The organism is Idiomarina piscisalsi, from assembly GCF_003987095.1.
GTDB lineage: Bacteria > Pseudomonadota > Gammaproteobacteria > Enterobacterales > Alteromonadaceae > Idiomarina > Idiomarina piscisalsi.
Genome location: NZ_PIQA01000011.1, coordinates 114,469 through 164,806 on the forward strand (window position 1 = coordinate 114,469; position 50,338 = coordinate 164,806).

At 45.7% G+C, this 50,338-nt stretch carries 58 protein-coding genes (1 of these 58 cut by a window edge); 31 read left to right on the top strand and 27 right to left on the bottom strand.

Annotation, left to right across the window (positions count from 1 at the left end; all coding sequences use genetic code 11):
* On the top strand, positions 1-654 hold the 3' portion of the coding sequence (locus CWI73_RS09855) for a cyanate transporter (RefSeq protein WP_126752628.1). 561 nt of this gene lie to the left of the window's left edge; only the last 654 of its 1,215 coding nucleotides appear in the window; the start codon falls outside the window, past its left edge; the stop codon is at positions 652-654.
* Here the strand turns inward: CWI73_RS09855 and CWI73_RS09860 are convergent.
* Together CWI73_RS09860 and CWI73_RS09865 are read right to left on the bottom strand one after the other, a co-directional pair.
* The gene (locus tag CWI73_RS09860; protein WP_126752629.1) at positions 638-1,228 is read right to left on the bottom strand and encodes a TetR/AcrR family transcriptional regulator; all 591 of its coding nucleotides are present in this window, start codon (positions 1,226-1,228) and stop codon (positions 638-640) included. The two genes, CWI73_RS09855 and CWI73_RS09860, sit on opposite strands and share 17 nt — an antisense overlap.
* Before the next feature lie 289 nt (positions 1,229-1,517).
* Positions 1,518-2,687, bottom strand: coding sequence for a PAS domain-containing protein (locus CWI73_RS09865; protein ID WP_126752630.1), 1,170 nt, complete (start codon positions 2,685-2,687; stop codon positions 1,518-1,520).
* Between the two features lie 146 nt (positions 2,688-2,833).
* On the opposite strand from CWI73_RS09865, the gene CWI73_RS09870 reads away from it, so the two are divergent.
* Together CWI73_RS09870 and CWI73_RS09875 are read left to right on the top strand one after the other, a co-directional pair.
* The gene (locus CWI73_RS09870; RefSeq protein WP_126752631.1) at positions 2,834-4,873 is read left to right on the top strand and encodes a BCCT family transporter; all 2,040 of its coding nucleotides are present in this window, start codon (positions 2,834-2,836) and stop codon (positions 4,871-4,873) included.
* Positions 4,874-4,988: 115 nt separating this feature from the next.
* Entirely contained in the window at positions 4,989-5,876 is an 888-nt protein-coding gene (locus tag CWI73_RS09875; RefSeq protein WP_126752632.1) for a MaoC family dehydratase, read from the top strand.
* A 15-nt stretch (positions 5,877-5,891) separates the two neighbouring features.
* Here CWI73_RS09875 and CWI73_RS09880 read toward each other — a convergent pair whose 3' ends face one another.
* The 3 genes from CWI73_RS09880 to CWI73_RS09890 are packed head-to-tail and all read right to left on the bottom strand — an operon-like array spanning position 5,892 to position 8,587.
* Complete coding sequence (locus tag CWI73_RS09880) at positions 5,892-7,163, bottom strand: metal-dependent hydrolase family protein (RefSeq protein WP_126752633.1); 1,272 nt, start codon at positions 7,161-7,163, stop codon at positions 5,892-5,894.
* A 16-nt stretch (positions 7,164-7,179) separates the two neighbouring features.
* The gene (locus tag CWI73_RS09885) at positions 7,180-7,626 is read right to left on the bottom strand and encodes an RrF2 family transcriptional regulator (protein WP_126752634.1); all 447 of its coding nucleotides are present in this window, start codon (positions 7,624-7,626) and stop codon (positions 7,180-7,182) included.
* 25 nt (positions 7,627-7,651) lie between these two features.
* Positions 7,652-8,587 carry an META domain-containing protein gene (locus tag CWI73_RS09890; protein ID WP_126752635.1) on the bottom strand — a complete coding sequence of 312 codons (936 nt, stop codon included), beginning with the start codon at positions 8,585-8,587 and terminating at the stop codon, positions 7,652-7,654.
* Between the two features lie 227 nt (positions 8,588-8,814).
* On the opposite strand from CWI73_RS09890, the gene CWI73_RS09895 reads away from it, so the two are divergent.
* From CWI73_RS09895 to CWI73_RS09935, 9 genes are all read left to right on the top strand, one after another.
* The gene (locus tag CWI73_RS09895; protein WP_126752636.1) at positions 8,815-10,947 is read left to right on the top strand and encodes a TonB-dependent receptor family protein; all 2,133 of its coding nucleotides are present in this window, start codon (positions 8,815-8,817) and stop codon (positions 10,945-10,947) included.
* 170 nt (positions 10,948-11,117) lie between these two features.
* Positions 11,118-11,456 carry a zinc ribbon domain-containing protein YjdM gene (locus CWI73_RS09900; protein ID WP_126752637.1) on the top strand — a complete coding sequence of 113 codons (339 nt, stop codon included), beginning with the start codon at positions 11,118-11,120 and terminating at the stop codon, positions 11,454-11,456.
* A 13-nt stretch (positions 11,457-11,469) separates the two neighbouring features.
* A complete protein-coding gene (locus tag CWI73_RS09905; protein WP_126752638.1) occupies positions 11,470-12,678 on the top strand; it encodes an alkaline phosphatase family protein in 1,209 nt (402 codons plus the stop codon).
* An 88-nt stretch (positions 12,679-12,766) separates the two neighbouring features.
* Complete coding sequence (pgsB, locus tag CWI73_RS09910) at positions 12,767-13,972, top strand: poly-gamma-glutamate synthase PgsB (protein WP_126752639.1); 1,206 nt, start codon at positions 12,767-12,769, stop codon at positions 13,970-13,972.
* A complete protein-coding gene (gene pgsC / locus CWI73_RS09915) occupies positions 13,969-14,544 on the top strand; it encodes a poly-gamma-glutamate biosynthesis protein PgsC (RefSeq protein WP_126752640.1) in 576 nt (191 codons plus the stop codon). Before pgsB ends, pgsC begins: the two co-directional genes overlap by 4 nt.
* A gap of 15 nt (positions 14,545-14,559) precedes the next feature.
* Positions 14,560-15,711, top strand: a complete 1,152-nt coding sequence (gene pgsW, locus CWI73_RS09920) for a poly-gamma-glutamate system protein (protein WP_126752641.1) — start codon at positions 14,560-14,562, stop codon at positions 15,709-15,711.
* 189 nt (positions 15,712-15,900) lie between these two features.
* Positions 15,901-16,956, top strand: a complete 1,056-nt coding sequence (locus tag CWI73_RS09925) for an HlyD family secretion protein (protein ID WP_126752642.1) — start codon at positions 15,901-15,903, stop codon at positions 16,954-16,956.
* The gene (gene rbbA / locus CWI73_RS09930; RefSeq protein WP_126752643.1) at positions 16,956-19,676 is read left to right on the top strand and encodes a ribosome-associated ATPase/putative transporter RbbA; all 2,721 of its coding nucleotides are present in this window, start codon (positions 16,956-16,958) and stop codon (positions 19,674-19,676) included. The genes CWI73_RS09925 and rbbA overlap by 1 nt, the downstream gene beginning before the upstream one ends.
* Positions 19,677-20,792, top strand: coding sequence for an ABC transporter permease (locus CWI73_RS09935; RefSeq protein ID WP_126752644.1), 1,116 nt, complete (start codon positions 19,677-19,679; stop codon positions 20,790-20,792).
* Here CWI73_RS09935 and CWI73_RS09940 read toward each other — a convergent pair.
* The 3 genes from CWI73_RS09940 to CWI73_RS09950 all read right to left on the bottom strand — a co-directional run bounded on the left by CWI73_RS09940 (position 20,775) and on the right by CWI73_RS09950 (position 22,612).
* A complete protein-coding gene (locus tag CWI73_RS09940; RefSeq protein ID WP_126752645.1) occupies positions 20,775-21,671 on the bottom strand; it encodes an LOG family protein in 897 nt (298 codons plus the stop codon). The two genes, CWI73_RS09935 and CWI73_RS09940, sit on opposite strands and share 18 nt — an antisense overlap.
* A 69-nt stretch (positions 21,672-21,740) precedes the next feature.
* Entirely contained in the window at positions 21,741-22,187 is a 447-nt protein-coding gene (locus tag CWI73_RS09945; RefSeq protein WP_126752646.1) for a GNAT family N-acetyltransferase, read from the bottom strand.
* A 2-nt stretch (positions 22,188-22,189) separates the two neighbouring features.
* Positions 22,190-22,612: a secondary thiamine-phosphate synthase enzyme YjbQ gene (locus CWI73_RS09950; RefSeq protein ID WP_100691308.1), complete on the bottom strand. Its 423-nt coding sequence runs from the start codon at positions 22,610-22,612 to the stop codon at positions 22,190-22,192.
* A gap of 79 nt (positions 22,613-22,691) precedes the next feature.
* Here CWI73_RS09950 and CWI73_RS09955 point away from each other — a divergent pair, with 79 nt between their 5' ends.
* Positions 22,692-23,123, top strand: coding sequence for a nuclear transport factor 2 family protein (locus CWI73_RS09955; RefSeq protein WP_126752647.1), 432 nt, complete (start codon positions 22,692-22,694; stop codon positions 23,121-23,123).
* On the opposite strand, the gene CWI73_RS09960 is transcribed toward CWI73_RS09955, so the two are convergent.
* Positions 23,110-23,604, bottom strand: a complete 495-nt coding sequence (locus tag CWI73_RS09960; RefSeq protein WP_126752648.1) for a hypothetical protein — start codon at positions 23,602-23,604, stop codon at positions 23,110-23,112. The genes CWI73_RS09955 and CWI73_RS09960 overlap by 14 nt on opposite strands.
* A gap of 127 nt (positions 23,605-23,731) precedes the next feature.
* Here CWI73_RS09960 and CWI73_RS09965 point away from each other — a divergent pair, with 127 nt between their 5' ends.
* Positions 23,732-24,340, top strand: coding sequence for a methyltransferase family protein (locus CWI73_RS09965; RefSeq protein ID WP_198675178.1), 609 nt, complete (start codon positions 23,732-23,734; stop codon positions 24,338-24,340).
* Here CWI73_RS09965 and CWI73_RS09970 read toward each other — a convergent pair.
* Positions 24,337-24,591, bottom strand: coding sequence for a YkoF family thiamine/hydroxymethylpyrimidine-binding protein (locus CWI73_RS09970; protein WP_126752649.1), 255 nt, complete (start codon positions 24,589-24,591; stop codon positions 24,337-24,339). The genes CWI73_RS09965 and CWI73_RS09970 overlap by 4 nt on opposite strands.
* A gap of 238 nt (positions 24,592-24,829) precedes the next feature.
* On the opposite strand from CWI73_RS09970, the gene CWI73_RS09975 reads away from it, so the two are divergent.
* The 3 genes from CWI73_RS09975 to upp are packed head-to-tail and all read left to right on the top strand — an operon-like array spanning position 24,830 to position 25,916.
* Complete coding sequence (locus tag CWI73_RS09975; protein WP_157980634.1) at positions 24,830-24,982, top strand: hypothetical protein; 153 nt, start codon at positions 24,830-24,832, stop codon at positions 24,980-24,982.
* Positions 24,975-25,268: a hypothetical protein gene (locus tag CWI73_RS09980; protein ID WP_126752651.1), complete on the top strand. Its 294-nt coding sequence runs from the start codon at positions 24,975-24,977 to the stop codon at positions 25,266-25,268. Before CWI73_RS09975 ends, CWI73_RS09980 begins: the two co-directional genes overlap by 8 nt.
* 18 nt (positions 25,269-25,286) lie before the next feature.
* Positions 25,287-25,916, top strand: a complete 630-nt coding sequence (gene upp / locus CWI73_RS09985) for a uracil phosphoribosyltransferase (RefSeq protein ID WP_126752652.1) — start codon at positions 25,287-25,289, stop codon at positions 25,914-25,916.
* Here upp and CWI73_RS09990 read toward each other — a convergent pair.
* The gene (locus CWI73_RS09990) at positions 25,913-26,590 is read right to left on the bottom strand and encodes a DNA-3-methyladenine glycosylase I (RefSeq protein WP_126752653.1); all 678 of its coding nucleotides are present in this window, start codon (positions 26,588-26,590) and stop codon (positions 25,913-25,915) included. The two genes, upp and CWI73_RS09990, sit on opposite strands and share 4 nt — an antisense overlap.
* 113 nt (positions 26,591-26,703) lie before the next feature.
* Between CWI73_RS09990 and CWI73_RS09995 the strand changes: the two genes are divergently transcribed.
* Entirely contained in the window at positions 26,704-26,982 is a 279-nt protein-coding gene (locus CWI73_RS09995) for a peptidylprolyl isomerase (RefSeq protein ID WP_126752654.1), read from the top strand.
* A gap of 6 nt (positions 26,983-26,988) precedes the next feature.
* On the opposite strand, the gene CWI73_RS10000 is transcribed toward CWI73_RS09995, so the two are convergent.
* The 3 genes from CWI73_RS10000 to CWI73_RS10010 form a co-directional block, all read right to left on the bottom strand.
* A complete protein-coding gene (locus CWI73_RS10000) occupies positions 26,989-27,432 on the bottom strand; it encodes a YaiI/YqxD family protein (RefSeq protein ID WP_058578620.1) in 444 nt (147 codons plus the stop codon).
* Positions 27,433-27,514: 82 nt separating this feature from the next.
* Positions 27,515-29,383: a DUF885 domain-containing protein gene (locus tag CWI73_RS10005; protein ID WP_126752655.1), complete on the bottom strand. Its 1,869-nt coding sequence runs from the start codon at positions 29,381-29,383 to the stop codon at positions 27,515-27,517.
* Between the two features lie 110 nt (positions 29,384-29,493).
* Positions 29,494-29,790, bottom strand: coding sequence for a hypothetical protein (locus CWI73_RS10010; RefSeq protein ID WP_126752656.1), 297 nt, complete (start codon positions 29,788-29,790; stop codon positions 29,494-29,496).
* A 218-nt stretch (positions 29,791-30,008) separates the two neighbouring features.
* Here CWI73_RS10010 and CWI73_RS10015 point away from each other — a divergent pair, with 218 nt between their 5' ends.
* Positions 30,009-30,560, top strand: coding sequence for a 3'-5' exonuclease (locus CWI73_RS10015; protein ID WP_198675179.1), 552 nt, complete (start codon positions 30,009-30,011; stop codon positions 30,558-30,560).
* Between the two features lie 205 nt (positions 30,561-30,765).
* Here CWI73_RS10015 and CWI73_RS10020 read toward each other — a convergent pair whose 3' ends face one another.
* On the bottom strand, positions 30,766-31,824 hold the full coding sequence (locus tag CWI73_RS10020) for a hypothetical protein (protein ID WP_126752658.1): 1,059 nt from the start codon (positions 31,822-31,824) through the stop codon (positions 30,766-30,768).
* A 90-nt stretch (positions 31,825-31,914) separates the two neighbouring features.
* Between CWI73_RS10020 and CWI73_RS10025 the strand changes: the two genes are divergently transcribed.
* Together CWI73_RS10025 and CWI73_RS10030 are read left to right on the top strand one after the other, a co-directional pair.
* The gene (locus CWI73_RS10025) at positions 31,915-33,360 is read left to right on the top strand and encodes a helix-turn-helix domain-containing protein (RefSeq protein WP_198675180.1); all 1,446 of its coding nucleotides are present in this window, start codon (positions 31,915-31,917) and stop codon (positions 33,358-33,360) included.
* 275 nt (positions 33,361-33,635) lie between these two features.
* Positions 33,636-34,319 (top strand): YagK/YfjJ domain-containing protein, encoded by a 684-nt coding sequence (locus CWI73_RS10030; RefSeq protein ID WP_126752660.1) that lies wholly within the window; start codon positions 33,636-33,638, stop codon positions 34,317-34,319.
* Positions 34,320-34,382: 63 nt separating this feature from the next.
* Here CWI73_RS10030 and radC read toward each other — a convergent pair whose 3' ends face one another.
* Positions 34,383-34,856, bottom strand: a complete 474-nt coding sequence (radC, locus tag CWI73_RS10035; RefSeq protein ID WP_126752661.1) for a RadC family protein — start codon at positions 34,854-34,856, stop codon at positions 34,383-34,385.
* A 134-nt stretch (positions 34,857-34,990) separates the two neighbouring features.
* Here radC and CWI73_RS10040 point away from each other — a divergent pair, with 134 nt between their 5' ends.
* The 4 genes from CWI73_RS10040 (at position 34,991) to CWI73_RS10055 (ending at position 37,354) form a co-directional block, all read left to right on the top strand.
* Entirely contained in the window at positions 34,991-35,197 is a 207-nt protein-coding gene (locus CWI73_RS10040; protein ID WP_053953341.1) for a helix-turn-helix transcriptional regulator, read from the top strand.
* Between the two features lie 54 nt (positions 35,198-35,251).
* Positions 35,252-35,806 (top strand): hypothetical protein, encoded by a 555-nt coding sequence (locus CWI73_RS10045; RefSeq protein WP_126752662.1) that lies wholly within the window; start codon positions 35,252-35,254, stop codon positions 35,804-35,806.
* 114 nt (positions 35,807-35,920) lie between these two features.
* Positions 35,921-36,622: a hypothetical protein gene (locus tag CWI73_RS10050; RefSeq protein WP_126752663.1), complete on the top strand. Its 702-nt coding sequence runs from the start codon at positions 35,921-35,923 to the stop codon at positions 36,620-36,622.
* Positions 36,623-36,724: 102 nt separating this feature from the next.
* Complete coding sequence (locus CWI73_RS10055; RefSeq protein ID WP_126752664.1) at positions 36,725-37,354, top strand: hypothetical protein; 630 nt, start codon at positions 36,725-36,727, stop codon at positions 37,352-37,354.
* Here CWI73_RS10055 and CWI73_RS10060 read toward each other — a convergent pair.
* Complete coding sequence (locus CWI73_RS10060; protein ID WP_006955914.1) at positions 37,339-37,566, bottom strand: helix-turn-helix domain-containing protein; 228 nt, start codon at positions 37,564-37,566, stop codon at positions 37,339-37,341. The two genes, CWI73_RS10055 and CWI73_RS10060, sit on opposite strands and share 16 nt — an antisense overlap.
* Before the next feature lie 139 nt (positions 37,567-37,705).
* On the opposite strand from CWI73_RS10060, the gene CWI73_RS12510 reads away from it, so the two are divergent.
* From CWI73_RS12510 to CWI73_RS10070, 3 genes are read left to right on the top strand one after another with little or no spacing between them, the layout of a single operon-like run.
* Positions 37,706-37,873: a hypothetical protein gene (locus CWI73_RS12510; RefSeq protein ID WP_157980635.1), complete on the top strand. Its 168-nt coding sequence runs from the start codon at positions 37,706-37,708 to the stop codon at positions 37,871-37,873.
* A 48-nt stretch (positions 37,874-37,921) separates the two neighbouring features.
* Positions 37,922-38,155, top strand: a complete 234-nt coding sequence (locus CWI73_RS10065; RefSeq protein ID WP_126752665.1) for a hypothetical protein — start codon at positions 37,922-37,924, stop codon at positions 38,153-38,155.
* Between the two features lie 34 nt (positions 38,156-38,189).
* Entirely contained in the window at positions 38,190-39,695 is a 1,506-nt protein-coding gene (locus CWI73_RS10070) for a hypothetical protein (protein WP_126752666.1), read from the top strand.
* Between the two features lie 113 nt (positions 39,696-39,808).
* Here CWI73_RS10070 and CWI73_RS10075 read toward each other — a convergent pair whose 3' ends face one another.
* From CWI73_RS10075 to CWI73_RS10095, 5 genes are read right to left on the bottom strand one after another with little or no spacing between them, the layout of a single operon-like run.
* The gene (locus CWI73_RS10075) at positions 39,809-41,188 is read right to left on the bottom strand and encodes an ATP-binding protein (RefSeq protein WP_126752667.1); all 1,380 of its coding nucleotides are present in this window, start codon (positions 41,186-41,188) and stop codon (positions 39,809-39,811) included.
* Positions 41,185-41,850 carry a response regulator gene (locus CWI73_RS10080; protein WP_126752668.1) on the bottom strand — a complete coding sequence of 222 codons (666 nt, stop codon included), beginning with the start codon at positions 41,848-41,850 and terminating at the stop codon, positions 41,185-41,187. Before CWI73_RS10080 ends, CWI73_RS10075 begins: the two co-directional genes overlap by 4 nt.
* Before the next feature lie 4 nt (positions 41,851-41,854).
* Positions 41,855-43,414 (bottom strand): phosphoethanolamine transferase, encoded by a 1,560-nt coding sequence (locus CWI73_RS10085; RefSeq protein ID WP_126752669.1) that lies wholly within the window; start codon positions 43,412-43,414, stop codon positions 41,855-41,857.
* Positions 43,395-44,090 (bottom strand): phosphatase PAP2 family protein, encoded by a 696-nt coding sequence (locus CWI73_RS10090; RefSeq protein WP_126752670.1) that lies wholly within the window; start codon positions 44,088-44,090, stop codon positions 43,395-43,397. The genes CWI73_RS10085 and CWI73_RS10090 overlap by 20 nt, the downstream gene beginning before the upstream one ends.
* Positions 44,078-44,440: a diacylglycerol kinase gene (locus CWI73_RS10095; protein WP_126752671.1), complete on the bottom strand. Its 363-nt coding sequence runs from the start codon at positions 44,438-44,440 to the stop codon at positions 44,078-44,080. Before CWI73_RS10095 ends, CWI73_RS10090 begins: the two co-directional genes overlap by 13 nt.
* 109 nt (positions 44,441-44,549) lie before the next feature.
* Between CWI73_RS10095 and CWI73_RS10100 the strand changes: the two genes are divergently transcribed.
* On the top strand, positions 44,550-46,541 hold the full coding sequence (locus tag CWI73_RS10100) for an LTA synthase family protein (RefSeq protein ID WP_126752672.1): 1,992 nt from the start codon (positions 44,550-44,552) through the stop codon (positions 46,539-46,541).
* A 139-nt stretch (positions 46,542-46,680) separates the two neighbouring features.
* Here the strand turns inward: CWI73_RS10100 and CWI73_RS10105 are convergent, their stop codons facing one another.
* From CWI73_RS10105 to CWI73_RS10115, 3 genes are all read right to left on the bottom strand, one after another.
* On the bottom strand, positions 46,681-47,181 hold the full coding sequence (locus CWI73_RS10105; protein WP_126752673.1) for a flavodoxin family protein: 501 nt from the start codon (positions 47,179-47,181) through the stop codon (positions 46,681-46,683).
* 183 nt (positions 47,182-47,364) lie between these two features.
* On the bottom strand, positions 47,365-47,958 hold the full coding sequence (locus CWI73_RS10110; RefSeq protein ID WP_126752674.1) for an HAD family hydrolase: 594 nt from the start codon (positions 47,956-47,958) through the stop codon (positions 47,365-47,367).
* A 25-nt stretch (positions 47,959-47,983) separates the two neighbouring features.
* The gene (locus CWI73_RS10115) at positions 47,984-48,850 is read right to left on the bottom strand and encodes a helix-turn-helix transcriptional regulator (protein WP_126752675.1); all 867 of its coding nucleotides are present in this window, start codon (positions 48,848-48,850) and stop codon (positions 47,984-47,986) included.
* Between the two features lie 46 nt (positions 48,851-48,896).
* Here CWI73_RS10115 and CWI73_RS10120 point away from each other — a divergent pair, with 46 nt between their 5' ends.
* The gene (locus CWI73_RS10120; RefSeq protein WP_126752676.1) at positions 48,897-49,280 is read left to right on the top strand and encodes a DUF3224 domain-containing protein; all 384 of its coding nucleotides are present in this window, start codon (positions 48,897-48,899) and stop codon (positions 49,278-49,280) included.
* 99 nt (positions 49,281-49,379) lie between these two features.
* Entirely contained in the window at positions 49,380-49,571 is a 192-nt protein-coding gene (locus CWI73_RS10125) for a carbon storage regulator (RefSeq protein WP_126752677.1), read from the top strand.
* Between the two features lie 9 nt (positions 49,572-49,580).
* On the opposite strand, the gene CWI73_RS10130 is transcribed toward CWI73_RS10125, so the two are convergent.
* Together CWI73_RS10130 and CWI73_RS10135 are read right to left on the bottom strand one after the other, a co-directional pair.
* Positions 49,581-49,922: a LytR/AlgR family response regulator transcription factor gene (locus CWI73_RS10130; protein ID WP_126752678.1), complete on the bottom strand. Its 342-nt coding sequence runs from the start codon at positions 49,920-49,922 to the stop codon at positions 49,581-49,583.
* Between the two features lie 2 nt (positions 49,923-49,924).
* Complete coding sequence (locus CWI73_RS10135; RefSeq protein WP_126752679.1) at positions 49,925-50,302, bottom strand: hypothetical protein; 378 nt, start codon at positions 50,300-50,302, stop codon at positions 49,925-49,927.
* Positions 50,303-50,338 lie beyond the last annotated feature (36 nt).

Below are 50,338 nucleotides of genomic sequence, written 5' to 3' on the forward strand. Positions count from 1 at the left end.
TTAGTCATTTGGTATTTACCGGTTAACCGAACGCCAATTGCCAGCATCCCCCCAAGACACTTACTACTGCGCGCCTACAAAGCACCGCGGGCCTGGGTTTTAGGTGCTTATTTTGCCTTGGTTAATGCCGGTTACGCAGGCTTTATTGCCTGGATCGCGCCTTTTTACGCCGAGTTCGGTTGGTCTGCGCAAGCTTCGGGTAACTTACTGGCGCTTTTTTCGTTAGTTCAGGTGGTTGGCGCCTTAATTTTACCCGCGTTATCACGTTCACAAGATCGCCGCCCTTGGTTAGCGTTGGCTGTACTCACACAAATGGTTGGATTTATCGGTCTGAGTTGGTTTCCAAATGTGTCGCCCTGGCTGTGGTCGGCACTTTGCGGGTTTGGTCTGGGCGGTGCTTTTCCACTATGCATTGTTATGGCGTTGGATCATATCGACAACCCAGTGCAGGCTGGTCGCCTGGTGTCCTTCATGCAGGGTATTGGGTTTATGTTTGCCAGTTTAATGCCGCTAGTGACCGGTTGGTTCCGCGACTTTTCCGGTAACTACACATTCGGTTGGCAGTTACATATTCTGGTAGGCGTTATTATTCTGGCAATGACGTGGCAATTTAACCCCAAAGGCTACAAAGGTTTGTTTAATTCACAGGAATAATACGAGCGACCACATCATCGACCAAAGCTTCAAGGTTTGACTGTGAAATACTGCGTCGAGCCATTGTTCTTAAGCCAATAACATTGGTTTGTATTAGTCTTGCCAACTTTTCAGGAGAGCTCTGTCTACTCAGTTCGCCACGGCTTTGTGCTTCACTCAGTGCTTCAGTAAACATTGCTTCAATCGAGTCTAAATACGCATGCACGGGCTCACTGAAGGCTTTGTCTTCCGGCGTAAATTCCAATAAAGCTTTCACCAACATACAGGCCTTTGTCGGTGCGCAGCCCTCATCGGCTTTTGCGATATTTTTCAGGTACTGGCGAAAGCCCTGTAATACTGACGGCTGCTTGGCAATGGTACTTTTGAAGTCGTCCTCAACCATTGCAAAGTAAGTGTCCAGCGCTTCTTTAAACAAAGACTCTTTATTACCAAACGCCGCATAAATGCTACCCGGTCGCATATCCATCGCTTCTTCAATATCTTTCATTGAAGTGGCATGGTAGCCCTGCCGCCAGAATAAATGCAGCGCATTATTTAATGCTGTCTCACGGTGAAACTGGGGTGTTCTTGGCATCCTTGTGTCCCCTCGGTTTTGCTCATAAAAAATCAAGTATAGACCGCTATTTTGGTTATTACAGTAAAGAATTTGTTAAGGGGTGTGATCTAACCTGAACCATTCCGATACAATAAGAAGTGAAATTAATTAAAAGAAGCTGCAGCTGTACGGAAGAAAAAGCCTGAAACAGTGGTTGAGCGAGCACCTGCTCGATATTGAAATCCCCACTCATATTAGCTTCGGAAGCACAATTCCAACCAATAGCATGGGCAAGCGCGAGGACTGGTCTCTTTAAATTAAGCTGTGTTTATTTAGGCAACGCCCGCGTCAAGATGTCATCGAACCGACTGTCGGTACTTCGAGCCTCTTCCAATATACAATGACCTTCAATGCCGGCATTAGAGAGTTGCTCCATAACTCGTCGGAGACTGCTTTTATTTTCGGGTGACGACAGCGTTGACAACAGAACGGTAACTAAGCCATTACCCAAGTGCCCGGGAGTATCGTAATCTCTTATACTTGCACGAACAATTTCTGCGGTGCGCTTAAGTGTTTTCGCATCGTTAGTCACCTGCAAAACCAACAAGATGTATGGGTATTCTGGGTGCGCTTTATAAAAACTAAAGCGCCGCTGCAATGCGCGTAGCATCATGCGTCGGTTATAAAAACCAGTATGCTCGTCCTCGCCGCCGGTGCTGCGAAGTTTTAGCTCCATTTCTTTGTATTCGGTAATGTCCTGCACCGTACCAAAGATGATCTCATCACCATTTTCGTCGAGCTGATAAATACCCGACTCACGCAACCAGCGAACAGTGTCATCACTGCGAATAATGCGGTGCTCAACGTCACGCACACCAGACTTTTTAGCGGCTTCAATCGCGTCAGTTATTGTTTTACGGTCCTCTGGGTGCGTTTTTTCCATGACTATATCGAGGCCGGGGTCAGTCTTGCTCTTTTCTAAGCCATATAGCTCGTACACCGTATCAGACCAAACCGACTTTCCGGTGTTTAAATTCAGTTTCCAGTGGCCTAAGTTAGCGACGCGTTCGGCAAGTTCAAGATTCCGCTGATGCCTTTTAACCGTCAGCTCTAACTGCTTACGTTCAGTAATATCCAGTAATTGACCTTTCCAGATGGTACTGCCATTAGGCTGTTTTTCAGTTACTGCGTGCCCATAAACCCAGTGGGTTTGGCCATTACGAACCACTCTGTATTCTTTGTTCCACGGAATTTGATACTTCGCCGAATCAAGCAAACTATTAACCACTGCGTCATAATCATCGGCAACAATAATGTCTTTAAGCACACAGGTGTTTTGCTGAAGGTCGGCCATCGAACAGCCGTAAATACTTTCAATGCCTTCGCTGACAAAATGAAAATGCCAGTTGCCATTCTCGGTTAACTCTAATTGATAGACCGCCCCTGGCAAGGCGTTTGTTAAACTGACTAAATCAACTGATGAATTCGGAGCATTCATATAACCGCTAACTCATAAATATGAATAAGCGCTCATCATACCTTAAAGCTTGCAAAATACGCAGTAAAAGAAATGTAAAGTGACCCATTACAAAACAAAATAAGTACGCTATATATATACAAACCATAATAAAAACAGGAGTTTTTATGTCAGCGGAGAAAGCTAAGTGGCACAAAGCAATACTGGTGCCGGTGTTTTTACCGGCTGTTATTGTGATTACTTTGCTGGTGATAGGGACGTTGAGTGCGCCTGAAAAAGCCGGTGAACTTTTTAACTGGACGTTAGCAGGCATTACTGACAACTTTGGTTGGTTTTACATGCTCGCCGTCGCCCTTTTCTTAGTGTTCATTATTGGTGTGGCAATATCGCGCTGGGGGCGTATTAAATTAGGTCCCGACCACTGTGAACCGGAATATAGCTTTACCTCTTGGTTCGCCATGCTGTTTTCGGCGGGTTACGGTATTGCTTTACTTTTCTTCGGTGTCTCAGAGCCTGTCTTACATTACGCGGAACCGCCCGCAGGCGCGGCTGAAACAATTGGCTCCGCTAAACAGGCTATGCAAATTGCCTACTTCCACTGGGGCTTCCACATTTGGGCTATTTATGGCCTAGTGGGATTAGTTCTGGCATATTTCTCATTCCGACATGGCCTTCCACTGTCCATGCGCTCTACGCTGTATCCGCTAATTGGCGAGAAAATTAATGGCCCAATAGGACACGCTGTAGATACCTTTGCGGTGCTGGGAACTATGTTTGGTATTGCCACAACCCTGGGCTTGTCGGTCATACAAATAAACACCGGCCTGAACTATTTGTGGGAAGATATCCCCGTGGGGACCACCGTGCAAATTATTGCAATAGGTGTCATTACTCTTGCCGCAATAGCGTCGGTTGTTGCCGGCATGGATAAAGGGATTAAACGGCTGTCTCTGTTGAACATGACACTGGTTCTTTTCCTGTTATTATTCGTGTTCATTGTCGGGCCTACAATCCACATTCTGGAAACCTTCCTGCAAAACACCGGGGCTTACTTAAGCGGTATTGTTGAACGTACCTTTAACTTGCAGGCCTATGAACGCAGTGACTGGATTGGTAACTGGACGCTATTCATTTTCGGCTGGACCATAGCCTGGGCGCCGTTCGTCGGGCTGTTCATTGCTAAAATCAGCCGCGGTCGCACTATTCGCCAGTTTGTTTTTGGGGTCATGTTCGTGCCTACCATATTCACGTTCTTCTGGTTCGCCGTATTTGGCGATACCGCTTTGAATATGATCATGAACGAAGGTTACACAACACTCATTTCGGAAGTGCAAGACAACCAGGCTATAGCCCTATTCAAACTGTACGAAGAACTGCCACTGACCAGCATTATTAGCTTTGTCACTGTGCTCTTAATTATTACCTTCTTCGTCACATCATCGGACTCTGGCTCACTGGTTATCGACTCGTTAGCATCCGGTGGTATGGAAACACCTGTATGGCAGCGTGTTTTCTGGGCAAGTAGTGAAGGCATTGTTGCGGCAGTACTGCTGGTTGCCGGCGGCTTAGGCGCGCTGCAAACCGCGGCAATAACCAGTGCCTTACCGTTCGCTGTCATTATTTTGATATCGGCGGCAGGAATGTGGCGAGCGTTAGTTATTGAAGGACACCAATACAACAGTCTTAAGAGCCATCGACATCATCATCGTCGTGGGGTAAATGCAGGACCCGACTATTGGAAAAAACGCTTAGCCGGCCTGGTCGACTTTCCGAAAAAAGAACCTGTACTCGAATTTATCAACGGACCAGCGACAGAGTCTTTGAAAAAAGTAAAAGAAGAGCTGAAAAGCCAGGACTGGCCGGCCGAATTTACTGCTGACGAAGAACATAATCGCATTATTCTCAGCGTTGAGCGGGAGAATAATCTCGACTTTGCCTATGAAATTCGTCTGCGCGACTATCTACTACCAGAGTTTGTGCTCAGCAACGACCAAAACCGCGAAACTTACTATCGTGCAGAGGTATTCCTGAGACAGGGTGGTCAGTCGTATGATCTTTACGGTTATGAATCGTCGGATATCATCAATGACGTAATTAACCAATTCGAGAACTACCTGCACTTCAGACACCACAGCCCGGGTGTTCTGCCGTGGGATCTCGAAAAGCACGATGAAGATCTTAACGACGACATAGAAACCAATAAGTAACGCGAAGACAGACTAAGCAAGCCGCTCTTCGGAGCGGCTTTTTAGTGGTCGGACTGTTGAATTTTTGCAACATGTGCGAGAATAACCACTAAGTCAGTAGGGAGTCACTATCACTATGGAACGTGTGGATAACCATCCGCAAAAACTTGCCCCCATGCCAAGTATGCTGTTCAGGTCATTATTTACCTTGCAGCGTAGCGATGAGTCTGAGGCCGATTCAGAAACCCTGGAAAAGCACTACTCCATTCCCTCTCCGGCAGATAAGCAACTTGAAAAGTATCACGATGCTTTTGGTGGCTTTGTGAGTGATGTCCCGCTTGCCATGCTTTATTGCATTGCGCAGCGTGCGCACTTAGCGCAGATGCTCGATGACAGCTTTCCCTGGCCGGCACCAGGTCTGGTGCACGTCAGCAACAAACTAGAGCGTCATGCGGTTATTCAAACTGACCAGTCGTTTCAACTGGTGTCAAAAGTCAAAGTACCTAAGCGCGGACCTGATGTGTCTCCACGCCGGTTAAGGCCCCAGTTTACGGTCGAGTTTTGGCAAAACGGTGAGAAAGTCGCCACATGCACAAGTGTTTATCAGGTCATGAAAGGCGATAATAGCAACGCCAAAGCTAAAAAAGCGCCTCCTAAACCCTTTGAGCCCGATGAAGGTTGGGACAACTTAGCGCACTGGCAATTAGGCAGCGGTATGGGTCGTCGATACGCTCGTATATCCGGCGATTTTAACCCTATCCATTTGCATCCGCTCGTGTCGCGCTGGTTCGGGTTTGAAAAACCGATAATTCACGGTATGTACATGATGGCTCGAGCCCAAGCAGAGCTCGAACGTCAACAGTCAAAAGCAGTGACCTACATAGATGTAACCTTTAAACGACCGGTTATTTTGCCTGCGAGAGTGCAACTATGGGTGAATTACGAGGAAGATAAAACCAAGTATGAAGTGCGCAGTGGCGACCATACATCTTTAAAACTAGAAGGGTCAGTACGTTTCGACTGACCCTTCTTAGTTATTCTATTGCTTATACACTTTTCCGTCTTTCATCACGAAACTGACATTTTGTAGCAGAGTAATATCCTCTAAAGGATTACCTTTTACCGCCACAATATCCGCCTTTTTATTCGCTTCAATACGGCCAATTTTTTCGTTCTTCAGAAAATCAGCTGCGACGCTTGTCGCTGCCTGGATCGCTTCTGCTGCAGGCATTCCTGCTTCAACCATATACTGGAATTCCAGAGCGTTGTCGCCATGTGCAGATACACCGCTATCCGTACCAAACGCCACATTCACACCCGCTTTATACGCTTTTGCGAAGGTATCCTGAATTTTCGGGCCAATCTCGCGTGCTTTGGGCCTTACCACCTCCGGGAAGTACCCGTCAATTTCAGCTTTTTCAGCAACAAATTTACCCGCCAAAATTGTCGGCACTAAATACGTACCATGCTCTTTCATTGCAGCAATGACTTCATCGTCCATATAAGTACCATGCTCAACTGAAGCAATACCCGCTTTTACCGCACGAAGCATACCCGCTTTACCGTGGGCATGAGCGGCAACATGAAAGTTGTAATCATCAGCAATATCGACCAAGGCTTTCAGCTCGTCGTCGGTGAACTGAGGGTTATCACCACTGCTGGCCATGCTTAATACACCACCTGTAGCGGTAATTTTGATGAAATCAGCACCGTCTTTGTAATGTTGACGAACCGCTTCACGAGCATCTTCTTCACTATTAATAACACCATCTTTCGGTGTTGGGCGACCCATCAGTTGTTCTTTCCAGCCGTTTGTCGGGTCCGCATGCCCACCCGTTGTTGCAATAGACTTGCCTGCGGTATAAATGCGTGGCCCATCGGTGATTCCTGCATTAATCGCGTCTCTCAGAGCAATGGTGACATTATCAGAGTCACCAGGGTTACGCACCGTTGTAAAGCCCGCTTGCAGAGTTTTCATGCCATAGTGCTGGGCAACCAAGGCTAAGTCGGCTGGGTTTTGAGTAAACTGCTTAATGTATGAATCGGGGCCTGACTGACCATCTAAATGTACATGAAGGTCAATAAACCCAGGTAAGCAAGTGCTGTCCGATAAGTCGATCAAACTACTTGAATCGCCAGGAGCATTAACCTTTACCGATTTAATATCACCGTTTTCAACTTCAATATAGCGCTCACCAACAAGTTGTCCTGATTGGCTGTCAAAAACATCGCCGCAATGCAGCCAGTCGCTCGCTTGTACCGTTGTCGACGCCAGCCCAACGGCTATGCCTATAGCTAATTTCTTAAGCATGGAATTCCCCTTATTATTATGCTTCGTTTATTGGAATTTCCTGTCCCCAGAGTCGGCGAATATCAGCGTCATTCAGCATTAGCGAAGCCAATGTATAGTCTGATAAAAACCGATAGAACGTTTCCTTACCTTCATTGATTAAATTTTTTAGTTCACAGGCTGGAAATATCGCACATTCAGGTTTGTGACAATCTATCCAGTATTCGTCGCCTTCCAGCCGACGAATGATCTTGTCTAATCGAACATCGGCAGGGTCAACAGCTAGCAAAAAACCGCCGTTTTTTCCCCGTCGGGTTTCAATGAGCCCTTCCTTTCCTAATTGATGTACCACTTTATTTAAGTGGTTTCTAGGCACATTAAAGATGCCACTGAGCTCATCAATAGTCACTCTGTCATCGTCTTTTTTGGCCGCTAAATACATTAAAACGCGCAGGCCATAATCGGTGTATTTTTTAAGTTGCATAGGTGTTAACCCTATCAGGATATTGCTAGTTTTGCTCGACAAAAATCAGTTGTCGATTACCGCGAGTGGTCAAAACTAACCGCTCTTTATTATCGATGCTGACTTGATAAACACGCTGCATAGCTTTACTAAAGTCTCGCTCCAGTTCACTGGCAGTTTCCGGACACGCCATTTTGGTGCTACCCATAAGGCGTATTTGTGCCAACTCACCACCTAAGTTGTACTGTCCAAAGTACCGGTTGCAACCATTAAAACCCGCCAACTGACCGTCAGCCAGAAAACTCAGTGTTGGCGCTTTCGTATTCAGCGAATGCCCATCAAACTCAACCAATTGCCACTCAACACCCTGCACCAGCCATTCGCTGTCACCGCCGCAGCCGGAATAGACATTACCGCCTTCGTGCAAATCGACTTGGTAGGGATAAAGTCGTCCGCTCATGGAATCTCGACATAAGGTATTTATAACCACTAACTGCGTTTCTGTAGCTGACTCAATATGCCATTCATAAGGACTCTCTGAAACAACCTTAGCAGGCGAAACGTCGACTATGGCTTCAGTGTCTGGCGTAGTAATGGTCATATGCTGCGGGTTAACCGCCACCTGCCAAAAAGGTTCGTTGCCACGCCCCGTGAAGTGTTTTGGCAATGTTCCTTGTTCGACGCACATCGGCAACTCCTGCCCACGCCAGGTAATAGTTGCTTCGCTCCCTTTTCCCCAGTACTGGGTTATTGGATCTGCACCATCGTTGTATCGAGCACCGGATGCGCTAACCACTTGCTTCAAACGTGTCGAGCTGTCGTTGTAACGAAGTGTCGCCGACTCATCAGCAAAGTTGAGCTCGACTTCTGCTGCGCCACATTGGTACTGAATGTTTTGCTTCGAGTCACTGGTGAGTGAGCTGCATCCGATTAAAATAGAAAATGCACTCAATCCCGCTGCCAGTTTTATCATCTTCATCATTTAAAACGCCTTAGCTACTTACTCTGTATCTACACACTTTACTCCCGAATGCACTTTTAACCAAACGCTCTGAAGAAACCAGCGACAAGTGCAGCAAAAAAACCGACTAAAGAATTGCGATAGATCAAAAGCGTTGTTGCGAATCATTATTATTTATATTAGCATTCGCAGCAATTCGGTAAACCAATAATGAAATAACCTTTCAAAAAACATTAACAGGGTAGATCATGAAAAAGACGTTACTGACTACGGCTATTCTTACAAGCTTCACCGCGCCAGCCTTTGCAGAGGTTGCTATTGACCGAACCGATGACATCGAACAAATCAAAATCATCGGTACGAAAACTGACTCAAGAGCCACAGCGGGATCAAGCGCGGTTATCGACGAAGAACAGATGCGCATTGAGGTACCAACGGACATTAACCAGTTAATGAAAACCATCCCCGGTGTTTATGTGCGTGAGGAAGACGGTCAAGGCCTGCGCCCTAATATTGGTATTCGCGCCGCAACCGCCGGTCGTGTCAGTAAAGTCACTATTTTGGAAGACGGCGTGATGATGGCGCCAGCACCTTATTCAAACCCGGCCGCGTATTACTTCCCGACCACTTTCCGCATGTCATCTATTGAAGTGCTGAAAGGCGCTCCTTTGCTACGTTACGGACCTCAAACAACCGGTGGTGTGCTTAACTTAGTCACAACGCCTATTCCAGAGCAGTTTGGTGGGCAAGTGCTAACAGAGTTTGGTGAAAACAGCAGCCGCGATATTCATGCACATGTTGGCGGAACAGAAGGCCAGTGGGGCTTCTTGCTAGAAACCGTACAGCGTAGCAGCAACGGATTTAAAAATATCGACCGTAGTGGTCGTGACACCGGATTCGATATTGAAGATTATGTGGGCAAACTAAAATGGACGGGGGATCGCCAAAGTTTACTGGCTAAATTCCAGTATTCGGAAGAAACTTCAAACGAAACTTATGCAGGCCTTACTGACACAGACTTCGCCGAAGATCCTAATCGTCGTTACGGGCTGTCTGAAATTGATCAGATGAACAATCATCATGACGCTATCAGCCTTAACTACAATCTGGAGCTCACTGACACAGTCGAACTGAATGTTCTGACCTATAAGAACCACTTTAAGCGCAACTGGTTTAAAGCCGGTGTCGTTAATGGTTTGGTTGATCTAGCCAACGCAGGTGACACGGACGCTCTGGCTGTTTTACACGGCGAGCAAGATTACCAAGACATAACCTGGACCAATGGTAATCGTGGCTACGACTCATACGGCGTTGAAATCAACACCGGTTTTGAGCTGGCGTCACATTTCCTCGAAATTGGCGTACGTGATCATACTGACGAAATGGATCGTTACCAGTTAAAAGAAGTCTTCGACCAAATCAACGGTAGCCTGGTGTTTGACTCGTTCATTCAACCAACCGGTGGCGACAACCGTATAGAAAAAGCTGAAGCCGTCAGCTTCTGGGTGACTGACCAGTGGCAAATGACTGACGATTTGATGGTTAACCTGGCACTTCGTCATGAAGACGTTGAATCTTCACGCCTACAGTTTGCGGTGCCGGACCGTAGTGAGTTAGACAGCACTCGCTCTAACGACAGCAGCGAATGGTTGCCGGGTGCCTCCTTTACTTATGACGTAAACGACAACTGGCAGGTTCTGGCTGGCGTTCACAAAGGCTTCTCTCCTTTAGGTGGCGGTGCAACAGAAAATCAGGAGCCTGAAACCAGCACAAACTATGAAGCTGGCATACGTTACAACCAAGGCACTTTATTTGTCGAAGCGGTTGGCTTCTATAGCGACTTTAACGACACCACACAGCAATGCTCAATTGCGAATCCTTGTGACAACGGCGCGGAGTCAGGCAACTACGTATTGGGTGAGTCGGTCGTTCGTGGATTGGAATTCCAGGCGAGCAACACATTCGAAGCTGGCAGCTTCCTGGTACCGGTCGATGTAACTTACACCTACACCAAAGGTGAAATCAGCGAAGACAACTTGGACAACTTAGACGGTGATGAGTTAGCAGACATTCCGCAAAACACATTCAGCATGCGCGTTGCCCTAGACAATCAAAACGGCTGGATTAACTACCTTGTGGCTAAATACGCTGACGAAATGTGTGTTAGCACGGGTTGTAACCGTACCAACAGCCAATTCGACAGAACGGAGTCTGTATTCGTGACTGATTTTGTCAGCCGCTACGAAATGAACAACAACATGGCGGTTTATTTCAAAGTCGAAAACCTGTTTGATCAGCAAAAAATTGTGGCTCGTTCACCACACGGTGCGCGCCCTAACAAGCCTCAAACAGCGTCATTTGGTGTGGAATACACTTTCTAAACGCCAGACTCTCTCCCTGGCATTGTTTGCGGCCCCATAAGTTGGGGCCGTTTTTTTATTTATCTACTTATCTTTCCGGGAGCAAAATACGCTATGGATAGAAAAATCGTTTAATTAAAAAGGCATCTAGCGGTTATAATAAGTTTTTATCAATTGAAAAGGATGTCTACATGAGCGACTTTCCCGCCTGCCCTGAATGTCAGTCAACGTTCACTTATCACGACGGTAACTTACTCGTTTGTCCTGAATGCAGTTATGAATGGTCTGAAGATGAACCTTCAGAAGCAGACAGCGCACCACAGTATCGCGACGCAAATGGTACTCCGCTAGAAGACGGCGATACCGTGACTGTCATTAAAGATCTAAAAATAAAGGGGTCGTCTTCCGTCGTTAAAGTCGGTACAAAAGTAAAAAACATTCGTCTCGTAGAGGGTGATCATGACATCGACTGCAAAATAGACGGCATTGGAGCCATGAAATTAAAATCTGAGTTCGTCAAAAAAGTATAATAACGGTAGCTGTATGAGATATTTATTCGTCGTATTATCACTCTACGGATTTTGTCTGCCGTCATGGTCGGCGGAACAGACTGTTGTGTTAATCTCTATTGATGGTTTCCGGCACGATTATATCGAAAAACACGATGCGAAAAATATTCGCGCAATAGCAAATAAAGGAGTTCGAGCCGAGGGTCTAATACCCGTTTATCCGTCAAAAACATTCCCGAACCACTTATCTATTGTCACTGGTCAGTATCCTTCTAACCACGGTATTGTTGATAATCGATTTTATGATAAAGAACGTCAGCAACATTACTCGATGGGTGACGGTGTAGACGATAGCAGTTGGCTGACAACACTGCCTATTTGGAACCTAGCCGAATTCCAAGGTGTGAAAGCGGCAACATTTTTTTGGCCTGAGTCTTCCGCTCGAATTAATGGCCGTACGCCAAGCTACTATTACAATTACAGTACGCCAGCGCCAAACCAGCAGCGAGTGAATCAAATTGTTAACTGGTTAAAGCTTCCTGCGCAGACGCGCCCCCGCATTGTTACCGGTTATTTTTCTATTGTCGATACAATGGGGCACCGTTTCGGGCCTGACTCTAAGCAAGTAAAAGAAGCCGTGCAGCATATTGATGGTTTAATTGGCCAACTGTGGCAACGTATTAATAATGAAACAAACGTAAAAGCTAACTTAATACTCGTTTCAGACCATGGTATGACATCAATTCGAGCGGACCAAATGATTGAGCAAAAATCATTGCCCATTAACATTGACCTCTTCGAAGTTGTCAACTCACAAACTCGGCTTATGCTTTACGCCAAAGAGACAACAACGATCGCGCAAGTTACCGCCCAACGTCAGCAACTCAGGCAATTTAGTAGTGCTTACACTATTGAGACTGAGAAGTCTCTTGCCGAAAAGCACGTTAAAGACGGCCCAAGAAAACCAGATATTATTTTAGCAGCCAAAGCCCCTGTTACTTTTACTCAACGTCCTGCAGAAAAACGTCGCGACGGTGGTACACATGGGTATTATGCAAATCGTGACATGGATGGTATTTTCATTGCGGCAGGTCCTGCAATTAATGCCAAAACCCACCTTGGGCGTTTTGAAAATATTCACATTTATCCTTTTATGGCGGAGCTACTCGAACTCAATTTACTATCACCTATTGATGGAAAAGCAGACGTACTGGCGCCACTACTCATCAAAACCGCTCCTTAAAGTGTAAAGATCCCTAAATTCATTGGTCTTTTTTGCGAAGGTTCGCTAAAAAGAATACATACATTTATGTATGTTAAGGGGAGCGATTATGGAAATACCTGTTTTGCTCGCCATTGTTGCAGGACTTTGGGTAGCACTTGTTCTGGCAGGTGGTTTAGAAGCGCTAAAACATCGTTGGCTGGTTAGCCGCATTCCGGTGCGTGTTCATGTGAATGGTACGCGTGGGAAAACCAGTGTCACTAGACTCATTGCCGCCGGTCTTCGTGCCGGTGGCAAGCGTGTTTGTGCGAAAACGACGGGCTCGGCCGCCGCAGTCACCGATCCCGACGGTCGCGAGTTCCCAATTTACCGCATCAGTGGCGCGAACATCATTGAGCAAATGCGCACACTTAAACGCATGGCCAAATTAAAACCCGAAATTGTGGTAATGGAATGCATGGCATTACAACCGCAGTATCAGTCTTTGAGCGAGCTACGCATGGTGCGCTCCAATGTGGGTGTCATTACTAATGCCCGCCCTGACCATTTAGATGTGATGGGTCCCGGCGAAGAGGATGTCGCCTTAGCACTGGCGGGAAGCACTCCGGTGAAAGGTAATTTATTTACCGCCGAACGTGACTTATTACCGACTTTCGAGCATTCCTGTAAAGACAGAAAGTCAGAGTTACACGGTGTCACATTAGAAGAAGTCGAAGCGATTTCTGATGACACCATGAGTCAGTTTCGTTATGCCGAGCACAAAGAAAACGTCGCTTTGGCCTTAAAAATTTGCGAGCACCTGGGCGTTGACCGTGATAAAGCCTTAAAAGGCATGACCGAACTTGAGCCAGAAGCCGGTGCCATGCAGGTTCTGCACATTAACTACTTCAAGCGAGAGATTGTTTTCGTTAACGGTTTTGCAGCTAACGACCCTGAGTCGACCGGTAAAATCTGGGAAAACATGATTGAGAAGTTCGGCGAAGGCCGCAAGAAGATCATGCTCATTAATTGCCGGGCTGACCGACCTCACCGTTCACAGCAAATGGCTGAAGAAGCAGGACAATGGACTGAGGCCGATAAAGTTATTTTAATGGGCTCGGGTTGCTTTGTCTTTGTCCGTAATGCCGTGAAACATGGTCTGGACCCAGAAAAACTACTGGTGCTCGAAGGTGGTGAAACCACGGATATTACGGAAACTATTTTAGAAGAATCTGCAGGCAACGCACTGGTTGTAGGTATGTGTAATATTCACGGCGGCGGCGAAGAAGTCGCTCGCTTCTTCCAAAACCGTGCCGTTAAAGAGGAAGATTTATGATAGCGCTTAACATATTGGCCGTTGCCATTGGCGTTGGCTTATTTTTTACGTTACTACTGACTCATACGTTAGGACTCGCAGCAGGCGGCTTGGTTGTTCCGGGTTATGTGGCTTTACAGCTTACAGACCCGCTAAGCCTGGCTATTACTTTACTGGCAGCCCTTATGACTTATTTGATTGTCAAAGTCATTGCCAGTTTTGCCATTATTTATGGCCGTCGCCAAACCATCATCATGATTTTAACCGGCTATTTAATTGCTGGTCTGTTCGACCTGTTCATTGGCAACTTAGTAAACTGGGCCGACTTACAAATGATTGCCGGCGGTGACAATGCACAGGCGCAAGTAGGCGCGCTTGAGTCAACCGTGATGATGTCGGTGATGGAAAGTAGCATTATCGGTTACATTATTCCGGGGCTTATCGCTATTTGGTTTGAACGGCAAGGCGTTCTGCAAACACTATGCGGACTGGCCGTGACCGCTGTTTTAGTGCGTTTAGCACTGATTGTCATTATGCCTGAATCTTTGCAAATGTATGAAGCGAGTCAAGCTTTTCAAATGCCCGGTTGGTAACAGGAGAACCCTATAATGAGTAGTTTTACTAAAATTTATTGGCGCTCTTCAGGTGTACCAACCTGGGGACTTATTTTCTTAATTGTCGTCGCAATTATCGTGGTTGTCGCGGCAGAAAAAATGAAACAACGCGATCCAGTCGTTGAAGACAACTACGCGACCATGGTGAACGCTGCTAAAATCATGCGTGAAGGCATGAATGTGCTACAGCCACTAAGAGCTCAATTAGCACCTATTAACCCGGAGTTTGACCCACAAAGGTCTGGCTTGGTCGGTTTAGAAAACAGTATTGTGACAACCAACCACGGTGGCCGCGAATCTAAGCAGACCACAGTCAACCCAAACTGGGCTGCCGTTGCAGTAAAACTGTTAGCGGAAGCCGGTGTTAAAAAAGGCGACCTGGTTGCAGTGACTGTTTCGGGCTCTTTTCCGGCACTGAACTTAGCGGTATATTCCGCGCTTGAGGCAATGGAAGCTAATGCCGTTATTGTTGCGTCTGCCTCGTCATCGCAGTGGGGAGCAAATGTGCCCAACTTTTTATGGCTGGATATGGAACGCAAGCTTCGTGAAGCTGGCGTTATTTCACTTCATGCCGATTATGCGTCTATTGGCGGCATTGAAGATAGGGGCATTGGCATTCCTGAGGAAGGCATTCAGTCCATTCGCCGTTCAATTGACCGTGCTGATGTTAAGTTTATTGACCCGGCAAACTATCAGGAGGCGGTTGCTGATCGTATTGCAATTTTCCGTGAATACTCAGCTGAGCGTAATTACACCGCCTACATTAACGTCGGTGGCGGCGCAACGGTTGTTGGCCCTCCGGGCATTGATGATATGTTCAGCTCGGGCTTGCAAACAGATGCCCCTGCACGCGCCTTTGCAGTAGAGACCGTTATGGGCTACTTCCTGCAGGAAGACATTCCGGGTATTCATTTTATTGGCATTAAAACCATGGCAGAACGCCATGGCTTACCGTTAATGCCACCAGAGGCAGTACCAGTAGGGAATGGCGGTATATACTCAGCCACGACTTACAACCGGTGGTTAGCGCTGGGCTTAGCCATTGGCTTATTTGGTCTGACTTGGCTTATTGTTCGCTCTGCACGTATTACCAGTTTATGGCAGCGTTCGGGCCACAGTGGTAAAGGCACAAAGCCTATGGTTTAACACTACCTCTTATGAGGTAGCTTCTCTTCTCTAAAAGAGAGCCTTACATTTGTATCTTTTAGTGTTAAAACTATATATATACGTAGCACTTTCCATGTAAGGCTCTCTTTTTATGACTCAATACTTAACCCATAGACCCATCAGCATTCCCAGCGCTTCTATCGCCCAAACCGCAGTTTGGAATGAACTATGAATAAAAGAACTATTGTCTGGGCAATTGTCGTTTTAGGACTCGCTTTCTTTGTTTACTTGGGGACAAATAAAGGCACAGACGGCTACGACGGTGTTGCCAGCGGTAACGGTAGAATTGAGGCCACCGAAATAAATGTGGCGACCAGAGTAGCTGGGCGATTAGACAGTGTTTGGGTCAACGAAGGCGACTTTGTATTGACCGGTGCCAAGCTTGCAAAACTCGATACAACAACGCTGGAAGCTGAGCTACACCAAGCACAAGCCCAGTTCAAGCAGGCCCAAAATGCGATTAATACCGCACAAAGCCAGGTTGAACAGCGCCGAGCCGAAAAAGAGGCAGCAGAAGCTTTACTGCAGCAACGCGAGTCGGAGTTGGAACTTGCCAGAAAACGCTTAGCACGCGTTCGCAGTTTGGCTGATCAAGGCTCTATATCGGCGCAAGAGCAAGACAATGCAGAAGCTGCTGTTGTCAGTGCCAAGTCAGCAGTCGCAGCTGCAAAATCACAAATAGCGTCATCCCAAGCCGCCATTACCACGTCTATATCACAGTTTGAAGGTGCTAGGTCTGCAGCGGAAGCGTCTCAGGCAACCATTGAGCGCATTCAAACTCAAATAGATGACAGTACGCTTCTTGCGCCTCGCGACGGCCGCATTCAATACGTTATTGCTCGACCGGGAGAAGTAATAGGCAGCGGAGGCCGAGTTGTGAACATGGTGGACTTGAGCGATGTTTACATGACGTTCTTTCTGCCAACCAGCGCTATCGGTAAAATTTCAGTAGGCAGCGAAGCGCGTATTGTATTAGATGCACTACCAGAGTATCGCATTCCTGCTCGCATAAGCTTTATATCCGATGTGGCACAGTTCACACCAAAAACGGTCGAAACCCAGGAAGAGCGTGAAAAACTCATGTTCCGGGTTCGCGCCAGTATTAACAAAGCACTTCTGGAAAAGCATCTCGAACGCGTAAAAACAGGCTTACCCGGAGTTGCTTACGTGAAATTTGATGCTACAGAGAGCTGGCCGCAAGAGCTCGAGTCGGAGCTTGATTGATGACTCGCGAGGCTGACTTTGCTGTTTCTGTTAATAAGCTCAACTATCATTATGGCAAGCAACTCGCGCTGAACTCGGTATCTCTGGATGTCCCCAGAGGTAAGTTGTGTGGGTTGATTGGCCCCGACGGCGTGGGTAAATCGACGTTACTGTCTCTTATTTCTGGTGCCAGAGCTTTACAGTCCAGGCGGCTACTCGTGTTAAACGAAGACCTTGGTGAGTCACGTCAGCGCAAACGTTTGTATCGTCGTGTTGCTTATATGCCACAAGGGTTAGGCAAAAACCTCTATCCAACACTGTCAGTGAAGGAAAACCTCAGCTTTTTTGCCCAACTTTTTGGTATTAACGGCCAACAGCGTGAACAACAAGTCTGTCGTTTACTAAAAGCCACCCGGTTGTGGGAGTTTAAAGACAGACCCAGCGCTAAGCTTTCGGGCGGAATGAAACAAAAGCTCGGACTATGCTGTGCATTGATTCACGAGCCAGAGCTCCTGATTCTGGATGAGCCAACCACCGGCGTTGACCCGTTGTCCCGCCGTCAGTTTTGGCAACTTATCGATGACATTCGCCAACAACACCCGGACATGAGCATACTGGTTGCTACGGCCTATATGGATGAGGCTAAACGTTTTGACTGGTTAGCTACCATGAATGAAGGAAAGGTGCTTGCCAGCGGCTCTCCAACTGAGTTACTTAAAAAAACCGCGACGTCTTCGCTAGAGCAAGCGTTTATGACATTGCTTGGCAATGAATCGGCTCAAATTTTTGAGCCCTCGCGCCAACCGTCTAAAAACGACTCAGTTGCCATAGAAGCGCAAGAGCTGACCATGCGTTTTGGTGACTTCACTGCCGTTGATAACGCTAATTTCCGCATCCAAAAAGGCGAAATATTTGGCTTTCTAGGCTCTAATGGCTGCGGTAAAACCACCACCATGAAAATGCTCACTGGTCTTTTAACACCCAGCTCCGGAAAAGCCTGGCTGTTTAATGAACCCATTAACAGTCGCGCCATGGAGACTCGCAAACGCGTGGGGTATATGACTCAGAGCTTTTCCTTGTATGGTGAGCTTACGGTGTATCAAAACTTAAAACTGCACGCCCGGCTATTCGATATTCCCGAAGAATATGTCGAGAACCGTATAAAAGAAGTTGCCGATCAATTCGACTTACAACGCCTGTTCAAGCAACTTCCTAAGCAGTTACCCGTTGGTGAGCGTCAACGGTTATCACTTGCTGTCGCCATGATTCATCAGCCAGAAATACTGATTCTGGACGAGCCGACGTCGGGAGTTGACCCCGCTGCCCGCGATAACTTCTGGCATATTTTATTAAAGCTGTCCCGCGAGCATGGCGTCACTATTTTTATCTCGACCCACTTCATGAATGAGGCCGAGCGCTGCGACCGCATTTCATTGATGCACGCAGGAAAAGTGTTAGTGACTGACACACCGCAGAGCATTATTAAAAGCTGTAACAGAAGCACGCTCGAAGATGCGTTTGTTGATTATTTAGAAACGGCTTCTGAACAGCCCAGCGACACTGAGAAACCGGCTCCAGAGCTGCAAAAACAAGCAAGCCTCAAACTCAGTCACGGCTTTAGTGTAAGGCGCTTGCTTAGCATAAGTCACCGCGAAACCTTAGAGCTACTCCGCGACCCGGTGCGACTTGTCATGGCGCTGGTCGGCAGCGTTATTCTTATGTTCGTACTGGGTTACGGCATTAACATGGATGTTGATGAAATTGATTTCGCCGTACTTGATCGTGACCAAAGCAGTACCAGTCGCGACTATATTCTCAGTTTGTCGGGCTCTCGTTACTTTAATGAGCAACCTCCGCTAAATAGTTATGCAGAGGTTGACGCTCGCCTACAAACTGGCGAAATTAGCCTGGCAATTGAAATTCCCGCTAATTTCGCTCGCAATATACAACGAGGCGATAACGTCACCGTCGGTGCCTGGGTTGATGGCGCTATGCCTATGCGGGCTGAGACCGCACAAGGGTATATCCAGGGTATGCATATGGACTGGCTGCAAAAGCAACAGCAGCAGTTAAGTGCCCCTGTACCTCAACGGGCCACTATTAATATAGAGTCGCGATATCGGTATAACCCAGATATTAAAAGTCTGCCAGCGATGGTGCCGGCAGTTATACCTCTGCTGCTAATGCTATTTCCGTCCATTTTAACTTCCCTCTCTGTCGTGCGGGAAAAAGAGCTAGGCTCCATTACTAATTTTTATGTCACCCCAACTCGCAAAAGTGAATTTTTCATTGGTAAACAGCTCCCTTATGTTGTTCTGGCGATGGTTAACTTCCTGATATTGGTTGGGCAGGCTTTATTTATTTTTAAGGTAGATCTGACCGGCAGTTTCCTGACTTTTACTCTGGCTACGTTTTTCTATGTGCTTTGCGCCACTGCACTAGGCCTGATTATGTCCGCTTTTCTTAACAGCCAAATTGCCGCACTGTTTGGCACCGCTCTGGCGACAATCCTTCCAGCCTCACAGTTTTCCGGAATGATAACGCCGGTCACATCCTTAGAAGGGTTGGCGAAAGTCATTGGCGAAGTCTATCCAACAACCTATTACATGATTGTCAGCCGCGGTGTTTTCTCAAAAGCTTTGTCCTTTAATGAGCTGCACGTCATGTTGGTAGGGCTCAGTATTGCTGCCATTATTTTTATTGCAGTTGGCATTAGCTTAGTTAAGAAGCAGGAGCGATAAATGCGTTCTCTCAAAAACATTTCGCATTTAGGCGTAAAAGAATTAGTGAGCTTGTCACGCGACCCTATGCTGCTTTTATTTATTATGCTGGCATTTACTGTCTTTGTTTACACCGCCGCATCGGCTACACCACAAACACTTTATAAAACACCTATAGCAGTTATTGATAATGACCGTTCACAACTCTCAAATCAGTTAATCAATGGCTTTTTAATGCCTTACTTTTTGCCCCCGGAGGCCGTTTCTGCCAGTGAAGCCGATCAGCTCATGGACGAAGGCCGCTACACCTTTATTTTGGATATACCGGAAGGCCTGCAGAGAGACTTACTCAATGGCGAGCAGCCAAAAGTACAACTGATTGTCGATGCCACTCGAATGAGTCAGGCATTTACCGGCAACGGATACATTCAGTCGATTATTAACCGTGAAGTCAGTACGTTTACCCAAGCAGACACGCAACTACCCATAGATATTGCCGTACGAGCGCAATTCAATCCAGAGCTTAATAGTGGCTGGTTCAGCGCCATTATGGAGCTCATTAACCAAATAACCATGCTTTCCATTATTTTGACCGGTGCTGCATTAATTAAAGAACGGGAACACGGTACCGTAGAGCACCTTATGGTGATGCCGGTCACCCCATTTCAAATTATGGTTAGCAAAGTTTGGGCAATGGCTTTAGTTGTGTTGGTTGCCTCCGCTTTTTCATTAACTGTCATTATTAAGCAAGCGCTCGCAATACCGACCAGCGGCTCTTTAACCCTGTTTTTATTTGGCACTGCACTGCACTTATTCGCAACCACGTCTATTGGCATATTTTTAGGCACTTATGCACGCTCAATGCCGCAGTTCGGCTTGCTGTTTTTGCTCATTATTATGCCCATGCAAATACTGTCAGGCGGCATGACGCCTTTCGACAGTATGCCAACTGCGGTGCAGGCCGTTATGTACTTTGCACCAACGTCTCATTTTACTGAGTTTGGCCAAAGCATCTTATTCCGGGGGGCCGGTATCAATATCGTCTGGCCACAACTGTTGGCATTAGCGGGGATTGGCGCCTTGTTCTTCTTGGTATCATGGCGCCATTTCCGAGAGCGCTTAGCGGATATGGCGTGATCCATTTTTTAAGTCATAACAATGGCAAATGGCCTGCCAGGCTTCTTCGGCACTATCGACAATTTCAAATAACTCTAGGTCCTGCTCGGCAATCGTACCTTCCTCAACCAAGAGGTCGAAGTCTATCAACCGCTGCCAAAATTCCTTGCCGACTAAGACTATAGGCACTGGCTCAGACTTTTGGGTTTGAACCAGAGTTAAGGTTTCAAACAGTTCATCCAGCGTGCCGAAACCACCGGGGAAAGCCACCAGCGCCCGCGCACGTTGCAGAAAGTGCATTTTCCGAATAGCAAAATAATGAAACTGGAAGCAGTATTCGGGGGTTATATAAGGGTTTGGCCGTTGCTCGTGAGGCAACACAATATTCAAGCCAATGCTGTCACCTCCGGCTTCCATCGCTCCGCGGTTTGCCGCCTCCATGACGCCGGGACCTCCACCACTGACAATCATTAGGTTTTCATCGTCGTGGCAGAGGTTGTGTTCTGTCGCAATACGCGCAAAGTCCATTGCCTGCTGATAATAAGCACTGTTTTTCAGAGCCCTTTTTGCCCGCTTAAGGTGTCCTTTAAGGGTATCGTTTTCAGGGTCTTTCTCCAGCGCCTGCTCGGCGACACCAACATCATGCTGTGCCTGCTCGGGCGGCAAAAACCTTGCACTGCCAAACACTACAATAGTGGCATCAACATTGTGCTTTTCCAGAGTCAGCTGTGGCTTTAAATACTCCAGTTGAAGGCGCACGGCTCGTAAGTCATCACTCAGCAAAAACTCATTGTCAGCAAACGCTAATTTGTAAGAGCCTTGCCCTTCAATCTTTGCTATAGATTCTTCTGACTGCTTGGCGGAAATAAGACGACGCCGGCGAAGTTCGTTTTCTGTCATGGAGAGTCCGTTAGGGTTTATGTATTGTTTCGCATCAGTTTACCGTAAAAACAGCTTAAACCTGCTGAATTATTGCGACTCCAGTCCCATTGCAACCATACCTTGGTTTTCGCCAACTTCATCAAAGCCAAGACTGTTGTATAACCGCCGGGCAGGCTCGTTTTCCGGGTACACATTCAACGTAATAAACTGAGTTTCTTCCTGTGACCATGCGTTTTCCAGCAGTGCTTCGACAAATTTTCTGCCCAGCCCCTGACCACGAACTGCAGAGTTCACAATGAGGCATGCGATGTGTATACCGTTTTCGACTTTTTGGTAGGCTTGTGCAAAACCGATAAGCGTTCCGCCCCGATAAAAGCTAAAAGTACCGCGCTCTTCCGCTTTAATCTGTTCCCAAATAGCCTCAGCTGAACTGCCATAAGGTACTTTTTCACCAAACCAGAGTCGAAACTCCGCCGCATTGTCCGGCCAAGTCAGTGCCTCTTTAAGTTCATCTATTGTTGCTCTTTTTAGCATTATCACTCGCCTTGCAGAGTTAAAATTAGCGTTCGGGCTCCGCCGTGATCTCTATGTTCACAAAGATAGACTCCCTGCCAAGTGCCTAAATTTAAACGTCCATTGGTCACCGGTAGGGTTAAGTTACTACCTAATATGCTCGACTTTAAATGTGCTGGCATGTCATCAGGCCCCTCAAACGTATGTCGGTAATAAGGCGCATTTTCCGGCACCATTTCATTAAAATGGCTTTCAAAGTCCTGACGAACCGTCGGGTCTGCATTTTCATTAATGGTCAACGATGCCGATGTGTGCCGAATAAACACCTGTAATAGCCCGGCTGATACTTGCCCAAGCTCAACCAGAGCCCGTTCAATCTCGTCAGTAATAAGGTGAAAGCCCCTTGGGTGAGGAGCCAATTGCAGTTCTGTTTGTTTGATAAGCATTTGTAAACCTGTTTGCCGTGTCTCTGTGCTTGCCATATGCTTACAGCATACCGAAAAACAACCGAAAGGAATAACGACAATGCGTTACTTATTATTAGCTATCGCCGTTTTGTTCAGTGCGGCGTGCACCGCACAAGAAAGCGTTGAAGAAGCAACAACCAAAGCCGTAGAAGCCTTTTTATACGGCGCCAGCATTGGTTCACCTAAAGCGCATGATCGCTTCTGGGCAGAAGAGTTGACCTACACCAGCTCCAGCGGAGAGCGTTTTGGTAAAGAGCAACTTATGTCGGGTATGAAAGACGCTAAACCCAAAGACCCAGACAACGTTAAAGTCTGGTATGGCGCTGAAGACATCGAGGTAAAACAGTTTGGTGACACCGTTGTATTCAACTTCACCTTAACCGCAGAAGAAGAAGGTAAAATCACTAAGTACTTCTATAATACCGGTATTTTGATTCAACGCGACGACCGTTGGCAAGCGGTCAACTGGAACGCGACTAAAGTTCCTTAAGAGGCTCCTTAATTTCAGAAGAGTCGTTCTCTGATGCCGCATCGCCATTGTCTGGCTTTACATAAATGGCGATGCCTTCCCCCGTTTTATCAGTCAAACCGAAGGCTTTACCGACACTGACCCCAAAGCCAACATTACCAGAATAGCCACCGGAGCCAGCCCCGACATAAACTGACTCTCCTTGCTTATCACCGGTTTTTTGCAGCAAGACGCCATTAGCCCCCACTTTAGCCGCTTCCTGTTTCAGTCGCTTCAATACGGCGTCCATTTTCGCTTGTTCACCAAAGCTCCAGGAGGCATCACTGCTTGCTTCAATTAAGGCTATTTCTTCATAGCTCTCAGGCGCCTCTAAGTACACTTTTACTTGTGCTACCGGTATTTCCGGTCGAGCGTCTCCAATTAGGATGGAAGAGGTAGGTGACGCGCAGCCAGTCAGCACCAGACCAAACAATAAAACAGCACTATAGGTTATAAAACGCATACGACTTCCTTTACCAAGAACATAATTAATCAATAGCACATAAAACGATATTTCACCTGACTCTTTCAATCTCTTTAAAGAACCGTAGAATGGAAAACGATTGCGTGTTCCGAAGTTGGAGATCTTTTTGTTCGATATTGACCTGATTAGCCGCCATTTTTTAGCCGTGTATTTTTTATTCATAGCGGTTCACTACGCGAGTACCGCTATTGGACTGAATAGTCGCACCTCGAAAAGCCATATTCAATACGGTGAAAAAGGCAGTGCGACATGGTGGATACGTCAGGTCTTTAATCTGTTCCGCGGTGCAATTTTGCTTATTTGTATTGCCCGGGTCTTTTACCCTATTGATACCTGGCTCGGCATTATAGAACCACTTTACACACCCTGGGTGCTGTCTATTGGCATGCTCACAATGTTGGTGTCACTTGGGTTTGTCAGTTACAGCCACGCCTATATGCGTCAGGACTGGCGATCAGGTATCGACAGCGATAACTCCCGGGCACTGTTAACGAAGGGGCCTTTTTCGCACTCGCGTAACCCAATGTTCTTAGCCATTATGCTTGGCCAGCTTGGTTTGTTCCTGGCGCTACCCAGCCTGTTTACCTTAGTGTGCTTATTGGTCGGCGTGGCCATGGTGCATGCTCAAGCCATTAAAGAAGAGCACGCCCTAAATGAGCTTTATGACAAAGACTATCAAAACTACAAAACTCAGGTCCCACGTTGGCTTTTTTAGTCTTCAGGACTCAGGTCGCCGTGTAAAAACTTACAAACAAAGACGACTTTTCCGTAACGCTCAAATGACCATTTAATATAGCGCTGCAAGGTGTCCATCACCTTATCGTAGTCACCAAATATCTGGGTACTCAATGTATTGGTGATAATTTTTACATCATCGGTTTTATTCAACTCATCAATAAAGCCTTTTATTGGGCCAATATAGTCATCTGCCAGTGGATACTTGCTAATTTCAACCGTCAGTTTCATGATAGTCACTCCTTTGTCGTTACTATTGCGACGCAAAATACCAGACCGTTCATACTAACACGAGGTTTATGAATGACATCGGATGTCCGTTCGCACATTGCTTTACCAGTTTACTCGGTGCGTCAGTTAATGCGCTTTTCATCGTTGCTGTCGACCATTTCTCGCTCGCGTGGTTTCTGCGTTTACTGACCGGCCTGTGTTTAGCTGGTATTTACCCAATGGGAATAGTGGACCACATTTGCCGGCAACAGCTAAACCTGCGGCGTTAAGTCAGGGGTTATCGGCACTTAAACAGCCACAATTCCGTGCGGTTGCCGGTGGCTACTTTGGCCACTGCTGGGAGCTCTACGCCTTCCGGCGCAATGTGTTTGTTATACCCATTCATGACTGAGCTACCGCCTTGGGTTGCTCTTTTAACTCTGACGCTTTGGGGTATTTCGGTTATCGCCGACTCACCTCAGTTTTCAGCATTAGCCGCTCAAGAGGCGCCAGCTGACAAAGTTGGTAGTGCCTTAGCGGTAATGAACTCGGTTGGCTTTGCTCTAACTATTCCGGTAATTGGGTTAGTGAGCTGGAGCTGGCCATTTTTAAATGAATGGGTCGCATGGCTGCTATTACCCGGCCCTGTTTTAGGGCTTTGGGCAATGCGAAAGTTTGATAAAATCAGCTCGAATTAAACGATAGGAACACAAACCATGGGATTAGAAGTCATCAAGCACCCTCTGGTGCAGCATAAACTCGGCTTAATGCGTAAGTCGGGTATATCAACCAAAAGTTTTCGCGAGCTTTCCAACGAAGTTGGCAGCCTACTGACCTATGAAGCAACCAGTGACTTTGCCTTAGAAACGACCACTATTGACGGTTGGAGCGGTGAAGCCATAGAAGTCGAACAGTTAAAAGGCAAAAAAGTGACTGTCGTGCCTATTTTAAGAGCGGGTATTGGCATGTTGGACGGCGTTCTCGACTTAATACCCAACGCCAAAGTCAGTGTGGTCGGCCTATACCGCAACGAAGAAACCTTAGAGCCGGTCAGTTATTTTGATAAGTTTGTTGGCAGTCTCGACCAGCGTATTTCGCTCGTCATCGACCCGATGCTGGCAACCGGTGGCAGTATGATAGCAACATTGGACATGCTGAAAACCAAAGGCTGTAAAGATATCCGTGTACTCGTGTTAGTCGCAGCACCCGAGGGCGTAGAAGCTGTTTTAGCGAAACACCCTGACGTGCGTATATTCACCGCAGCGTTAGACGAGAAGCTCAACGAAAACGGCTATATTATCCCTGGTTTGGGGGATGCCGGCGACAGAATCTTTGGTACGCGTTAACCAACGCTGTATGACAATATCCGGGAAATATGGCTGCGCGGCAGTCCTGTTTCCTGGTGCCAGTGGTTAATAGCTGTTTGTATTTGCTTAAGACCTTTTTGACTTGTCGGTGAGGCATCTAATAAATTGTAGTTCCGTAGCGCAGTGAGCACATCGCTTGCGCAAACAAAGCCATCCCAGCCCAACATGCGCAATAAATACTGACCCGTGTTACCACCTAAACGTGCACCATTTTTCTTTAAGAAAATCAATAACCCAACTTGGTCATCATGCGGCCAGCTAGCCAAAAACTTACCAAAGCTCCCATGCTCTTCAGAAACCTCTACAATCATTCGGGCGTTAACAGGTACGGTTATTATTTTTTGAAAATTACGCACAATACGTTCGTCTTGCGCCAGCTCTTCTAGTCGCTCCGGTGGCACTTGCTGCCAGTAAAGCGGTACAAAACCACTGAAGGCTTCTTCAAACTGTGGCCACTTGCGGTCAATAATCTGCCATACGAAACCTGCCCGGAAGATACAACGGGTCATTAACGAAAGGACTCTGTCATCAGTAATTTTTGCTAGTTCTTTATCGCTTACCACCTCGGGTAACATGGAGCGCATTGCTGCTTCTCCACCCTTACGCTCACAGGCGCGGTCATAAAATACTGAAAAGTCGATAATGTCAGTCATTCTGGTTTACTCCAGCCTCGCTATTCGGCTCACATTTTGAGCCAAATAATGATTCTATTCGGCTCATGATGCAAATTTAGGTAAAATACAGTTAATAAATAGAGGAGTCCGACATGGCACGAGCGCAAGCAGTACACATATTAGTGAAAACTAAAGAAGAAGCAGAAGACCTGAAAAAGAAATTGGCTGGCGGCGCCAAGTTCGCAGATTTAGCGCGCAAACATTCACTTTGCCCTTCGGGTAAAAAGGGCGGCGACTTGGGTGAGTTTCGCCGCGGAGAAATGGTACCGGCTTTCGACAAAGTCGTTTTCGGCAAGCCCACGCTGGAAGTGCATGGACCGGTGAAAACGGCTTTTGGCTGGCATTTAATTAAAACGCTTTCCCGCAGCTAAAGCTGCTTAAACACGCGCCAGAATTTTATCCAGCTCGTTCGCAAAAGCCATGCGATCGCGCTGGTGCAAGGGCGGCGGACCACCGGTGTGTTCGCCGCTACTACGCATGGTATCCATAAAGTCACGCATATTAAGGCGTGAACCAATATTACTTTTTGTAAAAAGCTCACCCCGTGGGCTCAGTGCCTGCCCACCCTTTTTAATAACATCCGCTGCCAACGGTATATCCGCAGTAATAACTAAATCACCCGGCTGGCATTGTTCGGCAATGGCGTCATCTGCAACGTCAAACCCAGCTGACACTTGCATCGTCCGAATAAATTTAGACGGCGGTACCCGCAGTGGCTGATTCGCTACTAATACCAGCGGCAGTTGTTTGCGTTCTGCCGCACGATACAAAATATCCTTTATAACCGTTGGACAGGCATCGGCATCCACCCAAATTGTGATTGTGGTCATAGTGACTTCCTAACGAAAAAAGGCACCACCGCATATCGATGGTGCCTGCTTAAAATGAGCTTAACGTTTGCGACTATGCGCTCTTTTTCTCGCTAATATAATCATTAACGAACTGCTCAAGTATGTTAAGTGGTACTGGACCACTGCCAAGCACTACGTCATGGAACTCGCGAATATCAAACTTATCACCAAGTTCTGACTTCGCTTTTTCACGCAGTTCCAGAATTTTGTTCATACCAATTTTGTAAGCCGTTGCCTGACCTGGCATAACAATATGACGCTCGACCATCTTCACTGCATCAGATTTGGCATTTGGGGTATTGGTCACGTAGAAATCGATACCCTCTTCGCGCGTCCACTTCTTGTCGTGAATACCGGTATCCACGACCAAACGCACCGCACGCCATAACTCCATTGCTAGGCGACCAAAGTCTGAATATGGATCTTTATATAAGCCAATTTCTTTCGGCAGCTTTTCGGTATACAGTCCCCAACCCTCGCTGTAGGCGGTGTAGCGACCGAAGCGGCGGAACTTAGGAATACCTTCAAGCTCTTGCTGAATCGCAATTTGCATATGGTGACCAGGAATACCTTCGTGGTAAGCCAGCGCTTCCATTTGATACGTTGGCATAGCCTCCATATCGTACAAGTTGGCATAGTAAGTGCCTGGACGTGAGCCGTCCATTGACGGTTGTTGGTAAAACGCCTTACCCGCAGACTTTTCGCGGAACGGTTCAACCGCCTTCACGATAAGACCCGCTTTTGGCTTATTGATGAACAACTCATCCAAGCGTTCACGCATGTTATCGATGTAGGCCGTTGCTTCATCCAGATAACGCTGGCGACCTTCTTCCGTGTTTGGATAGATAAACTCGTCACTGTTGCGCATGTGGACAAAAAACTCTTGCAGCGTGCCCTCAAAACCAACTTCTTCCATAATGGCGCGCATTTCTTCATGGATACGCTCCATTTCGCTTAGACCGATTTCGTGGATTTCTTCTGCGGTTAAGTCAGTCGTGGTGGTTCGTTGTAACGCGTTATTGTAGAACGCTTCACCGTCCGGGAACTTCCAGGCACCGTCGTTTGTTGTAGCTTGTTCAGCAATGCCCTCTACCGCAGTAATTAAGTTTTCGTAAGCTGGTTTCACTGACTCTAACATCGCTTTTTTAGCGTCTGCGAGCAGCTGTTCACGCTGGCTTTCGTCGATTTCCAACTTATCCAGTTTGCTGGTGAAGTCGCCCCACAGTGCACTGGCTTCGCCATCGTCAAACGGCGCACCGGTAATAATATTTTTGCTGTCACTAATAACGTATGGGTAAACAAATTTAGGGGCGATAATGCCTTTTTCAGCTCTCAACTCCAGGTTTTCTGCTAACTGTTCAAACAATTCCGGTAAGCCATTTAAGCGAGAAATATAGTCTTGCGCGTCATCCACGCTGCTAATGCGGTGTTGGTTAATCAGCAGTGATGCCACGCTTGAGTGCAAACCAAACATTTGGTTGACCGGATAGTTGTGATGGCGCCATTTAAAATCAGCAATCTCATTTTCGAGCTTTTGCTTCATCAGCATCCAGCTAATTTTGGTTTGCTCATTAAGCTTTGATTCGTCAATGGCTTTAACTTGCTCTAAATGTTTTTTGGTTAGCGCCAAGTCTTCTTTGGCTTGCTCGTCAGAAATGTCATCCCACTTATCCTGGTCGTCTTTAATACCCAAGTAAGACTGATACATTGGGCTGCGCATGACATTTTCCATGAAAATGTCTTCGAACAGCTTATTTGCCTTTTCAGATTCGGTTTGCTCTGACTGTTGGTTGGTGTTCTCAGCGCTCGCTGTTTGCGTCTCTGCTGCTTTATTTGTTGTGCTGTCTTTTGCAGCGTCTGAGCATGCAGTTGTCATGAGCACCAGCGATACCGCCAGCGCAATTTTCTTATATTCAAACATGTGTGTGTTCCCCTGTTGTTTTGTTTATCTTGATAACGGTTGCAGCGCAGGATGTCAATGCAGAGACGGTCGTAAGGGAAATTGCAACGCCAAATGACGAGCATTTTCAGTTATTGCAGTGTATGTTCCCGACAAGCTTCAATTTGTTTAGCTGGCAGCATACCACCAATAATGGGTTCCAGCGCAGCCTGAACGATCGGAATTAATTGGCCAAACTCAGACAGCATAACCGCTTCATTGACTTGCTCATTGAATACCAGAGTTACCTTTAAACTCTGCGGAAAGCGTTGGTAATTCACGTCGTGCGTCAGCCAAATAAAGCCTTGATAGTCAAATTTGGCCTCTTCACACACCCGAGTCAGCTCGCGGATGATTTCTCGTTCTATTTTTTTATCAATTTTTCGCATAAGGAGTTTTCTCGTCGACCAAACTATGTTGTGCATTGCAAAGAAAAACTAGCGGGACGCACTACTTATATTCTGCCCATTATGTATAAAAAACTGCATTTCCTATACATAAATTCCTTTCCAAATATAAAATTCACTATTATTTATATATCTTAATAACTACAAGAAAAGTCGTTTACAGGCCAAGAGAAAAGAATCCAAATATTGTGAGTTCAAAAATGGTTATTCTAATAGTCGACCTTGAAGCCACTTGCTGGGACGGCAACGTTGAAGGTTTAGACCGAAAGCAAACAGTCGACGATATGGAAATTATCGAATTCGGCTGTGCTGTCGCGGAAGACAATGGCACTGTAATAGACTGTCGTTCATTCATGGTGTGTCCGCAATTGCACCCTAACCTCAGTGAGTTTTGTACACAGCTGACAAGTATTACGCAAAGTGATGTTGACGCGGCTGCTGTTTACCAAAGTGTCGTCCCTCAAATAGACCTATGGTTAAAGGACTATAAGTTAGAGGCTTGGGGATCATGGGGGAATTACGATAAAAACCAAATTAGCGCAGAACAAAAACGTCATAGCCTAGTGCCTGAGTTTTTCGCGCTGCCGCACATTAATATCAAACAACAGTGGCGTCAGGGGAAAGTAAACAGTCGTAGCGCTGGTTTAGCCAATGCCCTTAACTATCATGGTTTGTCTTTTGAAGGCACGCATCACCGAGGTATTGATGATGCGTTAAATATTGCTCGATTGCTTAGGTTTACTGAACTATGAGATCGCACCTGCGGTAATAACCGCAGGCTACGTCAAAACACATTATTCGATGTTTTGGATCTTAATGTTGAATAACAATAAATATCGGTTATTTATCATAGATTTAAAAAGATGAAAATTTTTGTTTTTTAAGTTAACCCACCAATTAAACCACCTATGCTATCCAATTAACTGTCGATACTTACCTCGATGCAAATGGCCTTAATTACTTATCCGTCTTACCTTGAGTCTCAGAGTTGGTCATAACACCTTCTCCTTTTGCTTGAGGGTTACAGTCGGGCTTAGCCTTATCTGTATCTCGCATCGCTTCCCTCAAATCTTTAGGTATCGTTTGTGATTTTCTAGGTTTAAGCCTTGTCTTTGATGAATCAGCCCGGTCAACAAGTCCCGAGCTACTGGCCTCTTCGGGCTCAGCCTTCTTACCTTCGATTCGAAGCTCTCGTATTCTACTTTTAAGGTGCTTCATTTCAGCGTGAGCGCGCCTTGACAGCTTTGGTCCAGGCTTTCTAAGCTCGGCATAATCTATACTGTGACGGTCAAACAATTCCTCGTAACTATCTAACCTCGAATACAAGCCTTCTAACTCTACAAGCATCAGGGATTCACAACGCTGTATGACCTTCTTATGACTAGCTAGCTCAGACTTCAAACTTTCATTATCGTCCATTAACTTACTGATTTTTCGTTCTTTCTTGTCAATTTCTTTCTCTACCCTAGTCTTAAAATTACGCTCAACGTCTGCTTCCCATTCTTTGTAATAAAACTTAAGATCCTTATCCAACTTCTGCAAATTTTGGAATGCTTTAACAAATAGCTCCGAACGGTTATTGATGTTTTCTTTTCTACTGATGTACTGGTCCATAGCTTTAACCACGGATTTGGGAATCTTCACTTGAGTTGGTATGTAATTAACAAGCTCCCCGAACATCCTTTGCTTTTTAGGCCTTGAATGTCGAAACTTAACTTTTAACTCATCAAGAAACTTAGCCTCTCCCATCGGAACCGAATGTAAAGCTCGCTTGTATAATTCTGGCGTGGTGAGTTGACTCGCTGCTTCTCGCACTGATTTCGGCAGTTGCTGAATACAATGTGCTCGCACAATTTCGTCTTTGTGAGTATTCCCATTATCGCTAGGGCGGTTGAGCCATTTTTCAAAGCTCTCCTTCTTTCGCCCTCGGTTTTCTTTCCTTTGCATAGTCAAATTACGAAATATCAGTGTAAAAAATTTATTTCCACCGACATTACATGAATAAATGGATGCCATCAATCATTGACGTCAAGCTTACAAAATAAATTAACTTTAATGCAGCGTAATTACTGTGCTATTATAGCTGGCTCACTAATTAGGCTTTTTATGCATAGCACATCACTAAATATTGATTCGTCAAAACTAGGTTGTCACTCGTCGATCGTAATTTCCCGCTTCATTAGCGCCATTGGATTTGAAGCCACGTGCCTTTCAGCGAAGGAGCTTGAAAGTCGTTTGTTTTTGCCAAAGTGGCTCATTGAAAAAGGAATCACTAAGTTAATCAGTCAGGGTATTCTGACGAAAGAATTCTTGTCGTCGGGTATCAGAGGCAAAAGGAGTTTACAGATATCAACTAGTACGCACGATAAACTTGTGAGTACAGAAGCTTCAAAGTGGCCTTTTGAAGATCAGTTGTATAATGAGTTATGGGGAGCTGCATTCGACGGTCAATTAAATGTCACCTCAACAACCGACATGCTCAAACGCCATTATAACTCTCGCACTAGTAGAGAGGTTGCGGAGGAAGCTCACGACTTTTTCAGTAGCTTATCGTCAACGGATAAATATAAAATGATTCACCTGTTTTGCAGTATGTTTAGCCACACGGACAATGCGTTCGTTGTTGAAGCTGGCTATAGCAGGTTAGGTAAGATAAGCGGTTTGAGTCGGAGCCAAGTGCGACGATATATTGATCAATTAGTAAAGCATAAACTAGTTATTAGAGTTTATCAGCATCAACATCCCCACTCATCAAGACTTGGTTTTTCGGCATCATCGTATCAAATAAACATTGCTCATCCAGCTCTAATTAGCTGCCCGAGCTTCCCTGTTTTCAGCTACCATTTGTTCGAAGCGAGCTGTGTTAAACCGTATCAACTAAAATTTCAATTAGAGAGAATCTTGCCTTCCGTATCTCTGGAATTTGATTCATTTTTTGATGACAGAATCGTCGAGTCCGCATGCTCACTTAACTTGTCAATCACACATGGATTATCGGAACCAACGCATATTTATCCTCTAGCTAACAAAGAGCTTTATGCGATTACAAAGTCATTGATTAAAAGACTTTCCCTTAGTGAAGGAAAAGAGCCATTTTCAGTGAGTAATGCACTGCGTTTCATTGAGAGTTTGAAGCCTAAAAAGGTCACTGAAAAGCCGTATGCAAATATAGGATATGAGCATTTGAAAGAGCTCAAATTGGATGTGTCAAACCCAGCCCATCAGGATGTCATCAAATTGCGTAGCATAATGAAGGAAGTGCGTTTTGTTTTAAAGCACTCTCAACTTATACCCGAGATGGTCTGGCATAAAGCAGATAATTTTGATAACCCGATATTTGATTGGACCACTTTTTGTTTCAGTATTGCAGCTGCGATGGCTCGTGCAAATCCTATTCAAGACGTTGATATCGTTAGCTCTCTAAACAATCAGCAAAGACGAGCAGCTACATGCCTTCTACCAGCGGATTATTCTTACCACAGAGAGCATACACTGTTTGTGATCCCACTTCCCGAAAACGGCAACTTCAGACTCAAACGACCGATTCTCTAATCAGTATTCTAAATTATCAGAATTTTTACTTATGACAGGCCAAGTGTTTCTCATTGCAATAGTAACCAAATGAACGTGAATCGCTTACTAAGCACCTGTTGGTAATAGTAATATATACACCCTTCACTATTATCAATCAGTGCATCATTCATTGGTACGTCTAGTAACCAATGCTTAGCCAGTGACAGGTAAGCCGCTAAGCTTACCGCCTGACTCATGGTTAAAGATTACAGGATCAGATCTCTTATGAATCAATAACGATCAAGAGGTCTGAAATGAGAAAACGTAACACCAATAACCATAATCACACGCTACATTACGATGCTGAATATGCGGGCTTTGATTTACACACTGCTAATGCACCATACATCCTGCCGTTTCTAGACCGCTTACATACGGTCATGGATAGAGTGCTCCAGAACCATAAGCGAGTACTGGCAGTAAAGTTTGACTTGCATCTACCGGCTCATACGAACCCTTACCTGCAGCGTAATCCGATTACGGAGTTTATAGAGCGAGTTAAGGCAGGCATTGCAAGCTATCAAAAGTCCCTAAACCGCCGTAGCAAACGTGTTTATCCAACGGACGTCGAATACCTTGCTAAGGTTGAACAGACTGAGGAGTGCGAATTAGAGCACTACCACGTCGTACTATTCACCAACAAAGACACGCTGTATCCGGTCGGTAACTTAAGCCATGAAGACCCTACTAAGCTGGGTCAGATTATCCGACAAGCATGGCTCAAGACGCATGGGTTATCAGCTGACTCGCCCGTAGCGCTCCTTCACACATCGACGCCCGTGTTTAGGGTATTGCAAGGACCACTCAGTACTGACGACCCAGTACACAGAGACGCATTCCTGCACTTCAGCTACCTATGCAAAGAAGGCACGACCAAGTACCAGGGTAAGCGTCAGTCGTTTTACAGCAGCAATGCAAAAAATAAAGCGCGAGCATAAGGCACCAAGCAACGTAGAAAAGGCCCAGGGACAACCTCTTCTACGTGCTTAGTGACAGTGCAACTACAATAATCCCCTTTCAGCAAACGAAACCGTGTCTTGGCCTACTACGATGTGGTCAAGCACGGGGACGTCTATGTGATTGAGCGCGTCCTTGATACGCGTCGTCACACGCTTGTCAGCCTCCGATGGTTCTGTCACACCCGATGGATGATTGTGCGCCAGGATGATGGCTGCAGCGTTTTGCTGAAGCACTTCCTTCATCACCTCACGGGGATATACAGGAGCCGCGTTAATCGTCCCAAAGAACAACTCCTTGTACTCAATTAGCCGATGCTGTGAGTCCATCAGCATGACAGCGAACACTTCACGTTTTTGGTGCGCCAGCTTGTATCTCAGGAAGTCTTTTGCAGCAGATGGGCTGGTAAAGCCGTCCCCCTTCAAAAACTTCGTCTCGAGGATCTCAGACGCTTTGTTCAGCACATCAACCTCAGTCATAGGCCCATTCGTTACATACTCAGCATTTTGCTCGTGCATTTTGTGTCTCCATGTTTTCGATTCTTGAATGCACGTGCGTGATATAGGCCTGAAATCCAGTGGTTTCGTTTTTCATGGTTATTCGTTACAGCCCCTGTGAATCCTCTGAGACAAACCAATCAGAGGAAATAACAATGAGATTCTTACGCTTAAAAGAAGTTAAAGAGCGCATAGGCTTGGGCACCACATCAATCTACAAAATGATTAACGAAGGCACATTTCCAAAGCCGGTCAAAATCCTTGGCAAAAATGTCGCCTGGATAGACTCAGAAGTCGACGAGTGGATTATGCAACGCATTGCAGACCAACGCGGCGACGCCATTCCAGACATGAACTGCTAACCCTGCATTTCTCAATGGCGGCAGCTCGCCGCCACTTATCAATCGGAGACCATTATGATTTTACGCCTAATCAAACCCATGGACATCGTCAAAATACACAAGGGGATGCACCGCGAAGCGAAACACCAGCCCAACTTTGCTCAGCTTGTCGATATATGCAGCACCATTGACCGTGAGTATTTTGATTACACCGTTAACTTAGACTCGATATTCTCAATTGCTGCTGAGTACGCTATTCGCTTAGCACACACCGAGTGGACAGAGGATACCAACCGTGCCGCAGAAACTGCATTTGCTGTGTGCCTGCTATTTTTGAATCAGTATGGCATCCCCATGAAAGGCAATGACCAGATATTGTTCAACGTCATGCGGGACGAATGGACAACGGTCGATAAGTTTGCACCACGACTCATGTTAGAGCACGCCAAGACCATCATAAGCAATTCAAAGGAGCCGTTAACAGCAGGTGACGCGCTTGAAATGACAAAGCGGTTGATTCACTCACCGATTCGTTTTGGACCGCTTATAACGGGTTTAAGGAGCTTAAGAGAAAGTTTCACTGTATCAGGATGCAAAGGCGTTCAGTGGGACAACTACGTTAACGACTAACCCGTTGAATCTAATAAAGTAACCAAGTAGTGTCACCCTTTCGTACTGGGGTAATTAACCACCACTAATTATCAATTCGATTACTCCAGTCTACCCAAAACAAGGAGTAACGTTTTGATATTCGATCCTCAAGAAGGCTATGTCGATACAGGATTTCGCCGCACATACATGCCTTGCGTTTCAGTCTATGACCACGCATCAAAAGAAATGATTCAAGTCCGGTTAAATGAAGCTTACAGAGCAGGCGTTGCGATAGCAGAGCTCAATGTCACACCAATCACGAAAGAACTTTTGGACGCCGTAAAACACTCACTTAATCCGTCAGACTGGGATGGTGATTGTGAACGAATAGCTAATAATCAGTTTGAGCCCGTAACACGATGGCACTTAATCGCGGCTACCCACGCGCCAGACCCGTTTGTTTACATTGCGTCGTTTACCTATCAAGCTGCCCAGCTGGCGCCCCAAGAGGCAGAGTCAGCTGAGCGCTTTTATCAATACCTGGCCCGAGTAGTAACCGTATATCTGAAGTCCCACGGATATTACATGCCAGATACTATTTATCCTTTATTCATCGAAGCGATTGCAACCTCCTCTGCCACGCGAATAGATAAAGTCATCAAGGGATTGCATACCCAGATTGGCATTAGCTCGCTTAAAAAATATCTCAACAGCTATGTCCAACTGAACGAGGGGCAAATAAATATCACGTCTAATAAACGCATTGCACCAAACGATGCTTCCACCATTGCGGAGCAACTCAACGTCACTGACGTAGACAAAGCACCGAAGAATAATGAAAACGAGGACGGCTAAAGGATACGATAATTAACAGTCCGAAGCTGATTCCATATTAGAGTCAGCTTCCCCCCCTGCCTAACCCCTTAAAATTCAAACACAAACCATTTGGAGACAATTATGTGGATCCATACGTTCACCCCTGCCCAATTGCAGGAGATTCACCACCGGCTGCACAGACACCGCGCACTGCCGGTAAACATGGATAAGCTTTCAGCAGTATGCGAAGAGGTAAACCAAAGAAGTCGGTGCATTAGCCACGGACTATTCGAAGCCGACGCCATTCAGGTGGCGGTCGATTATGCAATCACCCTAAGAAAATGTCGCTGGGTAGAGGACTACGAACAGTTAGTCGATACCGCTTTCGTAACGGCATTGACTTACCTTCGTTTAAGCAAGTATCCCATTGACTCGGATGACCCCGCACTATGGAGCCACTTTAAAGATACCTATGATAACGAGAGGCTTGAGTACGTGTTTTTTCTAGCCTTCACTCGGCAAAAAATCCTTTTGAACGCATTTTCTTGTAAGCGCTCCGTTCACGAGAGGCTGCCGAGAACGGAGCTAGGGTTAGACAATCACCGCTGGATGGCAATATTAAGGGGCGCTGTTGACGAGAGCTACGAGCGCTGTTGCCTTACTGCCCCTGGCTACGTTTGGGATGACTATGAGCGTGAGCTGCAAAAGCAGCATGAACTTGATTATCAAAAACTAGTTGCGTTAAATCCGATACATTATTTTGATAGGTAGCCCTCAGCTTTTAACCACAGATCTGAGGGTAACACCCCTAATGTATCAGCAATTTTCTTTACTGAAGTCACAGAGGGATTTGCATCGCCCCGCTCGACTTTAGAGATGAACGAGCGCGCCATCCCAGCGCTATTTGCCATATCTTCCTGTGACAGATCTATTTCTACTCTTCTCAACTTTACCGCTTTTCCAAATGCAGCCTTGATGTCCATTGACGTTCACACGGTTTGGGATTTGGTTAATCTTGACACCAAGACGAGGAACTAATAACGCTCTATAAGCTACCTATTGACTCATATAGTAAACATTGAGATGCTTTTTAGGCTCACTAATCTAAAAAGGAGAAATAAAGTGTCACAAGTTAACTGTCCCGAATGTCGAGGTCGCGGTGAGATTCCTTGTCCACTGGATTACGGCGGCGGTCCTCATCCAGAAAACTGCCCCACCTGTGGAGGCGACTCACGTGTACGGATTGAATGCCCTTACTGTGATGGTGATGGCAAAGTTGATGATGAGTAAATAGTACAGCGGAGCACTCACTCCGCTTTTTTTATTAGGAATACGGTCATGGGATTTTGGGACGCAATATTTGATTTAGGCAAGAAGGCGCTGTCCGAAGGCACAAAGCAGACGAAGGACGTCAGCAATCGCTTAAGTAAACTAAAGCGAAAAAGCGACTCGGAGCTTCTCAAAATGGTGAAAGACAGCTCTTGGGCCTCAACGGTTGACTCAAAAGACAAAGCCGTCGCTCGCCAAATCCTCAAGTCTCGCGGTTACACCGACGAGCAACTTCGAAAATAGCGAAAGCGAATGGAATAAGCGTGAAGGATACATTATGAAGTTAACACAATTAGCACTCGCACTAACGACAGTGCTTGCATTAACAGCTTGCGGCGGTGGAAGTGATTCACCGGATACAACGACACCACCTGACACTGGCAGTGGTGGCGGTGATAATGGCGGTGGTGACAATACGGCCAGCGGCCCTACTATCAGCGGTAAAGTGATTGATGGTTACGTTAAGGGGGCCACAGTATTCGTAGATATCAATGGCAACGGCCAACTGGATGACGGTGAGCCTAATGGCGAATCGACTGATGCCGGTGACTACAAACTGGAGTTAACCGACATTGATGAGAGTGTCGAGGAGTGCATCACCTTTGCACCTATCGTTGTTGACGTACCCGTTGGAGCCATCGATGAGGACTTAGGTGAAGTCGAAGAAGCTTACACCATGACGCTTCCACCGATTAACGAAGATGCGTTCGACAGTGCCAACATCACACCGCTAACCTCCATTCTGTGGGAGACCTTTCAGAATGACTTTGCGTTAGAAGACGGTAACGCTGACCCTGTTTTGGCGTGTGAACAGCTCCTTAATAACAACGAGCTGATTTCACAGTTCAAGGACCGCATGGACCAGACACTGGCTAAAATCGTTGAAGACTACAACATCTCGCAAGAGACCATTTATAGTGACTTCGTCGATTCCGGTGATACTGATGCCTATAACTTGGCTCAGAAAATCGTGAAAGGCCTCAAGATGTCTCTGGCAGAGACGAAAGCCATTACCGATGAAAGCCCCAACGCAGTGCCGCTGATTAGCTATCTGAAAGACGGTGAGGATTGGGTGCGTGAAGAATACATCTTTACCCCGGCATCCGATACGGCTGACGGTGAATGGTCAGACAATGCCCGTGTCAGCGCTAAGACACAAATTGTAAGCGATGACTTTGAACAACGCTTTGACGTCATTTATACGTACAATCGACGTTCATCGTTCAAAACCATCGGTGACGCATCCGTTGAAGTCGCGTACTTCAATGAAACCTGCAACACGGCTGATATTTTTGAATACATCGCCAACACCGATGCGACTGAAACCGAAAAGGTGGAAATCACTAACAACGACGACAGCTGCATCGATATCCGCTCAAAGCGCATCACTGTTAGTCATCTTACGAACCAAGACCAAAACCTGGGCGAGAGCTACACCTATACCTTGCGGTACGACAACGATGCTGGCGCGTTTACGCAGTTTGATTACATGAAAGACTTCCAAGAGCGTAAAACTGAATTGAACATAGACTCAATTCTGGCTGACGCAACGTCGTATGAGTTCAGCATGTCTGAAGAGTATGATGCCGCCACGCTTCTGGAAACGTTCGCATCCGTTGAAACACGCACTCGCGTGATGGATGGTGAGAACCTAGTCGATACTCAACGAGTCTACACATCACCAGAAGGGCCAACCTGGCGACGTAAGACAACATTCCCTGATGGGACGTCTGAGGTCGAGTGTAAGGACATTGGTGAGACTGAATGGTCGGAGTGTGAGTAATAGACATTTCATAGCGGCCAAAGGGCCGCTATGTGCCAAGAGCGGACGTTAGAATCTCATGATATTAATCGTTAGGGGGACCAACAGTAAAATACGCTCAATTCTCCAAAGTTTCACTTAGGTAACTCTATATGTACTTCAAGGCCTGTGGTGTAGGCATTGTTGAATGAAATTTTTCCATGGTGCAGTTGCACTATCTTATGTGTAATCGACAGGCCTAAACCAGATCCTGATACACCACTATGCTCTTGAAGTCGATAGAAACGCTCTCCCAAGCGCTCAAGTATTTCTTCAGGGACGCCCTTGCCTTCATCAGCAACCTTGATAATGACTCTATTAGCCGCCTCGGTCGCGACTATCTGTATTTTCGAATTTTTCGGCGAAAATTTCATTGCATTGGACAACAGGTTGGTTAAAGCGCTAACGATAAGAGTTTCGTCGCAAATTATTCGAATAGAGGAAACATCAATGTGCCACTGGTGATTTTCCACTTTATTAATTGGTAAGTTATTTAGCGCCAAAGAGACCAACTTACTGATTTCAACTTCCTCAAACTTTTCAGTAAAGTTTAGGCTATCAAGCCGGTTCAACAACAATAGTTGATTAACGAGGCGTGACATTCGCTCCACGGAGTAAAAAATTGACTTGCCAGAGTGCTTGGCATCGCCAAGTGAATCAGCGGAAATAACGTTCTCAGCATGTACCTGGATTGCACTTAGCGGGGTGCGCAGTTCATGGGAGGCATCAGCGATAAACCGTTTTTCGCGTTCCGAAAACATCTTCAGTTGATGCAATAATCGATTTAATGCTTGCCGGATCGGAGCCAACTCATTAGGTAGCTCTGACTCAACTGGCGATAAATTATTAAACTCCCTAGCTCTTAGGTCAGCAGCAAAACGGTTTACGGGTTTCAGGACGATATAAACGATGAGGAGTATTATTAGACTAATTGGAACCCACATTAATAATAGTGGGTATAGTTGCTCTGAGGCTAAGTAGCCACTTAGTTCACCTCTGACATCCTGACGCTGAAAAGTATGAACCCATATATTTTTAGATTCCTCGAAGTAGCTAAAGGTAAACCAGGTGATATTGTCACCCTTTAATGTATGGTAACCCGCCTGTAAACCTTTAAGGTTTAGTGGTTGAGTCTGGTTTGTTGAAGCCAGCAAATTACCGTCGACATTGTAAATTTGATAGCCAATCTTAGACTCGTATTTATGGCCGCTGGGACCTTTTTCTTCAGTGGAGCTATCCTCTCCGGTATCATCATATTGCGATATCGGAATTACTTGAGTGACAGACAGTTTATTTTTAGCGGGCGCATAAAACGTTGCGAGCGACTTTGCGGTCTGAGCAAGTTGTGCATCAAAAACCTCATCCAGCTCATGCAGAATATCTCTGTAACTCGCCCAAGCCGTGACGGCAAGTACAGTAACCACGGCTAAGTTGATGCCAACAACCAATGAGCGACGAAGTGACCACAGGCTCATGATGACGCATCTTGTAAGCGATAACCTAGGCCTCTTATCGTTGAGATAAGATTGCCATCGATTTTCTTGCGTAAATGGTGAATGTGTACTTCCAACGAATTACTCTCATGTTCGCCTCCCCAGCCATAGCATGCATTCGCTAATTGCTCTTTACTCACTATTTTTCCTTTGTGTAGCGCTAACTGTTTCAGTAACAACCACTCAAGCCGAGTTAAATTAATCATTTTGTCACGAAAACGGCATTCCTGTGATGAAAGGTCAATATTCAGTTGCCCACAGGTTATAATATCGTTTAAGTGTTGGTTTGCTTTGCGAACCTGCACTCGAATACGCGCTTCTAATTCGCGTAATTCAAAAGGCTTAACCACATAGTCGTTGGCGCCTTCGTTTAATGCCAGTACTTTAGTATCAATATCATCCCACGCTGTAAGTACGAGAATCGGGATTTCTTGGCCTGCTTTCCTTAACTTTTTAATCAGTGGTACGGCATTTCCATCGGGCAGTCCGAGATCAAATATTGCAAGGTCAAATTTATCTGTCCTAAGGGCGCTCTCAGCTTCAGACAAGTTTGTCGCTAGTTCAACCAGGTATCCCATTCGGCCTAGACCCTTGATTATTCCCTCAGCCAAATGCTTATCATCTTCTAGGAGTAGCAAACGCATGTGCCTACCGTCCATCAGGTTTAGTTAAGTCAAGGTGTTCGTTGTAAACAGAGGCTTCAACATTAAAGTAGCCCAGGATCGTATGCGAAAAATTATCATGACTGATAGTAGCGCCCGTTTCGTGTTTACTTACATTAAATTCGTCGGACGGCCATACTATCCAGGGTATGTGACGCTGTTCTTCTGGAGCTATCCAGTTAGGCAAGCCATGCAGATAGATACCGTTATCCCCTAGTGATTCACCGTGGTCAGATACATACATCATACTGCTGTCGAGCTCAGTATGGCTTTTCAATAGCTTTATTACCTGACTTACAAGTTCATCGGTTACGAGCAGACTGTTGTCATATGCATTAGTAATTTCGTCCACAGAACAATCCGACAGCTCTTGGCTTTTACATTCGGGTAAAAACCGTTTCATTTCGTTAGGCGACCGTTCGTAATAGGCAGGCCCGTGACTTCCCATTTGATGAAGCACAATAATTGAGTCCTGATGCAAATTGCTTAACCAAGATTTGAGTTGTTCGAGCATATCTACATCATAGCATTCCAACTCCCCACATCGGGACTCGCTCATTTTGACGGTTTTAATTCGATTACAGACATCTTTGCAGCCAGAGTTATTTTCTATCCATGTTGCATTAATACCGGCAGTTTCTAAAACATCTAATACATTACTCGAGTTTCTAGCAACATCCGAGTAATTATCAGCTGTTAAAAAACTAAACATGCACGGCACTGAAATAGCCGTTGCTGTTCCACACGATATTGCATGTTTATAGCTGAAGATTGGCTCAGATGCCATGAGCTCATTCAGTGAGGGTGTTGTAGGTCGAGGATAATTGTTGAGTGAAAAATGGTCCGCCCGCGCTGTCTCACCCAAAACGATTACCATGACTCTCGGTTTTTCAGACGTACTTACCTGAAAGGCATCTTGCCCTAATCTTATAAATTGAGTTGGGGTCTCTAATTTTCGTTTCAAAGCCGAGACGGTTGCTGATATGACGTTGAAAGGAGCGATTCTGTACTTCACATCTCGATGGTTGCGAAATAAAGAAGCGAAGTCGTCATAACTGGTGTAAGCGATACCGACCGCTAATACGGAAAAGCAAGTCGCCGCTACAATGCCTTGTTTTATTTTTGTTGCCGCACTGGAAGGCGGGAGTTTTATATACGTCAGCAATAACGAAGGGATAACACCAAGTGTTATAAAGGTTTCAAAAAAACTCCACGAAAGTTGGTCACGAGCCTCAGCCGTATCGGTCTCAATGGCATTAATTATCATATCTGCATCAATGATAATGCCATATTCCGACATGTAAAAAAGTGCAGGAGTAGCGAGAACAAACAACAATATTGCGAATGGCTTGAAAGCATTAACGCATCGGCTGATGGCGAGCGCAATAGTATAGAAAAAAGCAATGAACACCATTAGTTTGACTTGCGTGAACCCATGAACCCCGTATTCATTCAACGCACTCAAAAGAGGACCCGAATATGCAAGAGCAAGCCAAGCCGCAACGAGTATTAATAAAGCTGGAAAATTAAGCGTGAGTCGATGCATATTGCTCACCTATATGAAAGATAAATAAAGAAACGCTCCAACAGATGAATGCTGTTGTTATGTCATCAATAAAGAAGTGCGCACCCCGCAGCTGTTGAACACCTCCAAGTACAAAGCCGCAAAAGAGTGAGAGAGTCAGCGAAGCTCTCGCAAGAAAAGGTCTGCTTTTACGCCAGAAAAAGTACAGAGCAATCCAGGCAAAGCCAATACTTGAATGTCCCGAAGGAAAGCACCGACCCGACCCAAAATGCGTGTCGTTGAACGACCATAAGCTGATATATGGTTTGGCTCCTCCGTATAACTGCAAGTCCCAGGGACAGTCCATACCAAGCATCGCCTTGAGGTAATTCACTAAACCAAAAGACAACAAAACCGATAAGAGTAACAAGACATACCGGCGCCGCTTGCTGTCCCTTTTGGTTGGTAAGAACTGAGTCACGGTTAGGAATAGGACAAACACTACAAATGCGAGATTAAGCTTCCGTATACCGTCATGAAGAATCGTTTCAGTGATAAAATGGTGCCGTAAAGACCACTGTCCTCCTTCGAGCTGGTATAACGTATTGGCCACTAAAAACTTAAGCTCTAAAAATTCTACGACCAGTAATAGAGCCACAAAAACCACCAAAACACGTGTCCAACGCCTCCAAACCGTCATGGACTCTAAAGCGGCCATAACACAGCTACCCAAACGATGATGAACTGACAGATAGCAATGAATACTGCAGCTGAGGCGATATCTTTTGCTCGACCGCTGAGCTCGTGATAGTCGGAGCCAATGCGGTCGACAACCGCTTCAATGGCGGAGTTTAGTAGCTCTGTAATAAGTAAACCAAGCAATGACATAAGCAGTAGCAACCGCTCTGACAGCTCAAGCTCTGCTATCACTAAAACTGGCAGCAACACCAACAATAAAAGTACCTCTTGTCGAAAAGCTGCTTCAAAACACCACGCCGCTCTGAGCCCTTTCATGGAATATTGCGTTGCATCGATGATTCGGGCTATGCCAGTTTTTCCTGGTTTCATAGTCACCTCTTGAGAAATAAAAACTGCATAGTAAACAGTCAATATTAAGTTCAGCTTAAGGTTCGTTCTTTAGTATCGCGTTCATTATCAGAGCTAAGTTGGGCTACTAATGAGCAATACACCTTTATTAAAAGAACTGAAGTCGTCGCTATTCCAATACCGGACGCTTATAGCGGGTTTTTCGCTGGGTCTAATTATCCTGAGTGTTAGTCGCTTACTATTATTTATATGGCAGTTTGAACGCGTAACTGAGGCAGGAGAGCTCAGTTACTTGATGTTAATGGGCCTCAGAGCAGACATCGTTCAGATGGGTTATCTGACGCTACCTTTATTGCTATTCGCGCCATTATTTTTAAATCGCTGGGGTGTGAGGGCTTGGCAAACAGTTCAAAGCGTTTGGTTGATTATTGCTATCACCTATATCACGTTTATGGAGGTCTCAACGCCCGCCTTTGTTATGCAATACGACTTGCGACCTAACCGTCTGTTTGTTGAGTATTTAGAGTACCCGAGGGAAGTGTTAAGCACCCTTTGGGGAGGGTTTAAAGTCTGGTTACTTTTGACCGCGGTAGTGTTGGGTATTTGCTTATTCGGACTCGGTAAGCTTGCTAAGCGACTGAACCAGACAACTTATGGTCATAAACAATACACTGGCAGGGCGCTTATTGTTTGGCCGCTTTTGATGGTAATTGTTTTTGCCGGTGTGCGGTCAACGTTAGCGCATCGCCCGGCGAACCCAGCATTTTTTGCGGTGACATCGGATGCTTTGGTGAATAGTTTAGTTATCAGTTCGGCCTATTCGCTTGAATACGCAATTTACAGCATGAGGCACGAGGAAAATGCCTCTCGTATATACGGTGATGCCAGTTTAGAGAAAATTCTTAACATAGTTAAAAGCCAGCCACACTTAGCAGGCAAGGCATTTCCATCTGACGAATACCCCACAGTGCACTTTAATAAAGCTTCCCGGAGCTTCGACAAACCCAAAAATATTGTCGTTATCTTGGAGGAAAGTTTAGGTGCGACTTTTGTTGAAGATCTCGGTGGGATTAATGTCACACCAAACCTAAAGCGACTTAGTAAGGAAGGGTGGTGGTTTCAGCAGCTTTACGCAACTGGCACTCGGTCAGTTCGTGGTATTGAGGCGGTTATTTCAAGCTTCTTACCCACACCGGGAAGAAGTACCGTGAAACTTTCACTGTCTCAGCAAAATTTTTATACCGCTGCTGACCTGTTGTCGCGTGAGGGATACTTCACTGAGTTTATTTATGGTGGTGAAACCCACTTTGACAACATGGGAAGTTTTTTCGCAAGTAATGGTTTTCAGTCTATTCTTGGTCAGAGTGACATTGATAACCCCAAGTTTGTCGGTAGCTGGGGAGCGAGCGATGAGGACCTGTTTAATACCGCTCATAAAAGGTTTGAGATGCTAACTAAAAAGGGAGCTCCCTTCTTTAGCTTGGTGTTTACCTCATCAAACCACGAACCATTTGAGTTTCCAGACGATGAAGTCGAGCTCTATTCTGCGCCCAAGAACTCGGTAGAAAACGCTGTCAAATATGCTGACTTTGCGCTGGGTAAGTTTATCAACAAAGCAAAGGCGAGTGATTACTGGGAAAATACGATTTTTTTGATTGTCGCTGATCACGATACGCGCGTCTATGGAAACGAGTTAGTTCCGATCCAAAAGTTTCGTATTCCAGGACTCATTCTGGGTGGCTCTATTCAACCCAAAGAGATTGATGAAATTACCAGTCAGATTGACTTAATGCCTACGGTTATCTCGCTTGCAGGCGTTTCAGCTTGGACCCCGGCGATAGGCCAGGACATTTCGAATGATAACGTGCCACCGGCTAATCGTGCCATGATGCAATTTGGTAATAACTACGCATGGATGACACCCAAAGGAGTAGCGATTTTAACTCCTGGAGAGGATAAAACCGGTCACTATGACTTCGATGAGAGCGACTTTGTGGCTGACCAAAACATCAGTCAGCAGTTGCGTAATGAGGCACTAGCTCATGCATTATTGCCTTCTTGGCTATATCAACACCGAGCATATTTTGTCCCAGAAAGTTTAACTAAGCTTTCTAACGAATAGATCCTAGCTAGAAATTAGTAATTGAGCGAATGCGCGGCTACTACTGGGGCTGTAGTTGGTCCGCTTTTCGCTCAAAGCTGACAGTCCGGTTAGTGCCTGTTGCCGCTTATACTGTTAATGAATACTTTACGAATCCGTTTTAATTTAGCTTTTTTAAAGCTTCAGTCACACATCTATTTACGTTCAACAAGTCTGATTCCGATTGTATGGAAATATAGTCACAACCTTTGTAAACCAAATGCATGTAGTTAGCAGTCAGTTCAAATGGCTGCGCAAAACACTGAGGCAATTCAATGTCGAAGCCCGTTGACAAGACTGAACATGACTTGCCTTTTAGCTGCCGACCAAGCTCTTTGTTCACAGTTAAAAGATCTGACAAACGATCGAAGAAAGTCTTTAGTAGTGCTGACATTGAATACCAATAAACGGGTGAGGAAAACACTAGATGATCAAATTTAACTAGTTCACGAATAAGTGGTAAAAAGTCGTCGCCTTTATTTTCGTGCGTATAATCGTAAGCTGATATTTTGTAATCCGCTAAGTTAAAGAAGACAGCATTGGTTTGCGCTACAAATTTATCAGTGAGCTGTCGGGTATTTCCGTCCGAACGCGAACTTCCTAGTATGACTGCTATCTTCATTAAAGCCCCTATTGCGTTACACTCTTAATAACTGCCAAAATCAGATTAGGAAAACCTGATACTAGACGACGCATTTGTCTGCTGCAAATCTATTGAAACGGCTTGAATTTTAGTATGCGATGGAAAAGAACTTCCGCTTCTCGCTCAAAGCGGACTGAATTCGCAATGTATGACGAAGATCTACTAACTAACCTTTTCCCAATTGAAAAATTTACTATCTGCTAAATCAAGCATCTCAATATCTTCTGCCGTATCACCGTATGCATAAATGTGTTCAAATTCATCTAGGTTAATTAATGCTCGGATTCTTTCGACTTTTTTTCTACCGGTACAGTCACCATCCAGATAATGACCAGTCAGCAGACCTTCTCTTTCCTCAAGATTGACTCCGCACAGTTCAAAGCCCATCTTTTCACACCACGGTCCGAGATAAACCGCAAGCGAAGCCGAAACAATGAGTATCCGGTCACCACGCGCTTTATGCCAATTTAAGCGCTCGATGGCTTCAGGACGTAAAACGTTCGGGATAAATGATTCAGCATGTTTGTGGCCTAATTCGGCTATATCCAATACCGGTAAATTTTTAAAGCCAACTCGAACTACTTTTTGCCGAATATAGGATGATGACAACAAACTGTATTTGTGAGCAATGATAAAAGGAGTTAACAGGATCTTCCCAACACGCATTCTTTTGCGAGGTATGGCCGCCTTTACGAATGGGGTGAAGGTATCGCAGTTTGTGATCGTGCCATCAAAATCGAATAGGGCGATATCCATACTTTTATCTCGTAGCTTTCAGGGTTTAGTCATGCTTATGCCGATTTTCTGCATAGCCGTTAGGCGTCACACCTATTATTTGTTTGAAATCGCGAATAAGATGGGACTGGTCTGTGTATTCAAGTTCCATAGAAACATCAAGGATATTTACTTCTCCTGCGTCAAGGCGTTCAAGCACTCTGTGAAGGCGATATTTTCTTATTAGCCACTTTGCACTTAACCCAATATGTTTTCTGAAGTACCGTTGTATCATTCGCGGTGATAGTTCAGCACGCTCACTCAACTGAGACACTTTAACAATCGACTGTTCGTCTTTAATCAAACTAACCAGTTTTTGTACAGACTGCTGAGAGTCGCAAACTGACGTCTTATGTGGTGTAAGTCTTTTCTCGAGAATTTCACAAATTAACGCATCGCTCTTTATAACCAACAAGCTAGCTAGTGCCTCTGTGAGGCGCTCTCCAAAAATCTTGCTAGCATCAATTTCCTTATCGACGTATTCAACATGCGGTAACGAGAGAACATGCTGAAGAGCTCCGAGCGAAAACTTAACACCTATAATTCTGTCTTTTCCGGACATCATGTAATTGTAAACTTTGGTGACCGGTCCCACTACCTTAACGCTGTCATTACTAATGACAAGATGAAAGTTGGGATCGGGAAGGTTCCTTTGCGTGTGTGTTTTATTTGCAGGGAGGTTCCAGTCGACTAACCAAAACTGATCGATAAAATCAGTTAATTCAAACTTGGGATAGTAACGGCGCAAACTGTAAAACTGCTGGCTTTCTTTTTGGTGCAATACACCAGTGATTCTAGAACGATTAATTTTCAAGCCTGAAGTTCCCCTTAAAATCCTATGTCGCACTTTTACAATACCAGTAACACGGATCATGGTAGTGTTGAATACCACTTAAGCAGAAATACTGGAGGATAATATTATGGAGCTCACAGGAACGTTTGAAATAACCAGTTGGCAGGAATCGGTAGAAAAGGAGCTTGCTAATGGTACGAAACTAAGCCGCGCTAACGTCAGACAATCCTATACTGGAAGCTTGTCAGGAGAGAGTGAACTGACGTATCAACTCTGTTATGACACTAGCGGTAATGCTGATTTTGTTGGCTTCGAAACAATTTCCATAAATACCCCAAATGAATTAGAGGTTATCGTTTTACAACACAATGGTTGTTTCAACAACGGTATTGCAACCAGCAAGTTCACTGTTGTCGAAAGCAGTCATGATAAGACACTTATTGGTTATGAGGGCTTCTTTCGTTCGAAAGAGAATGGTCAAGCAGACTATCAAATTAAAGGTCCGCTTTGAGCGACAAGCGGACTAAGGTTCAAGCTATGAAGCTTTTCTAATGGTGATATTATGTTTTGCACGTAGGGACATTTATTCATAATGGAAAAGGACTTCAACATGCTAATTCTAAGCCGCAGGGCATCCGAAAAGCTAACAATAGGCAACGACGTAATGATTACCGTCTGTAAGGTAAAAGATGGCGAGGTAAAGCTTGGTATCGACGCGCCAGCAGACGTCGTCATTATGCGAGACGACGCCGTCACGCAGGCACCTAAGACAAAAAATAAGCCCAGAGTGAGTTCACCCTGAGCTTACTCGCTACAAACCAAGTTCGAGCATCAGCTGGCGCTTATAGTTACCACCTAGCGGCAGTACTGTTTCGTCAGCCAACTCGACTTCCTGGTATCGACCGAGCTCTGATAAAAGCTTTCGCAGATGGTCACGCTTTACGATGTGGCTTCGATGAATACGAATGAACCTATCATCCAGTATGTCTTCCATATCCGAAAGCGTTGCTCGATGCAGCACACGCTCGTTGCCAAAGTAGATCTTCACGTAATTACCAAACGCCTCTACACGTTCGATTGATGCAACAGCAATAAAGCGAACCTCACCCGGGCGCGTTTTAACAGCGATAATGTTTCGTCTCATGCTACCCATATCTAGTCCCTCTCCATGACCAAGTCAGCATCAATGCTATTACCACCGGCCATTCGTATCGATGTTCGCCCTTTTATCGAGTAGTCGTTGTAAATAGCGAATAGCAACGTCGTGCTGAGTCCAATCGCTATAATTGCTGTGATCAGTGAGCCAGTTGATAACGTGCCGATAATGCCGGAGCCCCACCCTAGTGGATTCCAAAAGTTCGTGGCGAAAACACCTGCAGAGCCAACGGCTAATGCAAAGGCACCCGATGATGCTGCCTTGACCGTTCTCACGTCATCAGCCAACGAAGCGCTTTTTACAGCAATAGTTTTATCTTGCCTTTCGATTGCTCGCTCTAATTCTGATTTGGTGTGTACCACCGTTACGTTCGACATAATTAGTCTCCTAAATGACAGTTAATTAACTGCAGC

Coding starts and splice junctions, on each gene's coding strand:
- CWI73_RS09860 (WP_126752629.1), bottom strand. CDS start 1,228: ATGCCAAGAACACCCCAGTTTCACCGTGAGACAGCATTAAATAATGCG.
- CWI73_RS09865 (WP_126752630.1), bottom strand. CDS start 2,687: ATGAATGCTCCGAATTCATCAGTTGATTTAGTCAGTTTAACAAACGCC.
- CWI73_RS09870 (WP_126752631.1), top strand. CDS start 2,834: ATGTCAGCGGAGAAAGCTAAGTGGCACAAAGCAATACTGGTGCCGGTG.
- CWI73_RS09875 (WP_126752632.1), top strand. CDS start 4,989: ATGGAACGTGTGGATAACCATCCGCAAAAACTTGCCCCCATGCCAAGT.
- CWI73_RS09880 (WP_126752633.1), bottom strand. CDS start 7,163: ATGCTTAAGAAATTAGCTATAGGCATAGCCGTTGGGCTGGCGTCGACA.
- CWI73_RS09885 (WP_126752634.1), bottom strand. CDS start 7,626: ATGCAACTTAAAAAATACACCGATTATGGCCTGCGCGTTTTAATGTAT.
- CWI73_RS09890 (WP_126752635.1), bottom strand. CDS start 8,587: ATGATGAAGATGATAAAACTGGCAGCGGGATTGAGTGCATTTTCTATT.
- CWI73_RS09895 (WP_126752636.1), top strand. CDS start 8,815: ATGAAAAAGACGTTACTGACTACGGCTATTCTTACAAGCTTCACCGCG.
- CWI73_RS09900 (WP_126752637.1), top strand. CDS start 11,118: ATGAGCGACTTTCCCGCCTGCCCTGAATGTCAGTCAACGTTCACTTAT.
- CWI73_RS09905 (WP_126752638.1), top strand. CDS start 11,470: ATGAGATATTTATTCGTCGTATTATCACTCTACGGATTTTGTCTGCCG.
- pgsB (WP_126752639.1), top strand. CDS start 12,767: ATGGAAATACCTGTTTTGCTCGCCATTGTTGCAGGACTTTGGGTAGCA.
- pgsC (WP_126752640.1), top strand. CDS start 13,969: ATGATAGCGCTTAACATATTGGCCGTTGCCATTGGCGTTGGCTTATTT.
- pgsW (WP_126752641.1), top strand. CDS start 14,560: ATGAGTAGTTTTACTAAAATTTATTGGCGCTCTTCAGGTGTACCAACC.
- CWI73_RS09925 (WP_126752642.1), top strand. CDS start 15,901: ATGAATAAAAGAACTATTGTCTGGGCAATTGTCGTTTTAGGACTCGCT.
- rbbA (WP_126752643.1), top strand. CDS start 16,956: ATGACTCGCGAGGCTGACTTTGCTGTTTCTGTTAATAAGCTCAACTAT.
- CWI73_RS09935 (WP_126752644.1), top strand. CDS start 19,677: ATGCGTTCTCTCAAAAACATTTCGCATTTAGGCGTAAAAGAATTAGTG.
- CWI73_RS09940 (WP_126752645.1), bottom strand. CDS start 21,671: ATGACAGAAAACGAACTTCGCCGGCGTCGTCTTATTTCCGCCAAGCAG.
- CWI73_RS09945 (WP_126752646.1), bottom strand. CDS start 22,187: ATGCTAAAAAGAGCAACAATAGATGAACTTAAAGAGGCACTGACTTGG.
- CWI73_RS09950 (WP_100691308.1), bottom strand. CDS start 22,612: ATGCTTATCAAACAAACAGAACTGCAATTGGCTCCTCACCCAAGGGGC.
- CWI73_RS09955 (WP_126752647.1), top strand. CDS start 22,692: ATGCGTTACTTATTATTAGCTATCGCCGTTTTGTTCAGTGCGGCGTGC.
- CWI73_RS09960 (WP_126752648.1), bottom strand. CDS start 23,604: ATGCGTTTTATAACCTATAGTGCTGTTTTATTGTTTGGTCTGGTGCTG.
- CWI73_RS09970 (WP_126752649.1), bottom strand. CDS start 24,591: ATGAAACTGACGGTTGAAATTAGCAAGTATCCACTGGCAGATGACTAT.
- CWI73_RS09980 (WP_126752651.1), top strand. CDS start 24,975: ATGACTGAGCTACCGCCTTGGGTTGCTCTTTTAACTCTGACGCTTTGG.
- upp (WP_126752652.1), top strand. CDS start 25,287: ATGGGATTAGAAGTCATCAAGCACCCTCTGGTGCAGCATAAACTCGGC.
- CWI73_RS09990 (WP_126752653.1), bottom strand. CDS start 26,590: ATGACTGACATTATCGACTTTTCAGTATTTTATGACCGCGCCTGTGAG.
- CWI73_RS09995 (WP_126752654.1), top strand. CDS start 26,704: ATGGCACGAGCGCAAGCAGTACACATATTAGTGAAAACTAAAGAAGAA.
- CWI73_RS10005 (WP_126752655.1), bottom strand. CDS start 29,383: ATGTTTGAATATAAGAAAATTGCGCTGGCGGTATCGCTGGTGCTCATG.
- CWI73_RS10010 (WP_126752656.1), bottom strand. CDS start 29,790: ATGCGAAAAATTGATAAAAAAATAGAACGAGAAATCATCCGCGAGCTG.
- CWI73_RS10015 (WP_198675179.1), top strand. CDS start 30,009: ATGGTTATTCTAATAGTCGACCTTGAAGCCACTTGCTGGGACGGCAAC.
- CWI73_RS10020 (WP_126752658.1), bottom strand. CDS start 31,824: ATGGCATCCATTTATTCATGTAATGTCGGTGGAAATAAATTTTTTACA.
- CWI73_RS10025 (WP_198675180.1), top strand. CDS start 31,915: ATGCATAGCACATCACTAAATATTGATTCGTCAAAACTAGGTTGTCAC.
- CWI73_RS10030 (WP_126752660.1), top strand. CDS start 33,636: ATGAGAAAACGTAACACCAATAACCATAATCACACGCTACATTACGAT.
- radC (WP_126752661.1), bottom strand. CDS start 34,856: ATGCACGAGCAAAATGCTGAGTATGTAACGAATGGGCCTATGACTGAG.
- CWI73_RS10040 (WP_053953341.1), top strand. CDS start 34,991: ATGAGATTCTTACGCTTAAAAGAAGTTAAAGAGCGCATAGGCTTGGGC.
- CWI73_RS10045 (WP_126752662.1), top strand. CDS start 35,252: ATGATTTTACGCCTAATCAAACCCATGGACATCGTCAAAATACACAAG.
- CWI73_RS10055 (WP_126752664.1), top strand. CDS start 36,725: ATGTGGATCCATACGTTCACCCCTGCCCAATTGCAGGAGATTCACCAC.
- CWI73_RS10060 (WP_006955914.1), bottom strand. CDS start 37,566: ATGGACATCAAGGCTGCATTTGGAAAAGCGGTAAAGTTGAGAAGAGTA.
- CWI73_RS10065 (WP_126752665.1), top strand. CDS start 37,922: ATGGGATTTTGGGACGCAATATTTGATTTAGGCAAGAAGGCGCTGTCC.
- CWI73_RS10070 (WP_126752666.1), top strand. CDS start 38,190: ATGAAGTTAACACAATTAGCACTCGCACTAACGACAGTGCTTGCATTA.
- CWI73_RS10075 (WP_126752667.1), bottom strand. CDS start 41,188: ATGAGCCTGTGGTCACTTCGTCGCTCATTGGTTGTTGGCATCAACTTA.
- CWI73_RS10080 (WP_126752668.1), bottom strand. CDS start 41,850: ATGCGTTTGCTACTCCTAGAAGATGATAAGCATTTGGCTGAGGGAATA.
- CWI73_RS10085 (WP_126752669.1), bottom strand. CDS start 43,414: ATGCATCGACTCACGCTTAATTTTCCAGCTTTATTAATACTCGTTGCG.
- CWI73_RS10090 (WP_126752670.1), bottom strand. CDS start 44,090: ATGGCCGCTTTAGAGTCCATGACGGTTTGGAGGCGTTGGACACGTGTT.
- CWI73_RS10095 (WP_126752671.1), bottom strand. CDS start 44,440: ATGAAACCAGGAAAAACTGGCATAGCCCGAATCATCGATGCAACGCAA.
- CWI73_RS10100 (WP_126752672.1), top strand. CDS start 44,550: ATGAGCAATACACCTTTATTAAAAGAACTGAAGTCGTCGCTATTCCAA.
- CWI73_RS10105 (WP_126752673.1), bottom strand. CDS start 47,181: ATGAAGATAGCAGTCATACTAGGAAGTTCGCGTTCGGACGGAAATACC.
- CWI73_RS10110 (WP_126752674.1), bottom strand. CDS start 47,958: ATGGATATCGCCCTATTCGATTTTGATGGCACGATCACAAACTGCGAT.
- CWI73_RS10115 (WP_126752675.1), bottom strand. CDS start 48,850: ATGATCCGTGTTACTGGTATTGTAAAAGTGCGACATAGGATTTTAAGG.
- CWI73_RS10120 (WP_126752676.1), top strand. CDS start 48,897: ATGGAGCTCACAGGAACGTTTGAAATAACCAGTTGGCAGGAATCGGTA.
- CWI73_RS10125 (WP_126752677.1), top strand. CDS start 49,380: ATGCTAATTCTAAGCCGCAGGGCATCCGAAAAGCTAACAATAGGCAAC.
- CWI73_RS10130 (WP_126752678.1), bottom strand. CDS start 49,922: ATGGGTAGCATGAGACGAAACATTATCGCTGTTAAAACGCGCCCGGGT.
- CWI73_RS10135 (WP_126752679.1), bottom strand. CDS start 50,302: ATGTCGAACGTAACGGTGGTACACACCAAATCAGAATTAGAGCGAGCA.